Consider the following 56,311-nt stretch of genomic DNA (forward strand, 5'->3'; position numbering starts at 1 on the left):
GCCGGCCCATGTGGCCGTCGTGGCCGTCCTCGCCGCGACGGGGCTCGCTGTCACCGCGTGGTGGGTGGCGCGGGACCGTCCTGAACCGGTCGCGCCGGTGTCCGCGCAGCCGGCCGCGCCGCTGGTCGGAGGAGAGACGCTGGCGCCGGTGTCGCCCTCGTCCTCGGCGTCCCGCGGCTCGGTCACCGTCGACGTGGCAGGCGAGGTGCGCCGGCCCGGGATCGTCGTGCTCGACCACGGAGCGCGGGTCACGGACGCGTTGAAGGCGGCGGGCGGAGCGCGGCGCGGCGTGGACCTGACCTCGCTCAACCTGGCGAGGGTGCTCGTCGACGGAGAGCAGATCCTGGTCGGTGGTCCCCGCGGTGGTTCCCCGGCCGCGGGCGTGACGGCGGGCGCACCGGGCAGGTCCGGAGCCCTGGTCAACCTCAACACCGCCGGCCAGGCCGAGCTGGAGACGCTGCCCGGAGTCGGGCCCGTCACGGCGCAGGCGATCATCGCCTGGCGAGAGACGACCGGTGGGTTCACCAGCATCGACGAGCTGCTCGAGGTCGACGGGATCGGTGAGAAGACGCTGGCGTCGCTGACCCCGCACGTGACGGTGTGAGCCGGTGCGGCGTCGCGACCTGGGCATGGCACCGTGCACGGCCGGGCCGGCGAGGGCCGGGGAGTCACACGACCTCCGGATGCCGGCGCTCGCGCTGGCTGCCTGGGCGGGCGGGATCGCCGCCTACCTCGTGGGACCGCCGGGCGGCTGGTGCCTGGTCGTCCTGGCCGCAGCCGGTCTGCTGCTCGGTGGGGCCGGACGTGGCCGGCCGCCGTCCGCACGCCGACGGCTGGCGGTCGGCGGACTTCTCCTGGCCGCAGCGATCTTCACCAGCACGCTCCTGCGCCACCACGCGGTGAGCTCGGGGCCGCTGCACGCGCTGGCGGCCGAGCGTGCCACCGCGGACCTGGTGGCAACGGTGGTCTCCGACCCGCGCGCGGTGCAGGGTCCATGGGGCGCACTGGTCGTCGTACGAGTGCGGGTGGAGACGGTGACGGCACGAGGTGCGACCCACCGGCTGGGTGGGACGGTCGCGGTGCTGGGTGACCCCGCCTGGACAGAGGTGTCGCTGGGCGAGCGGGTGGTCGCGGAGGGGCGTCTCGCGCCGGCGGACAACCCGGACGAGGCCGCGCTCCTCACCGGTGCCCGGCCACCGGTCCGGATCCGCGGCCCGGACCCCTGGTGGCGGGTGACCGGGGCGGTGCGGAGCTCCATCCGCCGGGCGGTCGCCCATCGCCCGCCGGCACAGGCCGGCCTCGTTCCGGCGCTCGTCGTCGGCGATGACGCCGAGCTGTCGTCCGAGGTCGAGCAGGACTTCCGCACGACCGGCCTCACCCATCTCACCGCGGTCTCGGGCACCAACCTGACTCTCGTCGTCGGTGCGGTGCTCCTGCTGGCCCGTCGGCTGGGGGTGCGCGGTCGTTGGCTCACCGTCGTCGGCATCCTCGGGATCGTCGGCTTCGTGCTCCTCGCGCGCACCGAGCCGAGCGTGCTGCGGGCTGCGGCGATGGGGACCGTCGGGCTGTTCGCGTTCGGTCCGGACGGGCGTCGGCGCGGCCTGCGCGCCCTGGCCGTCGCCGTGGTCGGTCTGCTGCTCCTGACCCCGGCGCTCGCGGTCACGGCCGGGTTCGCGCTCTCGGTGCTCGCGACGGGCGGGATCGTGCTGCTGGGACCGCCGATCGCCGGCGCGCTGGGCCGGTGGCTCCCGCCCGGTGTCGGGGAGGCGATCGCGGTCCCGACGTCCGCCCAGCTCGCCTGCACTCCGGTGATCGCCGCCCTGTCCGGCGAGGTGAGCCTGGTCGCCGTCCTCGCCAACCTCCTCGCCGGCCCGATGGTGGGTCCGGCGACGGTGCTCGGGCTGCTCGGAGGCCTCGTCGGCCTGGTCTCGCCGACAGCCGGTCGACTCCTGGGCACCACGGCTGCCTGGTGCGTCGCCTGGATCGTTGAGGTCGCCGAGCGTGGTGCGGCGTTGCCGGGCGCCTCGGTCGGCTGGGGCAGCGGGTTCGCCGCGTTGACGCTGCTGGTGGCGCTCTGCGTCGTCGTCGCCCTGATGCTGCCGGTGCTGCTCCGCCGGCCCGCGGTCGGTGCGGGAGTCGGCGTCCTGATGCTGGTCGTCGTGCTGGGCGTCCCAGGGCGGCTGTGGTCGTCGGCGACGTTCGGCTGGCCGCCTGACGGTTGGGTCCTGGTCGCCTGCGACGTCGGCCAGGGCGACGCCCTCGTCGTGTCCGCCGGTCCCGGGACCGCGATCGTCGTGGATGCAGGTCCCGACGGTGACACCGTCGACGGCTGCCTCGACCGACTGCGCATCGAGCGGGTGCCGCTCGTGGTGCTCACCCACTTCCACGCCGATCACGTGACCGGGCTCGAGGGGATCCTGCGCGGCCGACGTGTCGCCGCCGTCGAGACGAGCCCGGTGCTGGACCCGCCGGCCGGCGCCGGCGAGGTCCGTCGGACGACCCGACGAGCCGGCGTCCCGCTGACGACGGCGGCCTACGGCGTCACGCGGCGGTACGGCGACACGACCGTGCAGGTCGTCCACCCCGACATCGCGGGCCCCGTCGGCGGGGCCGGGGACGGCAGCTCGGCCAACGATGCGAGCGTGGTCCTGCTCGTCGAGGCGGCCGGCGTGCGGATGCTCCTGACCGGCGATCTCGAGCCGCCCGGGCAGGCCCGGCTGGCGGGGCTCCTCCGCGACCTCGACGTGGACGTGCTCAAGGTGCCGCACCACGGCAGCGCACACCAGGACGACGACTGGCTCGCCTCCCTTCGTCCTGAGCTCGCCGTGGTCTCGGTCGGGGCGGACAACGACTACGGCCACCCGGCACCGGGCCTGCTGGCCACCCTGGAGGCGGCCGGGGCTGAGGTGCTGCGCACCGACGAGAGCGGGGACATCGCGATCCTGGTCGACGAGAGGGGGAGGGCGGTTTCCCTCACCCGTGACTAGCCGACCCGACCCGCTCCGAGCGGAGCCGTCCAGGCCGTCCAGGCCCTCGCAACGCTGTCGGGAGCGTGTGGGAAGGTGGGCGCATGCGGGCGGCGGACGTGCTGGGACGAGTCATCCTGGTCACCGGCAAGGAGGAGTTCCTCGGCGCACGTACCGTCGACGAGGTCAGGGCGGCGGTCCGCGCGCACGACCCCGAGGCCGAGTTCGCCGACAGCCCCGCAGCCGACCTGACGCTCGGCACCTTGGGCGAGATGTCGGCAGCGTCGCTGTTCTCCGCGATCCGCTGCGTCGTGGTGCGGGGCCTGGAGAACCTCCCCGAGGAGTCTGTCGACGGAGTCCTCGCCTACGCCGCGGAGCCGGTGGACGACGTTGCCCTGGTCCTCGTGCACGGCGGCGGGCAGAAGGGCAGCGGTCTGCTCACCAAGCTCCGCAAGCTCGCCACGGTGACCGAGCACAAGTCCGAGGAGCTCAAGCCCTCGGACTTCCCGGGCTTCGTCGCCAACGAGGTCCGTCGCTACGGCGCGACCATCGACCGCGACGCTGCCGACGTCCTGATCGAGGCGATCGGCCGGGACCTGCGGTCGCTCGCGGCGGCCGCGCACCAGCTCACCAACGACTTCCCCGGCGAGCGGATCGGCGAGGTCCAGGTTCGCCGCTACTTCGGCGGTCGGGCGGAGGCGAAGTCCTTCGCCGTGGCCGACGCGGCCTTCGGTGGGCGCGACCGTGCGGCGCTCGAGGAGCTCCGCTGGGCACTCGACGCCGGCACGGCGCCGGTGCTGATCACCTCCGCGTTCGCCGGCAGCGCCCGCGGCCTCGCTCGGCTCGTGAGCGCCCCGCGAGGGATGCGCGACGTCGACCTGGCTCGCGAGGTCGGGGTCCCGCCGTGGAAGCTGCGCTCGCTGCGCGACCAGGCCCGCGGCTGGTCCGAGCCCGGGCTCGCCCGCGCAGTGCGGGCGGTCGCCCAGGCCGACGCCGACGTCAAGGGTGCGGCCAGCGACGCGTCGTACGCCCTGGAGCGGCTGGTCCTGACGATCACCGGCCTGCGCGCCACCCGCTGACCGGCGTATCGGAAAACCACGAAGGGAGCCCCGCCGACGCGGGACTCCCTGACGTGATGGCTCCGGACCGGAGCCAGGAAGCTTCTCAGAGAGAGGCGGCCTTCTTCGCGATCGACGACTTGCGGTTCGCGGCCTGGTTCTTGTGGATGACGCCCTTCGAGGCGGCCTTGTCGAGCTTCTTGGACGCCTCGCGTGCGTACACGACGGCGTTGTCCTTGTCGCCGGCCTCGGCGGCCTCGCGGAACTTGCGGATCACCGTCTTGAGGTTGGACTTGACGGCCTTGTTGCGCTCGTGGCGCTTCTCGTTCTGCTTGTTCCGCTTGATCTGGCTCTTGATGTTCGCCACGTTGAATGCCTCTGTGTCGTGTGGATGTCTGGTCTGGTCCGGAGCGCGTCGCCGAATCCCTGGAGGGGGCCGCCGGGCAGGCGGAACCACACGGAGACGCGACCAGCAAGGCTAACAGCGGGGCGACACGCCCGCCAAAATGGGACGTCAGCGCGCCCAGCCGCGCCGCTCGGCGAGCCAGTCGTCGATCACGTCCCGCTGCCAGGCCTGCGCCTGGCGGACGTACGGCGAGGTCGGGGGCACCGGCTGCAGCGAGGAGGTCCAGAAATAGCCGAGGATCAGCGCCAGCGCGACGTCCAGGTGCTCGTCCGGGACTCCGGAGAGCAGGGGGTGGGCCGCGATGTGGGCGGCGACGTCGATCCCGTCGCCCCGCGGCCCGATCAGCAGGAGGAGGGAGTCGAACCAGGCGGCGCCGACGACCGGCCAGTTCCAGTCGCACAGGAGAGCGGTGCCGTCGGGTCGGATCAGGATGTTGTCGTCGCGGACGTCGGTGTGCACCAGCGTGTTGCCGTCGATCACCTCCGCGAACCGGCTGGCGAGCGCCTTGAGGTCGGCCGCCCGTGGGTGCCGGGTCTGGTCCCACAGGTCCGGCCAGGCCGCGAACTCGTCCGTCGCCCGCTGCAGGTCGACGCGCGGCGCGGGGGTCAGCGCCTTCGCTGCCTCGAGGACCGTGGCGGAGGCCAGCGCGAGGTCCTCGGGCGTCCAGGGGCGCCGGGGGGCCCGCGCGTCGACGTACTCGATCCCGAGGACCACCCAGTCGTCGCGGTCCTCCACCCACAGCAGACGCGGCGCCGGCGCCGCGGACGGCAGGGCCGCCAGCTTGCGCGCCTCCTCGCGGTAGGACTCGGCGAACGTCCGCTGCGCCTTGGCGGAGGCCGCCTTCACGAAGTGCTTCGAGCCGTCCTCGCAGGTCAGCACGGACGCGAAGCCGGGGGTGAAGCCTCCGCCCTGCGACTCCGCCTCCGCGACCGGTGAGCCGAGGTGGTCCTCGACCAGCGCCCGCACCTGCGGTGGCAGGTGCACCCACGCGAGGCGGCGTGCGGTCCGGCCGTGCGGGATCCGTGTCGGGAACACGGCGCCCATCATGGCCGGACCGGCGGCTCAGCGCACCGCTGGGTCCAGGGTGCGCGTGTAGATGGCGGCACCGGCCACGTCGCGGAGGGTGACGGTGAGCTGAGCGGTCCGGCTGTCGATCTCGACCTCCCCGAAGTACTGATGACCCAGCGCCGGGGAGGTGTTGGCCACTGGAGGCGCCGCCACGAAGTCCGCCACCGCCCCGAAGGTGCCGTCCAGCCGGTTGGGTCCGAAGGCACCTGCGTTGAGCGGCCCGGAGACGAACTCCCAGAACGGGTCGAACTCCTGGTACGCCGCGCGATCGGGGGAGTAGTGGTGCGCCGCCGTGTGGTGGACGTCCGCGGTGAGCCAGACGTGGTTGCGGATCCCCATCCGGGACAGCCCGGTCAGCACCCGGGCGATGTCCGCCTCGCGGCCGAGCGGCGCCCCGCCGTCGCCCTGAGCGATGCCCTCCTGCGCCGCGGCCCCGTCGGGGACGATCAGGCCGATCGGCAGGTCCGCCGCGATCACCTTCCACGTCGCCCTCGACCGGTCGAGCTCGCGCAGCAGCCACTCGGTCTGCCGGTCGCCGAGCACGCCGCCGTCGCGTGCGGCGGCACCGGACTCGTTGTTGGCCGTGTTCGGGTCCTTGTGGGTGCGCATGTCGAGCACGAAGAGGTCGAGGTGCGGGCCGTAGCGGAGCACCCGGTAGACGCGGCCCTCCGGGTCCGGCGAGATCGGCGCCACCGGGACGTACTCGTGATAGGCCTGCCGGGCCCGCGCGGCGAGCACGTCGACCCGCTTCTCGCTGTAGCGCGCGTCGGCGAGGATCTCGCCGGGATACCAGTTATTGGTGACCTCGTGGTCGTCCCACTGGCCGACCTGGGAGGTCTCCGCCAGGAAGGCGCGCCAGTTGTCGGCCATCAGGTTGTAGCGGTACTGCCCGCGGAACTCGTCGAGGGTCTCGGCGACCTTCGTCTTCTCCGGAATCACCAGGTTGCGCCACGTCGACCCGTCGGGGAGCGCCACCGTCTCCTGGACCGGCCCGTCGGCGTACACGGTGTCGCCGCTGCAGAGGAAGAAGTCGGCGTTGCGGGCCCGCATGGCGTCGGCGATCCGGAAGCCGCCGTACTCCGGGTTGACGCCCCAGCCCTGGCCGGCGATGTCGCCGGACCAGAGGAAGCGGATGTCGTCGCGGCCGGTGGGCGCGGTGCGCAACCGACCGACGACGGCCTCGCTCGTCGCCTTGTGGTCGTGGAGGTCGACCACCCGGATCCGGTAGTGGAGGTCGGTGCCCGCGGGCAGGTCGTGCAGCTGGATGGTCCCGGTCAGGTCACTGGCCGGCGTCACCACCGGGCCTCGCACCCTGCGGACCTTCCGGAAGGACGGGTCGCGGCTGATCTCGGCGACCAGCCGCGACGGGCGGTCCGCCTTGGCCCACAGCACGGCCGAACCGGCGCGGACGTCGCCGGACTGCACGCCCAGGGGGAGCGCAGGGCGGTCCCGGCGGACGAGGAGGGGCGAGGCGGCGCTGCGCGCCGGGACGGAGAGGCCCGCCGTGCCGGCGACGACGGCGCTTCCGGCGAGTCCGAGGAGGACGCCGCGACGGTCGAGGTGAGGGGTGGGGGAGGTGTCCGGGTGCATGCCCGCAGGCTGTCGTCGTACGACGAACGCAGGACCGTCGGGAAGGGGAGCCGGGGGTAAACCGGTGGCGAACGGTTGACCTCGACCGGTCCGGTGCGAGGGCCGCTGCCCGAGGTGTAGCCGTCCACGTCCTGGGTAGCCTCGCGTCCGTGAACGACCAGCAGTCAACGCGACAGTCGCCCGCTCCACCCGTCGTCTACCTTCCCGTGCAGACCGACGCCGACGGGCAGGTCACGGACGTCAAGATGCTCAAGCTCGGCGACGGCCGGGTCGCCCTGCTGGCCTACACCGCCCTCGACCGCCTCATCGACGCGTGGGGCGACCACCAGTCGTGGCTGCTCTTCGAGACGCGCAAGGTGGACGACATCAGGCAGGTCAAGCACTTCGACGTCAAGCTGCTCGACGTCGACGTGCCCGCGGAGCTCCGCCCCGGTCCGCCGCAGGACGTCAAGGCATGACCCTGCGACTCGACGCCGGCGCCGCAGAGATCATCGCCGGCGGTCACGACGACGCTGCCGCGAAGATCGACGAGGCGGCACCCAGCGCGCCCAAGAAGGTGGACGCCGGCTACGGCGGGGTCCACGTCGCCGAGATCCTGGCCGCGGTGAGCGAGACCGCGGGCGAGATCGCCGCCATCAACACCGGCATCGCGCTGCTCGTCCGCGACTGTGCCGACGACTACGGCCGCACCGAACAGGCGATCGCCGCGGAGTTCGACCGGATGGGCCGGCTCGGATGAGCCTGGACACCAAGGTCGAGGGCTCGCCGGCGGAGGTCACGGCCGCCGCCACCTGGCTGCGGGGCACCCTCGCGGACCGGGTGGGGAAAGCCGGCGACGAGCAGCAGGACGCCCGCAACTACGCCCAGGGCACCTGGGAAGGCGAGACCTACTCGTCCTACCGGAACGTCTCCGGCGACATCATGCGCGCCAACGACAAGCACGAGGAGCGGGTCAAGCGGGCCGCGACGGCGCTCGACGACTACGCGGCCAAGCTCAAGCGCCTCGAAGACGACATGAGGTCGATCCGGACCCGGGCGTCCGAGGGTGGGCTGACCGTCACCGTCACCGGCACCGTGATCTCGGAGCCACCGGCCGCGCCGGCGACGCCCTTCGAGGCCGGATCGCCGGAGGAGACCGAGTACAACAAGGCGGTCGACCGGATCGAGCTGTGGAACAGCCTCGTCAAGAACGCTGCCGCGGACTACCAGACGTTCGTGGACTGGGTCGACTCGACCATGCCGGCCGACGTCGCCGACGCCCGCAAGAAGGACGCCTCCGACACCGTGTTCGAGGCGATCTCGGCACTGTTCCCGAACTTCGCCAGCGGAGCGGGAGCGGGCCTCGCCGGGTGGGGGCTGCTCAACAAGTCCAAGGACTACAGGGCAGACGCGGCGGAGTACCGCCGCAAGACCCGTGTCTCGGGCAACCCGGCCGTCCGGAACCGCCTCAACACGCCGCAGGGCCAGTCCCAGCTCGACGATCTGCTCAAGAAGGCGGATCTCTTCGGGAAGGGCGCGAGGGTCCTCGGTGGCCCGGCCGGCATCCTGATCGACCTCGGTTTCGGCGTCTACGAGGGCACGCAGACGGGCGACTGGGAACGGGTCGCGGTGACCACCGGCACCAGCATCGCCGTCGGGGTCGGGGTCGGCCTGCTGGTGACAGCGGGCGTCGTCACGGCCCCGGCGTGGGCGGTCGTCCTGGCAGGCGGCGCCCTGGCGGCCGGCGGATCCTGGTTGGCGGGCACGATCTATGACAACTGGGACGACATCACCGACTGGACCTCCGACACGTGGGACGACGCGACGGACGCCATCGGCGACGCGTGGGACTCGGTGACCCCGTGGTGAGCCGGCGGCGCCTGATCCCCCTATGGTGGACCGCGACGGTGCTCACACTCCTTGTCCTCGGGACGCTCGTCGGCCTGGTGATGGCCCTCGTCGCCGACGGTGCCTTGGCGTGGTCCGGTGCGGCCGTGCTCGTCGCGTTCGCCTCCTTGCTGGTCGCGGCGATCCCCGCGCTCGTTCGACCGCGACGACGACGGGAGCCGGAGGTGGCCGCCGACGGCACCCGGGTCTTCCGTGCCCCGGTGCCCGTCGTGGCGGGACTGCTCGTCGCCTGGTCGATGCTCTTGGGCGTGGCGGCGCTGTGGGCCTACCTCGCGGTGACGGACTTCGACGCCCTCGAGTCGCCGGGCTTCGCCCTCGTGACGATCGTCGGCGCACTCGCCTCGCTGCCCGACCTGGTCCGCCTGGTCACCGGCCGGCTGCACCGATGGACCCTCGAGCTGGGCCCGTCCTCGGTGTCCTACCGCGGCTACCGGACCGACGTCACGGTGCCCTGCCGCGACCTGCGCGGCGCCGCCATCCAGCGACGCAACCCCGCCGGGGTGAGGATCGACCTGCGCGCGGCGGCCGAGGACATCGTCGTGCCGATCACCGCCTTCGACGTCCCGGCCGAGCAGCTGGTCGAGGAGGTCCATCGCGCGCGCAAGGCGGCCTCGGGCCGCTGACCCGAGGCCGGTTCGAGCGCCCCCGGTCAGCAGGATTCACGTGAGGCGTCCCGCCTTTGGAAGAATGGCCGGACCATGCCCGCCACCCCTGCCCCGCAGCCCGGTCGTACCGACCCCGCGATCATCCGCAACTTCTGCATCATCGCGCACATCGACCACGGCAAGTCCACGCTCGCCGACCGGATGCTGCAGCTCACGGGCGTCGTCGGAGAGCGTGAGGCCAAGGCGCAGTACCTCGACCGGATGGACATCGAGCGAGAGCGCGGCATCACGATCAAGTCGCAGGCCGTTCGGATGCCGTGGACGGTCACTCCCGAGAACGCGGCGGGCGCCGAGCCGGGCACCTACATCCTCAACATGATCGACACCCCTGGCCACGTCGACTTCACCTACGAGGTGTCCCGGTCGCTGGAGGCCTGCGAGGCGGCGATCCTGCTGGTGGACGCGGCCCAGGGCATCGAGGCGCAGACGCTCGCCAACCTCTACCTGGCGATGGGTGCCGACCTGCACATCATCCCGGTGCTCAACAAGATCGACCTGCCGTCGGCCAACATCGAGAAGTACGCCGCCGAGCTGGCCAACCTTGTCGGCTGCGAGCCCGAGGAGGTGCTCCTCACCTCCGCCAAGACCGGAGTGGGCGTCGAGGCGCTGCTCAACGAGATCGTGAAGCAGGTCCCGGCTCCGGTTGGTGACGCCGACGCGCCGGCGCGCGCTCTGATCTTCGACTCGGTCTACGACACCTACCGCGGAGTGGTCACCTACGTCCGGGTGGTCGACGGCTCGCTGAAGCACCGCGACCGGATCAAGATGATGTCGACCGGCGCCGTGCACGAGATGCTCGAGGTCGGTGTGATCAGCCCGGAGCCGATGAAGGCGCTCGAGCTCGGGGTCGGCGAGACCGGGTACCTCATCACCGGCGTGAAGGACGTCCGCCAGTCCCGGGTCGGTGACACGGTCACCAGCCAGCACCACGGCGCGACCGAGCCGCTCGGCGGGTACGCCCATCCCAACCCGATGGTGTACGCCGGGCTCTACCCGATCGACGGCGACCAGTACCCCGAGCTCCGCGACGCGCTGGAGAAGCTCCAGCTCAACGACGCCTCGCTGACCTACGAGCCCGAGACGTCCGGTGCGCTCGGGTTCGGCTTCCGCTGCGGCTTCCTCGGCCTCCTGCACATGGAGATCACGCGTGAGCGGCTCGAGCGCGAGTTCAACCTCGACCTGATCTCCACCGCCCCCAACGTGGTCTACGAGGTGATCATGGAGGACGGCTCGGAGCTCACGGTGACCAACCCGAGTGAGTACCCCGACGGTAAGATCCGCGAGGTCCGCGAGCCGATCGTGTCCGCGACGATCCTCGCGCCCTCCGACTACATCGGCACGATCATGGAGCTGTGCCAGCAGAAACGAGGGACGCTGCTCGGCATGGACTACCTGTCCGAGGACCGCGTGGAGATGCGCTACACACTCCCGATGGGCGAGATCGCCTTCGACTTCTTCGACCAGCTGAAGTCGAAGACCAAGGGCTACGCCTCGCTCAACTACGAGCGGTCCGGCGAGCAGGCCGGCGACCTGGTCAAGGTCGACATCCTGCTCCAGGGCGAGCCGGTGGACGCGTTCTCCGCGATCGTCCATCGTGAGGCCGCCTACTCGTACGGCGTGATGATGGCCTCGAAGCTCAAGGAGCTGATCCCGCGCCAGCAGTTCGAGGTGCCGATCCAGGCCGCCATCGGCGCCCGCGTGATCGCCCGCGAGAACATCCGTGCCATCCGCAAGGACGTGCTTGCCAAGTGCTACGGCGGTGACATCACCCGCAAGCGGAAGCTGCTCGAGAAGCAGAAGGAAGGCAAGAAGCGGATGAAGATGGTGGGCCGGGTCGAGGTGCCGCAGGAGGCCTTCGTCGCCGCGCTCTCCAGCACCGGCCCGCCGGGCGACAAGCCGAAGAAGTAGCACCGTTCGCGTCCCGGCCGAGCTCGACCGTCAGCGCCACCTCGGCCCGGAGTGGGCCCGGTGGCTCGATCGGCTCCCGGCGATCCTCGACGAGCTGCTCGAGGCCTGGGAGCTCACGGTCGAGGACGAGGCTTGGCACGGCTTCTGCTCGCTCGTCCTGCCCGTCGTCACTGCGCGCGAGGACCGGGCGGTGCTGAAGATCGGGCTCCCGGACGACGAGTCCGAGCACGAGCACCTCGTCCTGCAGCGCTGGCGCGGCAGGGGAGCGGTGCGGCTGCTGCGCAGCGACCCGTCCCGGCGTGCCGTGCTGCTCGAGCGGCTCGACCGTCACGACCTCTCCGATCACTGGGACGTCGAGGCCTGTGAGATCGTGGCCGGCCTCTACCGCATCCTGCACGTGCCGGTGATGCCGCAGCTCCGCACGCAGGCGTCGTACGTCGCCCGGTGGGCCGCCGCGCTGGCCGCGGACGCGAAGACCGTGCCGGTGCCACGTCGGATGGTCGACCAGGCGCTCGCGCTGGCGCGCGACCTGTGCGCCGAGCCGGCCACGGCGGTGATCCACGGTGACCTCCACTACGGCAACGTCCTCCTGGGGGAGCGCGGCGGGGAGGAGCGGTGGCTGGCCATCGACCCCAAGCCGACGAACGGCGACCCGCACTACGAGCTCCTGCCGATGCTCGGCAACCGGTTCGAGGACTACACCGGGCCGGGCACGACCGGGTCGGCGCGCGACGGGATCCGTCGGCGGTTCCACACCCTCCTCGATGCCGCGGACCTCGACGAGGGACGAGCGCGGGGCTGGGTGATCGTGCGCAGCATCCTCCGCGCTCACTGGGTGCACGGGGCCGCGGTCGGCGCGGGGCGCGAGCCGACCGCCCGGGAGCAGGACCACATCACCCGGTGCATCATGATCGCCAAGGCGGTCCAGGACTGAACTGCGACGCTCCTCCGAAGGTCGCTCATGTCAGGGGTCCTGCTACCGCGCACCCCTGAAGTGATCTAGGTTACTGCTCAGTCAGTAGTCGGTCTCGGGACGAGCATGCAGGAGCGTCATGCCCATCAATCACGACACGAGTTTCCTCGACCACATGCCGCAGAACTGCGCTGTGCAGTTCCTCGACAGGGTCGAGTCCAGTCCGGACCGTGAGGCCTTCCGGTTCCCCCGGGGGGAGGCCTGGGAGTCGGTCACCTGGCGACAGGCCGGAGACCGGGTGCGGCGTCTGGCAGCGGGCCTGATGGCCCTCGGTCTCGAGTCCGAGCAGCGGGTCGGCATCGCCGCGTCCACGCGCTACGAGTGGATCCTCGCCGATCTCGCGATCATGTGCGCAGGTGGCGCGACCACGACCGTCTACCCGACCACCGGGGGCGACGACACCGCGTACATCCTGGGCGACTCCGAGAGCCGCTTCGTCTTCGCCGAGGACGAGTCCCAGCTCGCCAAGCTGCGCGACCACCGCGAGGAGCTCCACGGGATCGCCAAGGTGATCACGTTCGACGACACGCTGGCGGACGGGGAGTGGGTGATCTCCCTCGAGCAGCTGGCCGAGCTGGGCGACGGCTACCTCACCGAGCACCCGGACGCCATCGAGCAGGTCACCAAGGACATCCAGCCCGACCAGCTCGCGACACTGATCTACACCTCCGGGACCACCGGCAAGCCGAAGGGCGTGCGCCTGCTCCACCGCGCCTGGGTGTTCGAGGGCGAGGCGATCAAGGCGCAGGACATCCTCCACGAGGACGATCTCCAGTTCCTCTGGCTGCCGATGGCCCACTCGTTCGGCAAGGTGCTGCTCTCCACCCAGCTCGCCTGCGGCTTCGCGACCGCCATCGACGGACGCGTCGACAAGATCGTCGAGAACCTCGGCATCGTGAAGCCCACGTTCATGGGCGCCGCGCCGCGCATCTTCGAGAAGGCGCACGCCCGGATCGTCACCATGCAGGCCTCGGAGGGTGGCGCGAAGGAGAAGATCTTCAAGAAGGCGTTCGAGGTCGGCGTCAAGGTCGACCGGCTGCAGCGTGAGGGCAGGTCGGTTCCGCTGCTGCTCAAGCTCCAGCACGGCCTCTTCGACAAGCTGGTCTTCAGCAAGGTGCGGGAGCGCTTCGGTGGCCGGGTGAAGTTCTTCATCTCGGGGTCGGCCGCGCTGAACGCCGAGATCGCGGAGTGGTTCCACGCCGCCGGCATCCTCATCCTGGAGGGCTACGGCATGACCGAGAACGCCGCCGGCGCCACGGTCGGGCACCCGCAGGACTACAAGATCGGCACCGTCGGCCACGCGTTCCCAGGCACCGAGGTGCGGATCGGCGAGAACGACGAGGTCCAGCTCAAGGGCCCGCATGTCATGGCGGGCTACCACAACCTTCCCGACGCGACCGCCGAGGCGTTCACCGAGGACGGCTGGCTGCGGACCGGTGACAAGGGTGCGATCGACGAGGACGGCTTCCTCCACATCACCGGTCGCATCAAGGAGCTCTTCAAGACCTCGGGCGGCAAGTACATCGCCCCGCCCGCCGTCGAGGCGAAGTTCAAGGCGATCTGCCCCTACGTCAGCCAGTTCATGGTCTTCGGCGCCGAGCGCAACTTCGTCTCCGCACTGATCACCCTCGATCCCGACGCTCTCGCCGCCTGGGCGGCGGAGAACGGGATGGAGGGGGCGTCGTACACCGAGCTGGTCCGTTCGGAGAAGGTCAAGGCGATGGTCGGCGAGTACGTCGACGAGCTCAACCAGCAGCTCAACCGCTGGGAGACCGTGAAGAAGTGGGAGCTGCTCGACCACGACCTCACCATCGAGTCCGGCGAGCTCACGCCGTCGCTGAAGGTGAAGCGCAACGTCGTGGAGGCCAACAACAAGGACCTGATCGACGGCTTCTACTCCTAGGGAGCCTGGCCGAGTCTTGGGCAGTCACAGGACGCTCACAGGGGACGCACAGATCGCCCGGGTTGGCTGGCGACATGAGCGAAACTGAAGAGCACGACCTCGGCCTCTCCCACGACCTGCCGCGCTTGATGGCACGGCGCGGGCTGCTCGGACTCGGTGTCGGCCTGGGCGTCGCGGCCGTCGCCGGCTGCAGCGCCCAGGACGCTGCGACGACAGACAGCTCCAGCGCCACGTCGACCCAGCCCGCGGGCGCACCCCCGTCCGACGGAGGGATGGGCGCACCCCCGCCTGACGGCGGGATGGGCGGCGAGTCCGGCGTCGAGGTCGCCGACGGGGAGATCCCCGAGGAGACCGCCGGTCCCTATCCGGGCGACGGCAGCAACGGGCCGAACGTGCTGTCGGAGTCGGGGGTGGTCCGCAGCGACATCACCACGAGCTTCGGCTCGGCGTCCGGAGTCGCCGAGGGCGTGCCCCTGACCGTGACGCTGACGGTGCTCGACCTCAACGGTGAGAACGTGCAGCCGATGGCAGGCGCCGCGGTGTACCTCTGGCACTGCGACCGGGAGGGCCGCTACTCGCTCTACGACGACGGCGTGACCGAGGAGAACTACCTGCGCGGTGTCCAGGAGACCGACGCCGACGGGCGGCTGACCTTCACCACGATCTTCCCGGGCTGCTACACCGGCCGCTGGCCGCACATGCACTTCGAGGTCTACGAGACCCTGGCCAAGGCGACCAGCGCCGAGAACAAGCTGCGGACCTCGCAGCTGGCACTGCCTCAGGACGTCTGTGACGAGGTCTACGGCAGCGCCGAGGGCTACGACGCCAGTGTCGGGAACCTGTCGCAGCTGTCGATCGACAGCGACAACGTCTTCAGCGACGGCTATTCGCTGCAGATGGCGAAGGTGACCGGATCGGTCGAGGACGGGTTCACCGCGACGCTCAACGTGCCGATCTGAGCAGGGCTCTGAGAGACTGGGCGGGTGCCGTCCGCGCTGCCCGAGGGCGATCCCGTCCCCACCGACGGCTCCTTGCCGGAGTCGGCGCTTGCGCAGCTCGGACGTCGCCGCCTGGGCTTCTACGTGCACGTGCCGTTCTGCCGGGTGCGCTGTGGCTACTGCGACTTCAACACCTACACCGCCGAGGAGCTGGGACCCGGAGTCTCACGGTCGTCCTACGCCGACCAGGTCGTCGCCGAGGTACGACGCTCGCGGCTCGTGCTGGGCACCGCGGACCTCCCGGTGGCGACGGTCTTCCTCGGCGGCGGGACGCCGACCCTGCTCGACCCGGCCGACCTCGGCCGGATGGTCACCGCGATCGACCAGGAGTTCGGGCTGGCCCCGGACGTCGAGGTGACGACGGAGGCCAACCCCGACTCGGTGGACCGCGACCGGCTCGAGCGGCTGAGGGAGGCGGGCTTCAACCGGATCTCCTTCGGCATGCAGTCGGCCGTGCCGCACGTGTTGGCCGTGCTCGACCGCACGCATGACCCGGAGCGTGTCCCCACGGTGGTGGAGGCCGCGCGACAGGCCGGCTTCGACCAGGTCAGCCTCGACCTGATCTACGGCACGCCGGGGGAGAGCGGCGAGGACTGGGCGGCGACCCTGGACGCCGCGCTCGCCTGCGAGCCCGACCACGTCTCGGCCTACTCCCTGATCGTGGAGGAGGGGACGGCGCTCGCCCGGCGGGTGCGCCGAGGTGAGCTGCCGATGCCGGACGACGATGACCTGGCCGACAAGTACGTCCAGGCCGACGAGCAGCTCAGCGCGGTCGGCCTGGACTGGTACGAGGTGTCGAACTGGGCGCGCGACGACGCGGCTCGCTGCCGCCACAACCTGGGCTACTGGACCGGGGCGGACTGGTGGGGCGTCGGGCCCGGTGCCCACTCCCACGTCGGGGGAGTGCGCTGGTGGAACGTCAAGCACCCCGTCGCCTACGCGGCACGCCTCGCCGAGAACCTCAGCCCCGCCCAGGCGCGGGAGGTGCTCGACGACGAGACCCGGCGGCTCGAGCGGGTGCTGCTCGAGGTCCGGCTCCGTGACGGGCTCGATGTCGACGTACTCCCGGTGCCGGAGGTGCTCCCCTCCCTTGCCGCCGCCGGCCTGGTCGAGGACCGGGCCGACCGGGTCGTGCTGACCCGTCGTGGCCGGCTGCTCGCCGACGGCGTGGTGCGATCCCTGCTCGGGTGACGGCGACGTGCCCTACGCTCGCCGGCATGGGTGAGACGTACCCGCCGCCGCAGGAGCCGGACCCGGCGACGCCGTACCAGCCGTACCAGCCGCCGCAGCGCGTGCCGCAGACGGAGGACCGCCTGCCCGGTTGGTCCGGGGCCTACGCGGTGCCGGGTCCGTACCCGATCGGCTACGGCACCGACCCGGTGACCGGTCGGCCGCTCTCGGACAAGACCAAGGTCGCCGCGGGCCTGCTGAACCTGCTCCTGCCGTTCGTCGGCATCTGTGGTGTCGGGCGTCTCTACCAGGGACGGGTCGCGATCGGGCTGACCCAGCTGCTCGGTGCCGTGGTGAGCGCGCTGCTCGTGTGCGTGCTGATCGGGTTCTTCACCTACCCGATCTTCTGGGTCTGGTCGGTGCTGGACGGGATCGTGATCCTCGCCGGTCGCCCCACCGACGCGCAGGGCCGCCTGCTGCGCTGACGGTCGTCGGTGCTCGACCGGGACGGTCAGGCGGTCACGAAGTCGATCAGCTCCTCGACCCGGCCGAGGAGGTCGGGCTCGAGGTCGGCGTACGAGCCGACCTTCGACAGGATGTGCTTCCAGGCGCGGGCGATGTCGGCCTGGTCGCGGTGCGGCCAGCCGAGCTGCTGGCAGATGCCCTTCTTCCACTCGACGTTGCGCGGGACGGAGGGCCAGGCGCGCAGCCCGAGCCGCTCGGGCTTCACGGCCTGCCAGACGTCCACGAACGGGTGACCGACGATCCGGACGTGCGGGCCGTTGGGGCCGCGGGCGATGGCATCGGCGATCCGGGACTCCTTGGAGCCCCGGACGAGATGGTCGACGAGCACGCCGACCCTTCGCTCGGGTCCGGGCCGGAAGGAGACCAGGTGGTCGGCGAGGTCGTCGACACCACCGAGGTACTCCACGACCACGCCCTCGATCCGCAGGTCGTCGCCCCAGACCTTCTCGACGAGCTCGGCGTCATGTCGTCCCTCCACGAAGATGCGGCTCGCCCGGGCCACCCGCGCCTTCGCGTCGTGGACGGCGATCGAGCCGCTCGCGGTGCGTGTCGGCGCCGCGGGACCGGCCTTGCGGACCGGCGCGGTCAGGATGACCGGCCTGCCCTCGAGCAGGAAGCCCGGACCCAGGGGGAAGGTACGACGCCTGCCGCGCCGGTCCTCGAGGGTCAGGGTGTGCAGGTCCCGGTCGACGGCGACGATCTCCCCGCACCAGTCCGCGGTCACCTCCTCGACGACCTGGCCGATGTCCGCGGGCGCCTCCACGGCGCGTCCACGCTTCGGCACGTTCCAGTCACCGGCCAGCACGTCGGTCCCGTAGCGATCCACGACGGACAACCGTAGGTCGTCGCCAGGGCTCGGCCACGGTGCCGCGCCGGGACCTCCAGGGTCAGCTCTTCTGCGCCCCGGGGGACTCCTCGGGCGGCGGCGGGTCGGCGGTCTCGCCGTCGGTCCCGACCCCTTCCGCCGGAGCGTAGGCCGTCTCGTCCTCGGGCTTGCCCTCCTCCTCGAGGAGCCCCTCGGCCGTCTCGCCCGGGGGCAGGCCCTCGGCGAGCGGGTTGTCCTCGCTCGGGACCAGGTCCTCGGGCAGTGCCTCGTCCGGGACTCCGACCTGTCCGGCCTGCTTGCTCTCGTCGTTGTGGCTCATGGGGAGGCGGTACCCGCCTCAGACCAGCGGCAGTCGCCTCGCGCCGCGGGGCAGCTGCGCGTAACCGATGCGGACGGCGTCCTCGAGCGACTCGGTCGGATAGGGCCACTCCGCGCTGGCGAGCGCCTCGGCCAGCGGCACGCCGCGCGAGGCGAGGTCGCGGATCGTCTCGCCGACGGCCCGGATCCCGTCGCACTGTTCCTCCACGAACCCCCGGTCCACGACGGCGCCGTGACCCGGCACGACCACCGAGGCGGGGGTCAGCAGGCCCAGCACGAGGTCGAGGGTCTGCGCCCACTCCAGCGGAAAGCTGTCGGCGCCGAACGCCGGGGGAGCCGACTCCTCGACCAGGTCGCCGGCGAGCAGCACGTCGGCATCGGGCACCCGAACCACCAGGTCGCCGGCAGTGTGCCCGCGGCCCGGGTGCACCAGCTCGACCTGGCGGTCGCCGATGTCGATCACCGCGGCGCTGGAGAACGTCCGGTTCGCGGGCAGGATCGCCGTCGCGAGCACCTCGGCCGCGCGAGGGTCCGTTGAGGCTCGATACTGCTCCATGATCCGCTCGCCCGCGGTGACCGTGCGTGCGGCGGCCTCGTCGGTGGCGTGGATCGGCAGGTCGTCGTACTCCTCGGCGAAGGTGGCGTTGCCGAAGGTGTGGTCGAAGTGCTCGTGGGTGTTGACGACCGCGACGACCTCGCCGGCGCCGAGCGCGCGGACGTCTGCGACGACCTCCCGGGCGGCCGCGGCCGAGGCGTGGGTGTCCACGACGACCAGGCCCCGCTGGCCGCCGACGACGGTCACGTTGACGTCGAACCAGGGGTAGCGGGAGACCCAGACCCGGTCGGCGACCTCGGTGAACGGCACCTGCTCAGGCTAGGGGCTCGGCCCAGCGAGTCCAACCGGCCCCGGCTGGACCCGGCTGGACCCGGCTAGCCCAGAACTAGCCCCGAACTAGCCCCGAACTAGCACAGACCGGCATGCAGCTCGGTGCGCAGCAGCTCCCCGAGCTCCTCGGCGCTCCGCGCGGAGCGGGCGAACGTCAGCTCCGAGCGGTGCCCACCGGAGGCGTCCACCCACTGCAGCTCGACGCCGTCGGCGCGGAGGTCGGCAAGGTGCACTCCGGCGATCTCGGCCACGCGGGTACCGGTCGTCGTGGAGACCGCGCGACGCAGCTCGTCCTGGTGGCAGCTGTTGGCGTGCTCGGCCGAGCGCTGCAGGAAGCCGCGGTTGAGGTCGTGCTCGCGGGAGACGAAGTCGGCGAGCGGGACCCGGAAGCTGGCGCCATCCGGGGCGCTGGCCCGCGACAGCAGGACGTAGCCCAGGTGGAGCGAGACCCGCATCCGGACCTCGCCGCAGCACGGGCAGTCCTCGAGACCGGTCGCCTCGAGCCGGCCGTACAGGGTGAGTGATGCCTCCCGGTCGGGGGAGCCGGCGCTGCCGAGCCCGCTGCCGACGGTGAGTACGGCGCCGCGGCGGTCGGTGGCGGCCTGGCCCAGGGCCGAGCCGGCGGGACAGGAGAAGACCGGACGGCCACTGTGGTCCTGCAGGTCGAGGTCGGGCTCGTCGAGACCGGCGACCACGTCGTCGACCCCGTCGACGACCAGCTGCACCTCCTGGGGACAGGCGAGGATGCTCCGCGCCGCAGCCGCGAGGCGGCTCACGTCGACTCGTCCGGTGTCGATGCCGGGACCGGGGGTCACGTCCGACTCCTTCCGCCGTGGTGCTTGATAAGGTGAGCCTAACCTACACCGTAGGCGTCGGGGATGGCTCGCCGGCTGGATCGGCGATCGCCGGTCACCGCTTTGGTGCCGCCGAGCGCTACGATTGGCACTCGTCGAAGTGGAGTGCCAAGCAAGGGGGTGGGCATGCAGGAGGACCGCAGGCTCGCTGTCCTGCGAGCGATCGTCGAGGACTACGTCGCCACCGAGGAGCCCGTCGGCTCCAAGGCGCTCGTTGAGCGGCACCACCTCAACGTCTCGCCGGCAACGATCCGCAACGACATGGCCGCGCTGGAGGACGAGGGCTACCTCGCCCAGCCCCACACCAGTGCCGGACGGGTGCCGACCGACAAGGGCTACCGGCTGTTCGTCGACCGCCTCTCCACCGTGAAGCCCATGACGGCCGCCGAGCGTCGGGCGATCGCGAGCTTCCTCGACGGCGCGGTCGACCTCGACGACGTCGTGCACCGGTCGGTCCGGTTGCTCGCACAGCTGACGCGCCAGGTCGCGGTCGTGCAGTACCCCACGCTCTCGCGCTCCACCGTGCGCCACATCGAGGTCGTGGCGCTCACGCCGACTCGCCTGCTGCTCGTGCTGATCCTCAGCAGCGGTCGCGTGGAGCAACGCCTGGTGGATCTCGAGGCGGGGCTCGGCGAGGACGAGCTGGCCGCCTTGCGCACCCGGCTCAACCTCGCAGCCACCGGTGAGGTGATCGCCGAGGCGACCGCCGCGCTCGACGCCCTGGCCCGGCACACGCCCGGCAGCCCGGAGCCCACGAGGTCGACGGTCGCCGTGGTGGAGGCGCTCATCGAGGCGATGAGCGACCACCGCTCCGACGAGCGGATCGCGGTCGGGGGCACCGCGAACCTCGCCCGGTTCGGCGACAGCTTCGACACCTCGGTGAAGCCGCTGCTCGAGGCGCTGGAGGAGCAGGTCGTGCTGCTCAAGCTGCTCGGCGAGGCCACCGGCGGGGGCACAGTGACGGTGCGGATCGGCGCCGAGGGTCCCTACGAGCAGCTGGCGTCGACCAGTGTCGTCGCGACGGGCTACGGCCCCGACGACGCGCTTGCCTCGCTCGGCATCGTGGGCCCGACCCGGATGGACTACCCCGGAACGATGGCGGCGGTGCGCGCGGTGGCACGCTACGTGTCGCGCATCCTCGACGAGAGCTGAAAGCGAATAGCCACGTGAGCCAGGACCTCTACGAGCTGCTGGGTGTCGACCGCAATGCGGACGCGGACACCATCAAGAAGGCCTACCGCCGCCTCGCCCGGCAGCTCCATCCCGACGTCAACCCCGACGCCGAGAGCCAGGAGAAGTTCAAGCAGGTGTCGGCCGCCTACGAGGTGCTGTCCGACCCGCAGAAGCGTTCAGCCTACGATCGCGGCGCCGACCCGTTCGGCGGCGGCTTCGGCGGCCAGGGCGCCGGCTTCTCGTTCACCGACATCATGGACGCCTTCTTCGGCGGCACTCCCGGCGCCGCCGGCGGGCGTGGACCGCGCCCCCGGGTGCGGCGGGGCCAAGACGCCCTGATTCGGCTGGAGGTCGACCTGGCCGAGGCCGCCTTCGGCGTCTCTCGCGAGCTCAAGGTGGACACCGCGGTCCGATGCTCGACCTGTGGCGGCGACGGCGCTGCGCCCGGCAGCCACCCGGTGCCCTGCGAGACCTGCCGGGGCGCGGGCGAGGTCGCCCACGTCCAACGCTCCTTCCTCGGCGAGATCCGCACCCTGCGCCCGTGCGCCGCCTGTCGCGGGTACGGCTCGATCATCCCCGACCCCTGCCGCGAGTGCGCGGGCGACGGCCGGGTCCGCTCGCGTCGCAGCCTGACCGTGAAGATCCCTGCCGGCGTCGACACCGGCACCCGGGTCCAGCTCGCCGAACAGGGCGAGGTCGGTCCCGGCGGCGGCCCGGCCGGCGACCTCTACGTCGAGATCCACGTCGCGCCGCACCCGGTCTTCATCCGCAACGGCAACGACCTGCATTGCACGGTCTCGGTGCCGATGACCGCCGCGGCGCTCGGCACCACGATCACGATGCCCACCCTCGAGGCCGACCTCGAGCAGGGCGCGGGCTCCGGGGTGGAGACGGACTTCGAGCTCCCCATCCCGCCCGGCACGCAGTCCGGCCACGAGATCACGCTGCGCGGTCGAGGCGTTCCAGGCCTGCGCGGCGGCCGCGGTGACCTGATCGTCACGGTCGCGGTGGAGACCCCCGCCCGTCTCGACGCCCGCCAGGAGCAGCTGCTCCGTGAGCTCGCGCAGATCCGTGGCGAGGAGCAGCCCGCCGGGGCGATGCGGCCCGCGCACAAGTCGGTCTTCGGTCGGCTCCGCGACGCGTTCACCGCGCACTGACCCGCGGGCCCAGGCCGAGCCGGTGACCCTGCCCCAGCACCTCGTCCCGTCCCTGGACGGCGTCGCCCCCGGCGATGCCGTGACCGTCGAGGGGGACGAGGCGCACCACGCCGTCGTCGTACGACGCCTGCGGCTGGGCGAGGCCGTGCAGCTCGCCGACGGCGCGGGCCGCGTGGTGACCGGCGCGGTGAGCGCGACCGGGAAGCGGGCGTTCACGGTGGTCGCCGCCGAGGTCGTCGACCATCCCGAGCCGCAGCCCCGGCTCGTCGTCGTGCAGGCACTGCCCAAGGGCGACCGCGGCGAGCTGGCCGTCGAGGTGCTCACCGAGATCGGTGTCGCCCGAATCGTCCCGTGGGCGGCGGCGCGCAGCGTCGCCGTGTGGAAGGGAGAGCGCGCCGCGAAGTCGCATGCGAAGTGGCAGGCCACGGCTCGCGAAGCCGCGAAGCAGTCACGCCGGGCGTGGCACCCCGAGGTCACTCCGCTGGCGTCGACCGCCGACCTGGCCGCCCTGGTCGCCGGCGTCGACCTCGCCGTCGTACTCCACGAGGACGCCACCGAGCCCCTGCCGGCGATCGCGGTGCCGCAGGACGGCGAGATCCTGGTCGTGGTCGGCCCGGAGGGCGGGCTCACCGACGAGGAGGTGGCGCACCTGGTCACCGCCGGCGCCGTCGCGGTACGGCTCGGCGCGGAGGTGCTCCGCACCTCGACGGCCGGCCTGGCCGCAGTCTCCGCGCTGTTGGCGCGGACGCCGCGGTGGGGCTGAGCGGGCTGCCGGTTTCCCAAGGTATGCAGGCGAACCTGCACATCCCTCGCCGTACAGCGCTAGGGAAGTGCAGGTTCGCCTGCATACCTTGAGAAACCGACCACGAACCGACCACGAACCGACCACTCACCGACCACGAGCCGACCCACCTACCGGGCCAGCAGGACCTCCACCCGCGCGACCTCCTCGTCGAGCTCAGCCCGCTCGCGCCTCGTCAGCGGTCGCAGCAGCTCGGCCACGACGACCCGGCCGTCCTCGACGCGCCAGAGCCCCTCGAGCCAGCCGTCGACGAAGAGCGTCATCAGCTGCGCGCCGTTGACGCCCATCCAGGCGACGCGCTTCTCGGGCTCTGTCACCCGGTTGCGGGCGGCGTGGGAGAGCCACACGTTGTCGTAGTTGCCCAGCAGTCGCACCGGCGCTGGTGCGTCCTCCTCGGCGGTCGGAGCATCCGCCACGTCGTAGAGGACCTTGCCGTCCTCGTCCTCGTGCACCTCCAGGTCGTCCATCGCCTTGAGCACCGGTCCGAGCCTGGTGATCGCTGTCCATGCCGTCACGTCGGCAGCGCTGGCCGGCCCGAACGCCCGCAGGTAGCGCCGCACGATCGCCGGCACGTCGGGGTCGCGCAGTGGCCCGCCGACCCAGCGGTCGACGAAGTCGTAGGTCACCGCGGTCGACCCGGTCGGCTTCCAGCAGCCGCGGGGCGGCAGCTGGGCGAGCACCTCGGTCACCCGCGCCAGCTGGCCGAGCTGCGCGGGTGAGTGCTCGGGGAAACGCTCGGCCAGGGCGGCGCCGAGCGCGCGCTGGGGGAGCGGGCCGTCGGCCAGCACCTCCCGCACCGCCGCCCGGAACGCCTCCCGGTCGACCGAGCGCGCGTCGCCGATCGCCTGGCTCTGCTTGATCTCGCGTTCGCGCACCGGGGCCGCCCACACCGGCAGGGTCAGCGCGTCCTCGGGCACATGCAGGTGGACCGTGTCGCGCAGGCTCAAGACCCGCACCAGCGAGCCGTCCTCGATCTGCTTGCTCACCATCCAGGGGTCGACGCTCTCGAGCCGCGCGGCAAGGGAGAGGTACGGCGGCAGCGACTCTTGTGCCTGCAGGCCCACCAGGTGCTGCACCATCGCCGTCGGCTCGGTCGCCTCCCGCTGGAGCAGGTGCTGGCGCAGCAGCAGCGTGCGGTTGAGGCGGCGACGAGTGAACCTCATGACGGCACGCTAGGGACCGGCACCGACATCGACCCCGCGTCAGCCGGTCACTGGACGGTGATCCGCTTGGTGTCCACGGTCGGTCCAGGGCCTTCGCCGTCGGACGGGTCGTCGGTCCGCGCGACGAACGTGTAGTCGCCCGGCGGCAGGCTGCTCGCGTCGACCTCGGTCCGCCACGGGTAGAGCTTGTCCATGTATCCCTCGGCCTGGGCGAAGCCCTCGAGCACGACCGTGCCGGCGGAGTCCTGCATCTCCCAGATCACGGTCGCCTCGAACGAGCTGGCCCTGCCCTCGGCGACGAAGCGGTCGGAGACGCCCGTGCCCTCCGCAGGCTCGGTGATGTTGACGAACGCAAGCACCTCGAGCTCGGGCGTGGCCTTCAGGCCGGCCCCGACCGTCACCCCGAGGAGCGTGGAGGCCGGCCTGCCGTCGTACTGCACCCGGACCGGGAGGCGCTTCCCGACGACGCCCTGAAGCGTGTAGACGAGCTGCTGCACGGCCAGCTTCGCCTGTGCGCGGTCGAGGCGGCCCTGCTCCAGCCAGGACTCCTCGGGGACCTCGACGACGATCGCGTCGGCCTCCAGGGTGACGGCGGTGAAGCGGCCGCCGGGCCACAGCGTGCGGTAGTCGGGGTCGACCGGGTCGCCCTGGGTGACCGCGGCCGCGGCCCCTACGAGTCGCTCGACGCCAGTGACGCGGGTGAACTCGCGGTACAGCCGGTCGCCACCGGGGGTGTCCCCGACGTAGTACACGGGGACCGCGGCCCCTTCGCCCATGCCGTCATCGGTCGGCCCGCTGGTGGGCTCGGTGGTCGCATCGGTGGTGGTGTCGGCGGCGCTCGGGGTGCTGGCGGGCGTGCTCGGCCGGTCGCCGGCGTCCCGGCTCTCGTCACCGCAGCCGGCCAGCAGGCCGAGTGCGAGAACCGCCCCGGTCAGGACGGACACGGTGCGTCTGGGGGTGTGCTGCATGGGCTCGATCCTCCCGCGATCGTTGGCTGGATGTCAGCGGACGGTGATCGTCCGCGTGTCGGCGGCGACCAGGTCGTCGGTGTCGGAGGTGACCTGGGCGGAGAGCACGTAACGGCCTGGCGCCAGATCGGAGAGGTCGATCGCACCGGTGTCCCAGCTGCGCTCGTCGACGGGGGCGGTGCCGGAGGCCACGACGGCGCCGTCCGACCCACGCAGCTCCCAGGAGACCTCACCCGGCGTCCGGTCCGCGACGGGCCCGACGGTGCCGCGGGCCACCAGGGCGTCGTCGGCCACGAGGCCCTCGGTGGGATCGCTGATGCTGACGGGTGCGCGGAGGCCGGGCATCCGCGGGACCAGCTGCTCTACCTCGACGCCGAGGATCGTGCGGACGGGCGCGTCCTCGTGCTCGAACGCGATGGGCAGGCTGCTCCCGGCGGCGGCCTCGGCGGTGTACACGGCCTGCTGCACCCCGAGTACGGCGTCCGCCCGGCCGGAGTCCGCTGCCGGCTCCAGCGCGGCGGCGGACACCTCGACGCTGATCCAGTCGTCGCCGACGGTGACGTCGGTGAACGCGCCGTCCGGCCACAGGGTCCGGTAGTCGGGATCGTCTGGCCCGGCGTCCGCCTCGAGCCGCTGCAGCGCGTCGAGCGCGAGAGCCGAGTCGTCGGCTGCGATCGGCACGCCCTGGAACTCCCGGAACAGGCGCGCCCCTGCAGGAGTGGCGCCGACGAAGTAGAGGGCGGCGGCCTGCGTGTCCGAGGGCGCCGGGGAGGCCGCAGGCGTGCGGTCGGCGCGATCGCCCTCGGTCAGGCCGACCCGCCCGGCCAGGACTCCGGTGGCCACGACCGCGGCGGTCGCCGTACCGGCCCCGAGGACCACCAGGACCCAGGGACGGTGCGGGCGGGAGGCGTGGGAGGTTCGCCGCCGGATCTCGCCGAGCCGGTCCTGCGGGGTCACGTCAGCGACCGCGTCGGAGAGGATCTCCCGCAACCGCGCCTCGTCGGGCCCGTGGCTCATCGCTCGCCTCCTCCCGGGTCGCGCTCGTCCAGCAGCGTTCGCAGGGCAGCTGCGCCACGGGAGGCATGGCTCTTCACGGCTCCCTTGCTGACACCGAGCGTCTGTGCGATCTCCGCCTCGGACATGTCGAGGAAGTAGCGCAGTGCCAGCACCTCGCGCTGGCGGCCGGGGAGCTGCTGCAGGGCGTCGAGGACCCACCGTCGGCGAGTCTCGGCGAGCACGGACTCGTCGGCGCCGGGCGCGGTCTCCTCGCCGTGCTGGCGGGCGAGGTGTCGGCGGACGACCCTCCGGTGCCGCAACGCCGATCGCGACCGGTTGACGACCGTCTGGCGGAGGTAGGGAAGAGCTCGGTCGGGGTCCTCGAGCCGGGACCAGCGACGGTGCAGCTCCACGAACGAGTCCTGCACGATCTCCTCGGCCTGACCTTGGTCGCGCACCAGCAGCACGGACAGACGCACCAGCTGGTCCCAGTGGTCGAGGTACAACCGCTCGACCGCCTCGTCGGCGTTCACGGCGGCGCTCACCAGCGCGCCGTGGTCGACACCTCGGTGGGCGCCCACGGCACTGCCCGCGAGGGTGCCGCCGCCGAGCACTGCATGGATCGTCACGCTAGTTCCACGCGCGAGCCCCGGAGGAGGTTGACGTCGGCGCGGCGCGATCTGCCAAAGTGGATACGTGAGCGCCGCCGACTGCCTGTTCTGCAAGATCGTCGCCGGGGACGTCCCGGGCGACGTCGTCCACACCAGTGACCGCACCGTCGCGTTCCGCGACGTCAACCCGCAGGCGCCACTGCACGTACTGGTCGTGCCGCGCGAGCACACCGCCAACGCCGCGGAGACGGCCGCCGAGGACCCCGAGGCCTTCGCCGAGCTGTTCGCGACGGCGCGCGCGGTCGCCGAGAGCGAGGGCCTCGACGGCTACCGCCTTCTCTTCAACACCGGTGCCTCCGCGGGGCAGGTCGTGTTCCACACCCACCTGCACGTGCTGGGTGGACGCCCCTTCGGCTGGCCGCCCGGCTGACCGCTCTAGACGCCAGGCATGGTCGCGGCAAGCACCGCGTCCCACCGGGCCCGGACCGGCTCTCCGCCTGCGCCCGCGGCGATCTTGGCCAGCGCCTGTCGGGTTGCCGCGCCGACCTGGTCGGCGTCGATCCGGTCCAGCACGATGAGCACGCGTGGCCGGCTCAGCCCGCCCAGCAGCTCGCGGACCGAGTCCTGCATCTCGTGCAGGGTGGCGGCGTCGTCGGGGGCACCGTCACGCAGCACGATGGCGGCACCGACCGACCTGCCGAACCCGGCGTCGATGTTCTCGAACGCCTCAGCGGCAGCCACGAAAGGGTGGTCGAGCAGCGCCTGCTGCACCTCGGTCAGCGAGACCAGCTGGCCGGAGATCGAGATGACCTCGTCGTACCTCCCGAGGAACTCGATCGAACCGTCGGGACGGCGCCGGGCCTTGTCCCCGGTCGCGTAGCGCCCCGGATAGCGGGTCCAGTGGTAGGCCGTCGGGTCCTCGCCCGACTCCACCGCGCGCATGGTGCCGGCCCACGGGTGCAGCACGACCCACTCGCCGGCCTCGCCATCGGCCACCGGTCGCCCGTCCTGGTCGAGCAGGGCGAAGCCGGGCCGGGGCAGCCCGGAGGGCGGCTCCTCCAGGTCGTAGGTGACGATTCCGCCCAGCTCCAACTGGCCCCAGCCATCGGCCAGCACGACCTTCTCACCGAGGATCTCCCGCAGCCACTCACGCAGCGCGGGGTCGAGCCGCTCCCCGATCGTGACCACGCGACGCAGCGTCGCGATGTCGTGGCCGGCCTCCAAGGACCACCCGCGGAGCGCGGCGACCACCGACGGTGAGGTGGCGATCGCAGTGACGCCGTACCTCTCGACGATCTGCCAGGCACGCGCCGGGTTGGGGACGTCGAGCGTTCCCTCGTACATCACGGCAGGGGAACCGTTGAGCAGGGGCCCAAGGATGCCGTGGAGCTGTCCGCCCATCCAAGACACCTCGGCCGCGCACCAGAAGACGTCGTCCTCGTAGGGCGCCATCACCTCGCGGAGGTTGGCAACCGAGACCACGGCGATGTTGGCCGACCCGAGACGGATCGCCACGGGCTCCCCACCGCGGTTGGCGAGATAGACGGAGTACGCCGGGTGGTCGGCCGGGAGCGGGACGGCAGGCACGTCGGGCACCTCCCCGTCGGTCAGCACGTCGTCGTACCACCGGTCGCCTTCGAACCACTCGACGTGGACGCCGGTCCGGCGGATCACGATCGTGTGCTCGATGCCGTGGGTGGCCTCGATCGCGGCGTCGGCGCGGGCCTTCAGGGGAAGGATCGCGCCGCGTCGCCAGCCGCCGTCCTGGGTGACGAGGATCCGGGGACCGAAGTCGGCGAGCCTTGCGGACAGGGTCTCGACCGGCAGCGCCACCGGGATCACGGTGACGACGGCGCCGAGCCGGAAGGCCGCGAGCAGCGTCACCACGGTCTCGGGCAACCAGCCCAGGTGGAGGGCGATCCGGTCGCCCTTCGCCATGCCGAGCCGGCGCAGGCCCGCGGCCATGCGGAGGACCTGCTCGTGGAGCTCGCCGTAGGTGAGCTGCCTGCGGTCTCCGGGCTCGCCCTCCCAGAGGACAGCGGTGCGGTCGGCGCGGTCGGCCAGGTGTCGGTCGGTCGCGTTGGCCGCGAGGTTGAGCTCGCCGCCGACGAACCAGTGGTGGTAGGGCGGCGCCTCGGCGAAGAGGGTGCGGTACGGCGTGATCCAGGTGAGCTCGTCGGCGGGAGTGCGCCACGCCTCGATCGCCTGCTCGCGCGTGGGCTGCTCAGCCATGTCCCAGCGTCCTTCCCGCCGCGCCCGCCGCCCGCTGCAGGTGCTGGACGACCTCCCCGCTGCGGTCGGGATCGGCAGCTGGGAGTGTGGCGGACAAGGCCGCCAGCGCGCCACCGCGCGAGTCGACCACGACGACGGCGGCCTCGAGAGCGACGCCGGTGAGGCCGTCGGGGGCGACCAGCCACTCCGTCTCCAGCAGTTCGGCACGCAGTTCGTCGGCGTCCTTCGGCAGCCGGCCGTTGTGGGCCGCGACGCAGCGTCGCCAGCTCTCGTCGCCGGCGCGGGCGACCAGCAGGCGGCCGGCGGGCGTCTCGAGGGCGCTCGCCACGCGGTGGCTCTCGCGGTAGGGCCCTCCCTCGCGGGCGTCCACCCGGTCGACGTACACCACCGAGTCCCGCGCGAGGAGTGCGACGTGGATGGACGAGTCGAGGATGTCGCGCAGGCCCACGAGGTAGGGGGAGAGCGCGGCGAGGACGGGCAACCGCGCCAGGTAGCGCTGAGCCAGGCGCACCACCTCGGGGCCGAGGCTGTAGCGCGACGTCCTCGCGTCCTGCTGCACGATCTCGGCCAGCACCAGTGACCGGAGCAGCCGGTGGGCCGTGGGCACCGACAACCCCGAGCGCTCGGCGAGCTCGGTGAGCTGCTGGTAGGCGGGGCCGTCGCTCAGCAGGTCCAGGAGGAGCACTGCGTTGCGGACGGTGCCCAGTGTTCCGCGAGCGGCGTTGGACCCGCCGTCAACGCCATCTGCCGGCTCGATCACGGGGCTCTCCTGAAGGGACTTGCGGATATCTGCAGCGACAACCTATCAGTGAAGTCGCCTCGCGCTTCTGCGGATATTGATTCCATTGAAGGTATTGCACTTTCCACATAGTGGAAAGTAGTGTCCGTCACATCCGAGCTCTCTTCGGGTGCCGAGAAGGAGGCGCTGGTGCGGACCAGGGCGTATCGATTCGAACTGAACTCCAGCCGGGTCGCGGTCGGTGCACCGCTGCTCGAGGTGGCCGACGTGTCCCTGCGTTTCGGCGGGATCCGGGCGCTGAGCGAGGTGTCGTTCACCGTCCGGCAGGGGGACATCCACGCCGTCATCGGGCCCAACGGCGCGGGCAAGTCGAGCATGCTCAACTGCGTGAGCGGCCTCTACCGGCCGCAGCGCGGCACCATCGCGCTGCACTCCGTCACGGAGGCCGACGAGGAGCGCACCCACGATCTGGTCGCGCGCAAGCCGCACCAGATCGCCCGGCTGGGTGTCGCCCGCTCCTTCCAGAACATCGAGCTCTTCGGGCACCTGACGCTCCTCGAGAACCTCATGCTCGGCCGCCACAGCCACATGCGTCAGAGCGTCCTGGCCGGCATGGCCTGGTTCGGTCCGGCCCGGCGCCAGGAGATCGAGCACCGCGAGTTCGTCGAGGAGGTCATCGACCTCCTCCAGCTCCAGGCGTTCCGTCACGCCCATGTCGGCTCGCTGGCGTATGGCGTGCAAAAGCGGGTCGAGCTCGGCCGTGCCCTCTGCATCGAGCCGGCGCTGCTGCTCCTCGACGAGCCGATGGCCGGCATGAACGCCGAGGAGAAGGAGGACATGGCGCGTTTCATCCTCGACGTCAGTGAGCTCCGCGGCGTCACCACGATGCTCATCGAGCACGACATGGGCGTGGTCATGGACCTGTCCGACCGGATCACGGTCCTCGACTTCGGCAAGGTGATCGGCGACGGCAGGCCCGACGAGATCTCCGCCAACGAGGACGTCGTCAAGGCCTACCTCGGGGAGGAGCTGTGACCGAAGTGTCGACCTTCCCGCGGCTGCTGGCCGACCAGGCGCGGACCAACCCGAACGCGGTCGCCCTCCAGGAGAAGCTCTACGGCATCTGGCAGCCGCTCACCTGGCGCGAGTACGCCGAGCGTGTCCGCGACGCCGCCCACGGGCTGGCCTCGCTCGGGGTCGGCCGCGGCGACATCGTCGCGGTGCTCGGCGACAACCGCCCCGAGTGGCTGATCACCGAGCTCGCCGCCCAGTCCATCGGTGCGGCAGTGGTCGGCATCTACCCGACGAGCCTGGACGACGAGATCCGCCACATCCTCGGACTCAGCCAGGCGCAGGTCGTGGTGGCGGAGGACCAGGAGCAGGTGGACAAGCTGATCCGGGTCCGTCCCCAGACGCAGACCGTCTCCACCGTGGTGTTCTACGACCCGCACGGGCTGGAGGACTACGACCACGAGTGGCTGATGGCCTTCGAGGACCTCGAGGACCGGGGTCGCGCATGGGGGGTCGATCGTGCCGGCTGGCTAGAGGCCCAGGTCGAGGCGGGCTCCCCGGACGACGTCGCCGTGGTCTGCACGACCTCCGGGACCACCTCGCTGCCGAAGCTCGGTCAGCTCACCCACCGCAACCTCCTCACCATGGCCGGCCACCTCAACGAGGTCGATCCGCTGGGTCCGAAGGACCGGTTCGTCTCCTTTCTTCCGCTGGCCTGGATCGGCGAGCAGATGGTCGCCGTCGCGTGCGGCCTGTCCCGCGGATTCGCGCTCTCCTTTCCCGAGGACGCGTCCACCCAGCGGCACGACATGCGCGAGATCGGCCCGAGCGTCATGTTCAGCCCGCCCCGGATCTGGGAGTCGATGCTGTCCGACGTCCAGGTCCGCGTCGACGAGGCAGGTTGGCTCAAGCGCAAGGTCTTCGGCCTCGGCTACGCGGTCGGAGACCGCGTCGCCGGGCGTCGGGTGCAGGGCAAGGGGCCGGGCGCGCTGTGGCCGCTGCTGTTCCTCGCCAACCTGGTCGCGCTCGGACCGGTCCGCAACCAGCTCGGACTCAGCCGGATCCGCTACTGCTACACGGGCGGTGCACCGCTAGGACCCGATGTCTTCCGGTTCTTCCAGGCCATCGGGGTCAACCTCAAGCAGATCTACGGGCAGACCGAGATCTGCGGCATCGCGGTCCTCCACAAGAACGGCGACATCCGCTTCCACACCGTGGGCGTGCCACTGCCGGGTACCGAGATCAAGATCGCCGACAACGGCGAGATCCTGCTGCGGTCCTCCGCGGTCTTCGCCGGGTACATCGGCAACCCGAAGGCGACGGAAGAGGCCGTCGACGCAGTGGGCTGGCTGCACACCGGTGACGCGGGCTACCTCGACGACGGCCATCTCGTCGTGATCGACCGCGCCAAGGAGGTGCAGACCGCGCCGGACGGCACGCCGTTCTCGAGCGCCTTCATCGAGAACAAGGTGAAGTTCTCGCCCTACGTCGAGGAGACGGTGGTCTTCGGTGATGAGGTGATCACCGCGATGGTGATCATCGACCCGTCCACGACGGGGGCGTGGGCCGAGCACCAGCGCATCGGCTACACGACCTACACCGACCTCGCTGCGAACCCGCAGGTCGGGGAGCTCATCCGCGAGGAGGTCTACCGAGCCAACGTCGACCTGCCGGAGGCGATCCGGATCCGGAGGTTCGTGCTGCTGTTCAAGCAGCTCGACCCGGACGACGACGAGATCACCCGCACCCGCAAGGTGAAGCGCTCGGTCATCGAGGAGCGGTACGCCGAGCTGATCGAGGGCCTGGCCCGCGGTGAGGACAAGGTCTCCGTCACCAACACGGTGACCTACCAGGACGGCACCGTGATCAAGCGCGAGGTGTCGATGAACGTCTACTCGATGGACGGGTACGAGCCACCTGCCGACGCGAAGTCCCGACCGGTCTGGAGCAGCCGCCGATGAGCACCTTCCTCAACCTCACCGTCTACGGCCTGTCCGACGGCGCGATCCTCGCCCTCGCTGCGCTGGGCTTCGTGCTCATCTACAAGGCCACCGGGGTGATCAACTTCGCCCAGGGCGAGCTGCTGCTGATCGGCGGCTACACGCTCTACCTGACGTTCGTCGTCTTCAAACTGCCGCTCGTCCTCGCCGTGGTGGTAGGAGCTGCGATCGCCATCGCGCTCGGCGTGGTGATCGAGCGCCTGGTGCTGCGGCCGCTGATCGGCGAGAACCCGATCAGCGTGATCATGGTGACCATCGGACTCGCCGCGCTGCTCAACGCCCTGGTGCAGATCGGCTTCGGCACACAGCCCGTCCACCGGCCACGGATCCTGCCGGACGACCCCGTGAGGTTCGCTGGCGCCCAGCTACCGCTCGACCGCCTCCTGGTCATCGTGATCGCGGCGGTGGTGCTGGGCGTCTTCACCATGTTCTTCCGCTACAGCCGCCACGGCATCGCGCTCCGGGCGGTCGCGGACGACCAGCAGGCTGCGCTCACGGTCGGGATCTCGGTGCGGCGGGCGTTCGCCCTCGCCTGGGCACTCGCGGCGCTCAGTGCGTTGATCGGTGGTGTGCTCCTCGGCGACATCACCGAGACCAGCCCACGGCTCGCGGCGTTCGGCCTGCTCGTCTTCCCGGTCGTGATCCTCGGAGGTCTCGACTCGGTGCCCGGAACCATCGTCGGCGGTCTCACGATCGGCCTGACGGCCAACTACATCAGCGGCTACTGGGACGCGGGGTTCGCCCAGATCGGCCCCTACGTGCTGCTCATCCTCATCCTGCTGGTCCGTCCGTACGGCTTGTTCGGCGAGACCAGGATCGAAAGGGTCTGACATGTCGGCACTCTCCACCGGCACCTACTTCACGAGCTATCGCCGTGAATGGGCGCTGCGTCGCACCCGTGCGGAGTACCTCCGCCTCGGGCTGATCGTCGTCGGCCTCGCCGTCCTGCCGTACTCGATCGACTTCTACTGGCTCTCGATCGTCAACATGATCCTGATCGCGGTGATCGGCGCCGTGGGCCTCAACATCCTGATCGGCTACACCGGCCAGATCTCGCTCGGCCAGGGCGGCTTTCTGGCGGTGGGTGCCTTCTCCTCCGCGCTGCTCTACCAGCGGGCCGAACTGCCCGCGCCGATCAGCATCGCCTGCGCGGTGGTGATCACAGCCGCTGTCGGCGCCTTCTTCGGGCTGCCCGCGCTGCGGCTGAAGGGGCTCTACTTGGCGATCGCGACCCTGGCGAGCCAGGAGATCATCGTGTTCGTCGCCCGCCGGTGGGAGTTCCTCCGCGACGGTTCGGCGCCGCTCACCGTGGACCGACTCCACATCGGGGGGTTCGAGATCACCCGCGAGCTGTTCGAGTGGCAGTGGTACTGGATCCTGCTCGGCTGCGCGGCGCTCTCCGTGCTGGCGGCCCGCAACCTGCTCCGCAGCCCGGTCGGCCGGTCGTTCATGGCCGTGCGTGACCAAGACATCGCGGCCTCGGCGATCGGGGTCAACGTGACCCGCGCGAAGGTGACCGCGTTCGCGGTCTCCTCCGGCTTCGTCGGCTTCGCCGGCGCCCTGCTGGCCCACTACACCGAGACGGTCACCTGGGAGTCGTTCACGCTCCAGGTCTCCATCGTCTACGTCGCGATGGTCATCGTGGGGGGCCTCGGCAGCGTGGCCGGAGCGGTCTACGGCGCCATCTTCATGAGCCTCGTACCGGTGCTTCTCACCGAGTTCCTGGTCCCGGTCGCCGGTGCCGTGGACTGGGTGAGCGAGAGCCTGCCCGCGATCGAGAACGCCGTGTTCGGCCTGGTGATCATCGGCTTCCTGCTCTTCGAGCCACGTGGTCTCGACCGCCTCTGGCAACGGTCCAAGGACTACTTCAGGTTCTGGCCGTTCCGCTACTGACCCCACCGGGGACTGCCCAGGTCCCGCCACCGATGTCCGAGAGACAAGGGAGAACACTGATGAAGAGGTTCCGAACCGCCGTAGCGGCGGGTCTGTTGACCGCGACTGCCCTGACGGCCTGCGCGCCCGGCGGCGACAGTGCGGACGAGGAGGGCCCGATCAAGGTCGGGATGATTGCCGACCTGAGCGGCCCCACCTCGGACGTCGGCAGCCGCTACCACAAGGGCATGCTCGGCTACGTCAAGTGGCTCAACGGGGAGGGCGGCGTCGACGGCCGCGAGATCGAGGCGCTCGCCGAGGACTACGCGTACGACGTGCCGACGGCCGAGCGTCTCTACAAGAAGTTCGTCAACGAAGGCGCGGTGGCGATCCAGGGCTGGGGCACCGGCGACACCGAGGCGCTGAGCTCCAAGATCACCGCCGACCACCTCCCGTTCATGTCGGCGTCCTACGCCGAGGAGCTCACCGACCCCGGTAAGACGCCGTACAACTTCGTCGTCGCGCCGACCTACTCCGACCAGATGCGGGTCGCCCTGAACTGGATCGCGGAGGACGGCGGAGGCAAGGCCGACGTGGCGTTCTTCCACAACGACTCACCGTTCGGCCTCGCGCCGCTCGACGACGCGAGGACCTGGATCGACGAGAAGGGACTCGAGGTGGACCTGGAGGCCTACCCGATGCCTGCCGGTGCGGCCAACTACGTCGGCCTGCTGTCGCAGGCGAAGTCCCAGGGCGCGAAGTACATCGTCATCCAGAACGTCTCGAGCCCGGCGGCCCAGGTCGCCAAGGACATCGCGGCGCAGAACCTCGACATGAAGATCGTGTGCCTGAACTGGTGCGCGGACGAGCTCTTCATCGAGACGGCCGGCAAGGCCGCTGAGGGCCACGTGCTCGTCCAACCGTGGGCGCCCGCCAACTCAGGCGTCGAGGGCCACGCGGTGATCGACGAGTTCCTGAAGGGCGAGGGCTCCTCGCTCGCCGAGGAGGGCCTGCACTACGCCCAGGGCTGGTACACGATGCACGCGATGGTCGAGGGCGTCCGGGGCGCCATCGAGGAGGAGGATCTCAGCGGCGAGGCGATCAAGGACGCACTCGAGAACGCCGGGTCGATCGACACCGGTGGAGCGATCGGCGACGGTGCCATCGAGTTCACCGCCGACTCCCACCGCGGCTCCTCCGCGACCGGCATCTACGAGGTCAAGAAGGGCGAGATGACAGCCCTCGAGACCGGTGTGGCGCCGGAATGACGGACGTCTCCCTGCACCCGGCTGAAGCGCCCAGGCAGGGCTCTCCCGCCCTGCTGGATATCCGCGGCATCGAGGTCATCTACGACGAGGTGATCCTCGTGCTGCGGGGCCTCTCGCTGGCGGTGCCGGAGGGGAAGGTAGTCGCCCTGCTCGGCTCCAACGGTGCCGGCAAGTCGACGACGCTCAAGGCGGTCTCCGGGCTGCTCTCCACCGAGCGGGGGGAGGTGAGTGACGGCTCCATCGTCTTCGACGGGAAGAACATCACCCACTTCGACCCCGCCCGGCGGGTGCGGGCCGGCCTCTCCCTCTGCATGGAGGGCCGGCACGTCTTCGAGCACCTCACCGTGCACGAGAACCTGGTCGCAGGGGCCTACGGCCGCCGAGGCGGGAATGCCGAGGACTTCGACCTGGTCTACAGCTTCTTCCCGAAGCTTGCCGACCTGCGGACCCGGGTGGCGGGCTACCTGTCCGGTGGTGAGCAGCAGATGCTCGCGATCGGCAGGGCGCTGATGGCGCGACCCCGACTGCTGATGCTCGACGAGCCGAGCCTCGGCCTGGCGCCGCTGCTCGTCCAGGAGATCTTCGGCTACATCCGCAACCTCAACCAGGAGACGGGCCTGACCGTGCTGGTCATCGAGCAGAACGCACGCCGGGCGCTCGAGATCGCTGACCACGGCTACATCCTCGAGCAGGGCCGGATCGTGATCGACGGCACCGCAGCGGAGCTCTCGGAGAACCCCGACGTCAAGGAGTTCTACCTCGGCATGGGTGACGCAGGTCGGAAGAACTACCGCGACGTCAAGCACTACCGCCGCCGCAAGCGGTGGCTGTGAGAGCCCGGAGGTGGACATGAGCTCGGGCGTGGATCTGGGGAGCCGGCTGGCGGCCTACCGCGAGAGCTTCACTGCGCAGCTGCTCGCGGTCGCCGCCCCTGGCAGGGCGCCGGCGCTGGACTCCCGGCTGCGCGCGGCCGGCCTCGGCGGGCCGCCGGGGACGGTCGAGGAGTTCGAGTCCATCCCGGTGCTGCGCAAGGACGACCTGCCGGCGCTGCAGGAAGGGCGCGGCTACGCCGACCTGGTGGGACGCGACGCGCAGGTGACGCGGGTCTTCGCGTCGCCGGGGCCGATCTACGAGCCGCAACTGGCCGGATCGGATCCCTGGCGCTTCGCCGCAGCGCTCGAAGCGTGCGGCATCGGGTCCGACGACCTGGTGATCAACTGCTTCAACTACCACCTGTCGCCGGCCGGCACGATGTTCGACGAGGCGGCGCGGGCCCTCGGGGCGCGGGTCCTTCCGGGCGGCGTCGGCATGACCGAGGTCCAGGCACGTGCGATCGCCGACCTCGGCGTGACCGCGTTCATCGGCCTGCCGTCGTACCTCGCCGCACTGGTGAAGGCCTACGACGCCGCCCACGACCCAAGCCGCTGGCAGGTCACGAAGGCGCTGGTGACCGCCGAGCCGCTGCCGCCTCCGCTGCGTGCCTCCTTGCGGGAGCGGGTGAGCCACGTGCTGATGGCCTACGGCACGGCCGAGGTCGGGCTGATCGGCTACGAGACGGCTCCGGACGAGGGTCTCCGGCTCGAAGGGACTGCCTATGTCGAGCTGTGCGAGCCCGGCAGTGACCGGCCCGTCGCGCCCGGGGACTCCGGTGAGGTCGTGGTGACCCTCCTGCGCGACGAGACGTACCCGCTCGTCAGGTTCGGCACCGGTGACGTGTCGCGCTTTGTCGCGCACGGCGACGGGGGGCTCCGCCTGGCCGGCGTGCTGGGCCGGGTCGGTGCAGCGGTGAAGGTGCGCGGCATGTTCGTGCATCCCCATCAGGCCGCGTCGGTGCGCGACGCGCTCCGGGCCGAGGGGGTGGCGGGCGCGCGGTTCGTCGTCCAGTCCGACGGCACGACGGACAGCCTGGTGCTCGAGGTCGCCCTGGAGACGCAGGCCGACGACGCGACGGTCGCCGAGGTGGCAGCCGTCGCCGAGCGCCGGGCGCAGGGCGAGCTACGGCTCCGGCCGACGGTCCAGGTGGTCGATCGGGTCGAGGACGGCCCGGTGCTGGTGGACCTGCGGCACGCCTGACCAGGCGCCTGACCAGCGGAGAGCCGGGGCCGTCGCTATCGGGCGGCGGCGGGCCCGGCCCTCGGCGTACGATGGGGCTGACCCCTTCGCCGTACACGAAAGGCAGCCCGTCCGGGCATCGATGACTGAGAGCAACCAACCGGCCACATCTGTGCCTCCCGCCCGACACACCGTCGTCGTGCCCAACAGCATCGACATGGTCACCCTTCTCGGCCCGGGTGACGAGCACCTCGGGCTGATCGAGAAGCGCTTCGGCTGCGAGGTCCACGTCCGCGGCAACCGGATCACCATCAGCGGAGATCCGCGCGAGGTCGCCCTCGCGGAGCGCCTGATGGACGAGCTGGTGGCGATCCTCCGCACCGGCCAGGGCATCACGCCCGAGGTCGTCGAGCGGGTCGAGGCCATGCTCCGTGCCGAGACCGCGACCTCGGAGCGGCCGGCCGACGTGCTGTCGCTGAACATCCTGAGCAACCGCGGTCGATCCATCCGGCCCAAGACGCTGAACCAGAAGCGCTACGTCGAGACCATCGACCAGCACACGATCACCTTCGGCATCGGTCCCGCCGGCACCGGCAAGACCTACCTCGCGATGGCCAAGGCGGTCCAGGCGCTGCAGGCCAAGCAGGTCAACCGGATCATCCTGACCCGCCCTGCGGTCGAGGCGGGGGAGCGGCTCGGCTACCTGCCGGGCACTCTCAGCGAGAAGATCGACCCCTACCTGCGGCCGCTCTACGACGCGCTGCACGACATGCTCGACCCGGAGTCGATCCCGAAGCTGCTCGCGGCCGGGACGATCGAGGTCGCGCCGCTGGCCTACATGCGCGGCCGGTCCCTCAACGACTCCTTCATCATCCTCGACGAGGCGCAGAACACCACGCCCGAGCAGATGAAGATGTTCCTGACCCGGCTCGGCTTCGGCTCGAAGATCGTGGTCACCGGTGACGTCACGCAGGTCGACCTGCCGTCCGGCACGAGTTCCGGCCTGCGGATCGTCGAGGGCATCCTCGACGGCGTGGAGGACCTCGCCTTCGTCCGACTGACGAGCCACGACGTGGTCCGGCACAAGCTGGTCGCTCGGATCGTCGCCGCGTACGACGAGTTCGACGCCCGCATCATCCAGCGGAAGGGAACGGCGGCAGGGTCGAGGTTCGAGCAGTGAGCGTCGAGATCCTCGACGAGTCCGGCTCCGGTCTCGACGTCAAGCACCTCTCGAGCCTCTCGCGGTTCGTGATGGACCGGATGCGCGTCCATCCCCTCGCCGAGCTCTGCATCAAGGCCGTCGACGAGGCGACCATCGCCGAGCTCAACGAGAAGTGGATGGAGAAGGAGGGGCCGACCGACGTGCTCGCCTTCCCGATGGACGAGCTGCGGCCAGGCCTGGTCAACGAGGAGCCCGAGGAGGGTGTGCTCGGTGACCTGGTGCTGTGCCCCGCGGTGGCCGAGCGGCAGGGCGAGGCCGCAGGCCACGGCACCCTCGCCGAGCTCGAGCTGCTCACCGTGCACGGGATCCTCCACCTGCTCGGCTACGACCACGCGGAGCCCGAGGAGCACAAGGTGATGTTCGGCCTCCAGGACCAGCTCCTGTCCCAGTGGCGAGCCGAGTCAAACACCGCGTGACGAGATGATCACCGGAGACTTCTGGCAGCTCGCTGCGGCCGCGCTGCTGGTGGTGCTCGCCGGCATCTTCACCGCGGCCGACGCAGCGGTCGCGGCGTTCTCGCGCGCCCGCGCGCAGGAGCTCGTGGGCGAGGGCCGCGCTGGAGCGCGGCGCCTGGTCGCCGTACTCGAGGACGCGCCGCGGCACCTCAACACGGCGCTCCTCCTCCAGCTGCTGTGCGAGGTCGCCGCGATCGTCCTGGTCACCCTCTACATCGACATCCGCGTCGACGGCTCCCGGTGGATGACCGCCGCCATCGCCGTCGGCTCGATGCTGATCGTGTCGTTCGTCGTGATCGGCGTCGCCCCTCGCACGCTCGGGCGGCAGCACGCGGAGTCCGTCGCCCTGTGGTCCGCCGGTCCGCTGTCGGCGCTCGCCACCGTGCTCGGCCCGATCCCGAAGCTGCTGATCGTGGTGGGCAACGCGATCACGCCGGGCCGCGGGTTCCGCGAGGGACCGTTCTCCACTGAGACCGAGCTCCGCGAGCTGGTCGACATCGCCGAGGCGTCCGAGGTGATCGAGGCCGGGGAGCGGCGGATGATCCACTCGGTCTTCGAGTTCGGCGACACCACGGTGCGCGAGGTGATGGTGCCGCGCGGCGACGTCGTCTACATCGAGTCCTACAAGAACCTGCGCCAGACGCTCTCGTTGTTCCTGCGGTCCGGCTTCTCCCGCATTCCGGTGATCGGCGAGAACCTCGACGACGTCCGCGGCTTCGCCTATCTCAAGGACGTCGTCCGCCGGGACTTCGAGGACCCTGAGGTCGAGCTGACCGAGCGGGTCGAGGAGGTGATGCGACCGGTGCACTGGGTGCCCGAGTCGAAGCCGATCGACGACCTGCTGCGCGAGATGCAGTCGATGCGCCAGCACATCGCCGTCGTCGTCGACGAGTACGGCGGCACCGCCGGGCTCATCACCATCGAGGACCTCCTGGAGGAGATCGTCGGCGAGATCACCGACGAGTACGACGCCGCCGAGGTCGTTGTCGAGGAGGTCGGGCACGAGCAGATGCGCGTGTCCTCGCGGTATCCCGTGGACGACCTCGACGAGCTCTTCGGGTTCGACATCGAGGAGGAGGACGTCGACTCGGTCGGCGGGCTGATGGCCAAGCATCTCGGCCGGGTGCCGATCCCGGGCTCGGTCGTCGAGGCATGGGGCCTGCGCTTCGAGGCCGAGCAGGCTGCCGGTCGGCGCAACAAGATCGGCACGGTGCTGATCTCGCGGGTCGAGGACGACGCCGCGGTGGGCGGCTGAGCCGCAGCGGGGCGACTGCCCACGAGCTCTCGCTCGCCCTGCGCGACAATGACGCCATGCCAGACCTCTCCGCCGAGGACAGGAAGCTCGTCACCCTCGCCCGGGCCACCCGCGCACGCATCCAGGCCGCCGAGGGCGCAGCGGTCCGCGACACCGACGGCCGCACGTACGCGGCTGCCACGGTCGACCTTCCGTCGCTCCAGCTCACCGCCGTCCAGGCCGTCGTCGCCATGGCGGTGGCGTCCGGCTCGGCCGGCGTGGATGCGTGCGTCGTGCTGGGGGAGTCGCCCGAGCTCGCCGAGCGCGATGCTGCCGCCCTCGGCGACTTCGCCGGGACCGCCGGTGTCACCGTCCACCTGGGCGACCCGCGCGGCACGATCGTGGAGACCCGCGCGATCTGACGTCCGTGGGGGCGTGAAGTCGGACGTGCTGTCGCGCGAACTCTTCCTCCGGAGGAAACCCAAACGTCGTGCCACAGCGCTAGGTTGTCTGTATGCCTGACCGTGCCTGGGCGGAGCACGAGCGCGCCGTTCAACGGCTCGCCGACTCCTACGCTGCGATTCCCCAGGGGGAGCGCGTGCGTCTTGCGAAGCGCACGACCAACCTGTTCCGCGCGCGAGCTGCGAGCTCGGCACCCGGTCTCGACGTCGACGGCCTCGACGGCGTGATCGAGGTCGTCCCGGACGGACCGGACGGCCCGGTCGCCGAGGTCCAGGGCATGTGCACCTACGAGACGCTGGTGGACGCGACGCTCCCTCACGGCCTGGTCCCCTACGTCGTGCCGCAGCTCCGCACGATCACCCTCGGCGGCGCGGTGACCGGCCTCGGGATCGAGTCCACCAGCTTCCGGCTGGGCCTGCCGCACGAGTCCGTGCTCGACATGGATGTGTTCACCGGGGGTGGCACGGTCGTCACCACGCGGCCGGGGGACGACCTCTTCGACGCGTTCCCCAACTCCTACGGCTCCCTGGGCTATGCCACCCGGCTCCGGATCAAGCTCGCCCCGGTCCCGCCGTACGTCTCCTTGCGCCACGTGCGGATCGACGACGCCGACCTCCTCGCCAAGACGATCAGCGAGATCGCCGCGACGCAGGAGTACGACGGCGTGCCGGTCCACGGCCTCGACGGGGTCGCCTTCGGGCCGGGGAAGTACGTCCTCACGCTCGCGCAGTGGACGGGCGAGGGCGGGGCCACGTCCGACTACGCAGGGCAGAAGGTCTTCTACAAGTCGCTCCAGACCTGCGACCGCGACCGGCTCACGACCTACGACTACCTGTGGCGCTGGGACACCGACTGGTTCTGGTGCTCCGGAGCGTTCGGCGCGCAGCACCCCGTCCTGCGCCGGCTCTGGCCGCGCAGCAAACGCCGCTCGGACGTCTACATGAGGCTCCTCCAGCTCGACCGCAGGTACGCCATCGCGGACCGGCTCGACCGCCGGGCCGGACGACCCCTGCGGGAGCGCGTCGTCCAGGACGTCGAGGTCCCGGTCGAGCGGCTGCCCGAGTTCCTCGACTGGTTCGACGCCGAAGTCGGGATGCGGCCGGTGTGGCTGTGTCCGCTGGTCGCACAGCGCCCGTGGCCGGTCTATCCCCTCGAGCCCGGCCGGCTCTACGTCAACGTCGGGTTCTGGGGCACCGTCCACGTCGGCCCCGAGGCCGTGCATGCCCCGCGCAACCGTGCGATCGAGGCCAAGGTGCACGAGCTCGGCGGGCACAAGTCGCTCTACTCCGAGGCGTTCTACGACCGCGCGGCCTTCGACGCCCTCTACAACACCTCTCACCTCGCCGCGGTGAAGCACCGCTACGACCCCGACGACCGACTGACCCCCCTCTATGACAAGGCAGTGAGGAGCCGATGAGCACCACGACGACGACCAAGCTCAGCATCGCCGAGGCGTTCGGCCTGCTGATCAAGGGCGACCTCCCGATGCGCTTCACCGCATACGACGGCAGCAGCATCGGACCGGCGGCGTCCCCGATCGGCTTCCACCTCGCGAACGAGCGGGGACTCTCCTACCTGATGAGCAGCCCCGACCCCGACCTCGCGCTCGGGCGCGCCTACGTCGCCGGGGACCTCCGGGTCAGCGGCGTCCACCCGGGCGACCCGTATGACGCCGTCGCGATGCTGAAGTCGATCGAGTTCCGGCGGCCCCGGCCGTCGGAGCTCGTCACGATCCTCCGCTCGCTCGGCCTCGCGAACCTCCGGAGTCCCGCGCCACCGCCGCAGGAGGCGCCATCCCGACGACGTCGGGTGATGGACGGATTCCGTCACACCCTGGTGCGCGACGCGACCGCGATCCACCACCACTACGACGTGTCCAACCGCTTCTACGAGATGGTCCTCGGCCCCTCGATGACCTACACCTGCGCCCTGTTCCCGCATGACGGCGCGACGCTGGAGGAGGCGCAGGCGGCGAAGTACGACCTGATCGCGCGCAAGCTGGACCTCCAGCCCGGGCAGCGGCTGCTCGACCTGGGCTGCGGCTGGGGCGGCATGGTCCGCCACGCGGCCCGGGAGTACGGCGTCCGCGTGATCGGCGTGACGCTCTCCCGCCAGCAGGCGGAGTGGGGCCAGGCCGAGATCAAGCGCCAGGGGCTCGACGACCTTGCCGAGGTGCGCCACCTCGACTACCGGCTCGTCGCGGAGACCGGGTTCGACGCCATCAGCTCGATCGGGCTCACCGAGCACATCGGCGTGCGCAACTACGCGTCGTACTTCGGGTTCATCCGCGACAAGCTCAAGCCGCACGGCCGCGTGCTCAACCACTGCATCACGCGGGCCGACAACCACGCGCCGGCGAGGGCGGGGGAGTTCATCGACCGCTACGTGTTCCCCGACGGCGAGCTCGCTGGTCCCGGGCGGATCGTGAGCGCGGTGCACGACGTCGGGCTCGAGGTGCAGCACACCGAGAACCTCCGCATGCACTACGCCCGCACCCTCGCCGGCTGGTGCCGCAACCTCGTGGACAACTGGGACGAGTGCGTGGCCGAGGTGGGCGAGAACACCGCGCGGGTATGGGGTCTCTACATGGCAGGCTCGCGGGTCGGGTTCGAGCGCAACGAGATCCAGCTGCATCACGTGCTGGCGACGAAGCTCGACGAGCATGGCGGCAGCGGCTACCCGCTGCGCCACACCTTCTGAGTCTGGGGCGCGAGCACGTCCTTGGTGGAGGGGCGGGCAGCACGCTGCCCGGAGCAGGAGCGATAGCCTTGACGGATGAGCACCCGCGCCCAGCAGTACGTCGCCGACGTGCTGTCGCGCGAGCACGTCACCCCGCACCTGCTGCGGTTGACGCTCGGCGGTGCGGGCCTCGCGGAGTTCTCCTCCACGGGTGTCCCGGACGAGTGGGTGGGACTCGTCGTGCCTGGGCAGTTCCAGAGCAGGTACTACACGGTGCGGTCGTGGACGGGCTCGGAGCTGGTGGTCGACGTCGTCGTCCACCAGGTCGGCCTGGTGACCGAGTGGGCGACCGGCAAGGCCGGTGACCCCGTCGGACAGCAGGTCACGATCACCGAGCCCAAGGGCTCCTTCGAGCAGCCAGCCGACGCCCGGTGGCTGCTGCTCGTCGGCGACCTGACCGCGATGCCCGCGATGGCGCGGATCGCCGAGACCCACGCCGCGTCGATCCCGACCACGATCCACGCCGAGGTGCCCGACGACCCGGCCACCCTCACCACCTACCTCCCAGAGAGCGCCGATGTGACCTGGATGGACCAGCCTGCCGACGGCCGGAGCCGGCTCGCCGACGTCGTCGAGTCGCTGACGTGGCCCGAGGGCCCCGGCTACTTCTGGATGGCGGGGGAGTCCGCGCAGATGAGGGCGATCCGCAAGCACGTGATGCGCGACCGGAAGCTTCCCAGCACGCACTACGACGTGATGGGCTACTGGCGCGCGTTGGCCGAGCGGCAGCCGCGGGCGGTCGACCCCGGGCCGATCTGGCGCGCCGGCAAGGCCGCCGGCAAGTCCGACGAGCAGATCTGGGCCGAGTACGACGAGGCGCGGGCATGACCGGCCGCGACGCCGAGGATCAGTGGGACGACGAGCTCGACGTGGACGTGGACGACGACGAGGTCGACGAGGACTTCGGCGCGCTCCCGCCGCCGGCTCCCGCTCCGGCGGCGGTCTTCGGCAGCAGCGAGGTCCCGGAGGGCTACCGCAGCGGCTTCGCCTGCTTCGTCGGCCGCCCCAACGTCGGCAAGTCCACGCTGACCAACGCTCTCGTCGGCCAGAAAATCGTGATCACCTCCGACAAGCCGCAGACCACCCGCACCGTCGTGCGAGGGATCGTGCACCGGTCCGACGGCCAGCTCGTCCTGGTCGACACCCCGGGCCTGCACCGGCCTCGCACCCTGCTGGGGGAGCGGCTGAACGACCTGGTGAAGACCACGTGGGCCGAGGTCGACGTGGTCGCGGTCTGCTTCCCGGCTGACGAGAAGATCGGTCCAGGAGACACGTTCCTCGTCAACGAGCTGGCCAAGGTTCGTCGTACCACCCGGATCGCAGTGGTCACGAAGACCGACCTCGCCACGCCAGAGCGGATCGCCGAGCACCTGGTGGACATCGCCGAGCTCGGCCGCGCCACCGGGACCGAGTGGGCCGAGATCGTCCCGGTGTCGTCGGTCCACGGCGACCAGATCGAGCTGCTCGCCGAGCTGCTCGTCGGCTTGTTGCCCGAGGGGCCGCCGCTCTACCCCGACGGGGACCTCACCGACGCGCCCGAGGAGGTGCTGGTCGCGGAGCTGATCCGCGAGGCTGCCCTGGACGGAGTGCGCGACGAGCTCCCGCACTCGATCGCCGTGCTGGTCGAGGAGATGGGCTTGCGTGAGGGGCGGCCCGAGGACAAGCCGCTGCTCGACATCCACGCCAACCTGTACGTCGAGCGTGACTCGCAGAAGGGCATCGTGATCGGCAAGAAGGGTGCCCGCCTGCGCGAGGTCGGGACAGCCGCCCGCAAGCAGATCGAGGCGCTGCTCGGCACGCCGGTCTACCTCGACCTGCACGTGAAGATCGCCAAGGACTGGCAGCGCGATCCGCGGCAGCTGAGGAAGCTCGGGTTCTAGGGTCCGGCCTCGTGACGGTCGGTGGGGGCGCTGCGCGACCTCCTCGACGTGCGGTGGGGGCGGCTCGTGTCCGTCCAGCTCAGTCCGGAGCCCAGCAGCGGCCGAAGGTCTGGCCCATCTGCCACTGCTCCTGCGTGGGCCACTCGTAGCCCCACCGGAAGTCGAGCGGGTCCTCCGCGACCTCCGCGCCGGCGTCCTCGCACTGGGTCCCGCCGGCCCTGCGAACGGTCCGCTCGCCGGGATACTTCCCGGGCTTGAAGGCGACCACGTCGATCGCCCGCCAGCTGTGCCTGGCCGAGCAGGGAACCCGCTCGAAGTTCTTCGCGTCCGGCGCCGCGGTGCCGCACATCGCGTGCGCCTCGCGCGGAGCCGGCCGATCGAGGGCGTCCTTCAGGCTGCCCCGGACCTCGGCGAGCTCCTCGGCGCCTGCGAGCAGCACGGCGTCGCACCGGAACCAGTCGGCGCCCTCGTCGGACTCCTCGACGGTCGGTGTGAACCAGACCGGCCGGATCATGCTCAACCGCAGGTTCTTCGGTGTCCCGCCCACGAACCGGCTCAGCAGTCGCGGGCAGTCCGCCGCGACCTGCGCCTGCACGTGCGCGGAGTCGATGGCCAGGAGGTGGCCGTCAACCACGGCGTCAACGGTGCCGACCGCGACGGTCTCGCTCGTGTGCGGCTGCCCGCAGTCGACCGGCTCCGCGTCTGCCGTCGGTGCGACTGCGGCCTCGAACTCGAGTCGGTAGCAAGCGCCCGTCGTCGGCTCGGGCGGCGGTTCCGGCGCCGCGGAAGGAGTGCTCGTGGCCGGAGCGGCGCTCTCGCTTCTGTCGGCGTTGCCGCCCTCGTCGGCACCGCTGCACGCGGTCAGCGGCACGAGGAGCACCAGGAAGGCCGCGGCCGCCAGGTGGCGCCGACCGCGCGCGGCGCGGGCCCGGTCACTCACTGGTCTTGGCCCAACAGACCGACCGGCGGATGCCGGCCCTCCACTCCGCCTCGTGGAAGAAGGTGAAGCCGTACTCGAACTCGGTCGGGTAGTTCAGCCAGGCCTTGACCGAGGTGGCGCAGAAGGCGCGGGTCCGGCTCTCCATCACCCGGTCGCTCGGGTAGACGTCCTCGGGCTCTCCGATCTTCACCGTCGTGACCGCCCGCCAGTCGTGCTTCTGCGAGCACGGCACCTTCTCACCCGCGGCGACCGACGTGCCCCGCGCGCAGCTGAGCCACTTGTCGTTCGGCCTGCCGGCGAGCAGTCCCTTGGCAGTCTCGGGCAGCGGCAGGTAGCTGGTGCTGGTGGCGCTGCCGCCGATCACATCGCAGCGATACCAGCGCGCGCCCTTCTCCCAGGCCTTCTCGGAGGGTCGGAACCAGGCCCAGCTGAGGGTGGTCCGCAGCACCAGGCTCTCGTCGGCGCCGACGAACCTCGCGAACTCCGTCGAGCAGATCTGGTAGGCGTATCGGCCGAGATCCGCGTCGTCATACTCGGCGTCTTCGTACTCCGCGGGAAGCTCGCCGGCGGCGAAGGTCTCGGCGGTGTGCTTCTGCTTGCAGTCGACGGCTTCGGTGGCGTTGGCCGGCATCGCGACGTCCTCGGGCGCGAGCACCCGGCACAGCCCGTTCTGGGGCATCGCCACGGCGTCGACCAGGTCGGGATCGGTGTTGCTGCCCTGGTCCGTGCCGCCGCAGGCGGTCACCAGGAGGAGGCTGAGGAGCAGCACGGCAAGGGCGCGCGCGTGCGTCATCGCGAGGCCCCCTCTCGTGCCCTGTCCCGGTGCCGACTCAGACCGTCAGCAGTGCCGCGATGGTAGCGCCCAGCTCGTAGGCGGACCCGAGCGCGGCGTCGTCCACGTCGCCGACCACCCCGAGCACGTCGTACGCCTGTCGCCAGCCGAGGGCGCCGACGATGGACTGGACGGACCGCTCCGCCCCGGTCAGGTCGTAGCGGCCGTGCATCCAGAGGCCGTACGGGCGCCCGGCGGTCTTGTCGCCGCCGGCGGGATCGGCCGCCCCACTCGGGTCGAGGGAGCCGCCGACAGCGAGGAACGTCGAGTCGAAGAAGTGCTTGAGGGCACCGCTCATGTAGCCGAAGTTGGCCGTGGTGCCGATCACGTAACCGTCGGCCCCCAGCACGTCCTCGGCGGTGGCCTCCAGAGCAGGTCGTACGACGACCTCGACCCCCTCGATCACGTCGTCGTTCGCGCCGGCCACCACCTGCTCGAGGAGCGCCTGCATCGACCGGGACGGCGAATGGTGCACCACGAGGAGACGGGCCATGGAGCCAGCCTAGGGACCGGCAGGCCGTGACGCGGGCCACCCTGGCTCGTTGCGACCGTGCCGGTCGGGCGGCCAATCGGGGCCGCCCCACGCTCTCGGAAGGCCCTTCATGCGCTCTCGCACCATCGCCACTCTTGCCACCGCCGCCTGCCTCGCTGCTGCCGGGCTCTCGGCCGCCGGTCCCGCGGAGGCCATCGTCGGCGGCTACCAGGTCACCGACGACCGCTTCGCGTTCATGGCCTCCATCCAGGACGCAGGAGCGAACGGGACCGACGGGCACTTCTGCGGAGGATCGGTCATCTCCCAGCGTTGGGTGCTCACGGCGGCGCACTGCATCGACCTCACCGGGGTGCAGGCGAAGGACATCCAGGTCGCGGTCGGCCGCGACAACCTGGACCAGGACCTGGCCGAGGGACAGACCCTGCTTGTCGACCGGATCGAGGTGCACCCGGACTACGACGGCGGCCCCTTCGATGCGGCCCTGGTCCACGTGACCGAGGACATCACCAGCGCTCCCGCGATCCCGCTGGTCGCACGGGGCGAGGACACCCTCGAGCAGGACGGCGCCCGGCTCACGGTCGCCGGCTGGGGCACCGAGTTCTTCGGGTCCCCGGCCGCGGCGGCCCAGCTGAAGGCGGTCGACGTCCGCGCCGTGGCGGACAGCAGCTGCACGACCAACCAGGCGATGGGCTTCGAGCCCGACCTCGAGATCTGCGCCTCGGAGCTGCTCGGCGACTCGTGCCAGGGTGATTCCGGGGGTCCGCTCTTCGGCACCCTGCCCGACGGACGCCGGGTCCAGGTCGGGATCGTCAGCTACGGGCTCGGCTGCGCGACGCCCGGCTTCCCGGGCGTGTACGCGGAGGTCAACAACGCATCGATCCACCAGTTCATCACGGGGACCGCTGGTCTCACGGGCACGACCGCAACGCGCAGCAAGAAGGAGCGCTGACCGGCCCTCACAGGCCCTGACCGACGCTGGACCGGGGCGGTCCGCACGTCGCCCCACGCGGGCGGCGTGCGGCCGTTCCCGGTCCGGGCGCAGACCTGCGGTATGGTGTGGTCGTCATGATGCGCGCACTGCTTCTTAGCGGCCGCAGCGAGGTCTGATCACGCCGGACCCCTCGCTGCGGAGTGAGTTGCGCGCCCGGCGCCGATCGATCACCCAGCCGAGGAACTCATGACCAGCTTCAGCGACAACCCCGTCACCATCCCCAGCCAGCAGCCGAGCGGCATGCCGTACCACCGGTACACCGCCTTCGAGCCGGTGACCGTGCCGGACCGCACCTGGCCGGACCGGAAGATCACTGCCGCGCCCCGGTGGCTCTCCACCGACCTCCGCGACGGCAACCAGGCGCTCATCGACCCGATGACGCCCTCCCGCAAGATGAAGATGTTCGAGCTCCTCGTGAAGATGGGCTACAAGGAGATCGAGATCGGGTTCCCGGCGGCGAGCCAGACCGACTTCGACTTCGTGCGCCAGCTCGTCGAGGGCGACAAGATTCCCGATGACGTGCGGGTGTCCGTGCTGACCCAGGCCCGCGAGGACCTGATCGAGCGCACGGTCTCCTCCCTGGTCGGTGCGGACAAGGCGACCGTCCACCTCTACAACGCGACGGCGCCGCTGTTCCAGCGCGTCGTCTTCGGCGTGACCGAGGCGGAGTGCATCGCGATCGCGACCCGTGGCACCGAGTGGGTCATGAAGTACGCCGAGCAGCTGCTGGCCGGGACCGACTTCGGCTACCAGTACAGCCCGGAGATCTTCACCCAGACGCCGACGGACTTCGCGCTCGAGGTCTGCGAGCGGGTCTCCGACGTGTGGCAGCCGGAGGAGGGTCGCGAGATCATCCTGAACCTGCCGGCCACCGTCGAGATGTCGACCCCCAACACCTACGCCGACCAGATCGAGTACTTCGCCCGCGGCCTGACCCGGCGCCAGCACAGCGCGATCAGCCTGCACCCCCACAACGACCGCGGCACGGCCGTCGCGGCGACGGAGCTGGCGCTGATGGCCGGCGCCGACCGGGTCGAGGGCTGCCTGTTCGGTCACGGCGAGCGCACCGGCAATGTCGACCTGGTGACGCTGGCGATGAACCTCTTCAGCCAGGGCATCGACCCGCAGGTCGACCTGTCCGATATCGACGAGATCCGGCGCACGGTCGAGTACTGCACGCAGCTGCCCGTCCACCCGCGGCACCCGTACGCCGGCGATCTCGTCTACACCGCGTTCTCCGGGTCGCACCAGGACGCGATCAAGAAGGGCCTCGAGGACCTGGAGCGGGTCGCCGCAGAGCAGGGCAAGCCGGTCAGCGAGGTCCCGTGGGAGGCGCCGTACCTTCCGATCGACCCGAAGGACGTCGGCCGCACGTACGAGGCGGTCATCCGGGTCAACAGCCAGTCCGGCAAGGGCGGCGTCGCGTACGTGATGAAGGCCGAGCACAGCCTCGACCTGCCCCGGCGTGCCCAGATCGAGTTCAGCCGGGTGATCCAGCAGCACACGGACACCCAGGGCGGCGAGGTCACGCCCGAGGAGATCTGGTCGATCTTCCAGCGCGAGTACCTCGACCGCGAGGCGCCGTACTCCCTGGTGAGCTTCACCTCCTCGACCGACGAGGAGGGCGACGACCAGCAGCGGGTTCGGATGGCCGTGCGCGGCGAGGAGCGGACGTTCACCGGCATGGGCAACGGCCCGGTGGCGGCGTTCGTCGACGGGATGCGGCAGGCCGGGGCCGACATCCGGGTCCTCGACTACGCCGAGCACGCCCTCTCCTCCGGCGGTGACGCGCTCGCGGCGGCGTACGTCGAGTGTGAGATCGCCGGCGAGATCGTCTGGGGCATCGGGATCCACCACAACATCGTCACCGCCTCGCTCCGGGCGGTGGTCTGCGCCGCCAACCGGGCGCAGGCGACCACCATCCCGCACGGCTGAGCTGCGCCCTGTCAGACTGGGCGCGTGAGCGAGCGCGTCCTGGTGTCCGAGAAGGTCGGGCAGTTCTTCGTCGAGTCCGACCGCGGTCGGGACCGGCTGGAGTACACCGAGTACGGCGCCGGCGAGGCGTGGGTGGTGCTGCTGCCCGGGCTGCTGATCCCGCGCCGCATGCACGACGGCCTCGCCCGCACACTCGCCTCGTCGGGCGCCCACGTGGTGACCCTCGACCTGCTCGGGCACGGGCGCTCCGACAAGCCCGACGACCCGCTGGTCTACTCGGTCACCTCGTTCGCCGAGCAGGTGGTCGCGCTGCTGGACCATCTCGGCGCGACGCAGGCGGTCGTCGGGGGCACCTCCCTGGGCGGCAACGTCGCGCTCGAGGTGGCCGCGATCGCGCCCAGCCGGGTGCGTGGCCTGATCGTGGAGATGCCGGTCCTGGACAACGCCCTCGAGGCCGCGATCGTCGCGTTCGCCCCGCTGCTGCTGACCGCGCGGTTCCTGCCGTTCGCCGTCTCGGGCGTCCGGCTCGCGAGTCGACGGATCCCGCGTCGCGTGGTGGCCGCCTGGATCGGCGTCGCCCTGGACAGCCTCGACCAGCAGCCGCGACCGATGGCGGCCTACGTGCACGGGGTGTTCTTCGGGCGCGCGGCTCCGCCCGTGAAGGAACGACTGCGGATGAAGGCGCCGGCGCTGGTCGTCGGCCACCCGCGCGACCCGATCCACCCCGCCGCCGATGCGGAGCTGCTGGCCGAGCAGCTGCCCAACGCGCGGTTCGTCAGGGCTCGGGGGATCCTCGAGTGGCGCACCCGACCCGAGCGCCTGGACCTCGAGGCGACCCGGTTCGTGCTCGAGTGCTGGCGGCCGGCGCGCCCCGCGCGCCGGGTGCGCCGTACCGGCGCCTGAGCCCCTCGCCGCGGTCAGGCGCTGGCGCGCTGCACCAGGGTGACCGCGTCGCGGACGACTGAATCCAGCGCGAGGTCGGTGTCGACCATGCCGCCGATCTCGTCGTCCTCGAGCGGCTCGAGGGTGCGGAGCTGGGAGTCGAGCAGCGTGGGGGGCATGAAGTGCGACCGGTCGGCCATCCGCCCCGCCAGGACCTCGGTGCTGCCGGCGAGGTGCACGAAGATCGTCGGCTCCGGAACCGCGGCGCGCAGCACGTCGCGGTAACGGCGGCGCAGCGCGGAGCAGGTCAGCACCGTCGGCTCGTCGGCCGCGTGCCGCTCCTCGGTCCACCGGGCGAGGGCGGCCAGCCAGCGTGCCCGATCGGCGTCGTCCAGCGGCGTGCCGGACGCCATCTTGGCGATGTTCGCCACCGGGTGGTGGTCGTCGCCGTCGGTCATGACCAGATCGAGCTCGGTGCTCAGGGCCCGGGCGACGGTCGACTTGCCGGTCCCGGAGACGCCCATCACGACGACGTGGAGGTGTGACGGGGTGGCGGCGGGTTCTGTCACTCCCATGGGCGCACAATAGGTGGGTGCCCCTTTACCGTGACGAGGCGATCGTCCTGCGCACCCACAAGCTGGGTGAGGCGGACCGCATCATCACACTGCTGACGCGGGGCAACGGCCGGATCCGTGCGGTGGCCAAGGGCGTGCGTCGTACGACGTCCCGGTGGGGCTCGCGGCTCGAGCCGTTCACGCACGTGGACCTCCAGCTCGCCGAGGGCCGCAGCCTCGACGTGATCACCCAGGCGGAGACCCAGGGGGCCTACGCGGCGGCGATCGGCTTCGACTACGACCGCTACACCGCCGGCACCGTCATGCTCGAGACCGCCGAGCGGCTGGTCGTCGAGGAGCGCGAGCCGGCGCGGCAGCAGTTCTCGTTGCTGCTCGGTGCGCTGAAGGCGATGGCGGCGGGGGAGCGGCAGCCCGGCCACGTGCTCGACTCCTACCTGCTGCGCGCGCTCGCCGTCGCCGGGTACGCGCCGACCTTCGTCGACTGCGCGCACTGCGGTCGCCCCCCGGTCCTGGCGACCGGCGAGCTCGGCACCCACCGCTGGTTCAACCCGGCGATGGGTGGCGTGCTCTGCTCGACCTGCCGGATCCCCGGATCGGCGACCCCGGCACCCGAGACGCTCACCCTGCTCGGCGCGCTGCTCGCCGGCGACTGGCCACTGGTCGAGGCCGGCGAGCCGCGCCACGTCCGCGAGGCCAGCGGCCTGATCGCCGCCTTCGTGCAGTGGCAGCTCGAGCGAGGGCTGCGGTCGCTGGTGTACGTCGAGCGCTGAGGTTGGTCTGCGGAGGTGCAGGTTTCCCAAGGTATGCAGCCGAACCTGCACTTCCCACGGCGTACAGAGGCTGGGAAGCGTCGGTTGGGCTGCATACCTTGATGAACCTGCAGCTCGGCTCGACGCCCCCGCCCTGACAGACTGCACTCCGTGACCCGCGCCTCCCGACGCACCCGCGCCGCCGCAGCCTCGGCCGTCCGGTCAGAGCCCCGCCCACCCACCCCGCATCCCTCCGGCGCCCGGCCTCCGGCCATCCAGCCGGAGCTGGTGCCCCACCACGTGGCGATCGTGATGGACGGCAACGGGCGGTGGGCCCAGGAGCGCGGGCTGCCTCGGACGAAGGGCCACGAGCAAGGTGAGTCGTCGCTGTTCGACGTCGTCGAGGGTGCGATCGAGATCGGCGTGAAGGCGATCTCCGCCTACGCGTTCTCGACCGAGAACTGGTCGCGCAGCGCCGACGAGGTCAAGTTCCTCATGGGCTTCAACCGCGACGTGATCCGCCGCCGCCGGGACGAGATGCACGAGCTCGGCGTCCGCGTCCGCTGGGCCGGCCGCGCGCCTCGCCTGTGGAGGTCGGTCATCACCGAGCTACGGGTGGCCGAGGAGATGACGAAGCACAACGACGTCCTCACGCTCACGATGTGTGTCAACTACGGCGGCCGCGCCGAGCTGGGGGACGCCGCCCGGGCGCTGGCGCAGGACGTCGCTGCGGGCAGGGTCAACGCGGACCGGGTCGACGACCGCACCCTCGCGCGCTACCTGTACGTCCCCGAGCTGCCGGACGCCGACCTGATCTGGCGTACGTCCGGCGAGCAACGGCTCTCCAACTTCATGCTGTACCAGGCGGCGTACTCGGAGTTCGTCTTCTCCGACGTCCTGTGGCCCGACGTGGACCGGCGCCATCTGTGGGAGGCGATCGACACCTACGCCCGGCGCGACCGGCGGTACGGCGGAGCTGAGCCCACCCCCTCCGGGTGACCGTCGTACGGGCCACTCTCCATCCACAGCACCCCGGCGACACCGGGCCGTCCACAGGACCGGGCGGGGCAGGGTGCCCGCGCTCGTCGTGATGGCGAGGCTCGTCGCATGGACCCACTCAGATGCCTCACCGCCGAATCCGGCTTCTTCACCCGGCAGGAGGCACTCAACGCCGGTTGCTCCGAACGTCAGATCGCACGGGCGCGGGCCTCTGGGGTTTGGGTCCGGTTCCGGCGCGGGTGCTACGCGTTCGCTGACGAATGGGCGCAGCTCGACGAGGTCGCGCGACATCGCGTGCGCTGCAACGCCGTGCTCAGGTCGCTGGGCGACGCCGTGGTCCTCAGCCACGTGTCCGGGGTGATCCGCCACGACATCGACGTCTGGGGACTGAGGCTGGATCGCGTGCATGTGACGCGAGTCGACGGCGGGCCCGGTCGTGTCGAGGGTGATGTCGTGCACCACGAAGGTCTCGTCACCGACCAGGACGTGGTCGACGTGGAGGGCCAGCGCGTCCTGCGCGCCGAGCGCTGCGTACTGGAGGCCGGATCCCGTGCGTCGAACGAGAAGGCGCTGTGCCTCATGGAGTCCGGCCTGCGCCAGGCCAAGTTCGATCGGGACGCACTCGAGTCACAGTTCGCCCTGATGGCTCACTGGCCGTTCGCCCAGCACCTCCACATCCCGGTGCGGTTGGCGGACCCGCGCTCGGAGTCGGTCGGTGAGTCGCGAGGGAACTGGTGGTTCTGGGCGCTCGGGATCCCCGCGCCGGAGCTCCAGTTCGAGATCCGCGACCACAGTGGTCGAGTGCTCGGGATCGCCGACTGGTGGTGGGAGAAGTACGGCCTGCTCGGTGAGTTCGACGGCCGGGTCAAGTACGGCCGCCTGCTCAAACCGGGTCAGGAACCGGGCGACGTGGTCTTCGAGGAGAAGGTTCGCGAGGACCTGCTCCGGGAGACGACCGGCGCCAAGATGCTTCGGCTCACCTGGAACGACTACCGCGAGCCGCGCCGGATCCTCGCGCGGTTCAACCGGCTGGCCGGACGGGCTGGCTGACTGCTGGCCAGGCCGGCTGGCGGCCGTCCGCGGGCCGGTCGTACCGCTGGTGCGTGCAGGTTTCCCAAGGGATGCAGGCGAACCGACACTTCCCAGCCTCCGTACGGCCGGGGAAGCGCAGGTTCGGCTGCATCCCTTGGGAAACCTGCAGCCGCAGCAAGCCGCACCCCAACCAGCGCGCGGCCCGCAACCGGCTCAGTGCTCGTCGTAGTGAGTGTCGTGGGGGGCGTGGCGGTGCCCGTCGTGGACGTAGTCCAGGTGGTCGTCGTGCGGTACGGCGAGGTGCCCGCAGCCGGGGCCGTGCTCGTGCGGGTGCTCGCCGGTCGGCTCGTGCCCGACCGCGGCGCCGGCCGCGAACGGCTCCTGCAGACGTGCTCGGTGGCGCGCCCACACGCCGATCGGCCAGGCCACGACGAAGCCGCCGAGCGCCACAAGCACGATGGTCGCGCCGGGGGCGAGCGTGGTGCCTGCCGGCGCGAACGTCGCCAACAGCAGCCCGCCGAGGGAGGCGAGGCAGCCGAGGGCCATGGCAGCCGCGATGGTGGCCCGGAACGACCGGGTGAGCTGCTGGGCGGTCGCCACCGGCACGACGAGCAGCGCCGAGACCAGGAGCAGGCCGACGGTCCGCATCGCGACCGCGACGCTGACGGCCGCCAGAACCGCGATCATCACGTTGTAGAAGCGGACCCGCAGTCCCGCGACCCGCGCGAACTCGGCGTCCTGGGCCACCGCGAAGAGCTGGGGTGACAGTCCGACGCACAGGACGATCACGATGGCCGCGAGCACGAGGGTGACGATCACGTCTCCTTCGGAGATGCTCGTGATCGA

56 protein-coding genes (1 of these 56 cut by a window edge) are annotated in these 56,311 nt (G+C 71.1%); 38 read left to right on the forward strand and 18 right to left on the reverse strand.

Translation table 11 applies throughout. The annotated features are described in order from the left end of the window. From E7Z54_RS08170 to holA, 3 genes are all read left to right on the forward strand, one after another. Positions 1-604, forward strand: a 604-nt coding sequence (locus tag E7Z54_RS08170; RefSeq protein ID WP_206056075.1) for a helix-hairpin-helix domain-containing protein, incomplete at its 5' end; no start/stop codon positions are given. Between the two features lie 4 nt (positions 605-608). Continuing rightward, positions 609-2,987, forward strand: coding sequence for a ComEC/Rec2 family competence protein (locus E7Z54_RS08175; RefSeq protein ID WP_240769583.1), 2,379 nt, complete (start codon positions 609-611; stop codon positions 2,985-2,987). Positions 2,988-3,070: 83 nt separating this feature from the next. Next, entirely contained in the window at positions 3,071-4,045 is a 975-nt protein-coding gene (gene holA / locus E7Z54_RS08180) for a DNA polymerase III subunit delta (protein WP_136432694.1), read from the forward strand. Positions 4,046-4,130: 85 nt separating this feature from the next. Here the strand turns inward: holA and rpsT are convergent, their stop codons facing one another. The 3 genes from rpsT to E7Z54_RS08195 form a co-directional block, all read right to left on the reverse strand. Further along, on the reverse strand, positions 4,131-4,391 hold the full coding sequence (gene rpsT, locus E7Z54_RS08185) for a 30S ribosomal protein S20 (RefSeq protein ID WP_136432695.1): 261 nt from the start codon (positions 4,389-4,391) through the stop codon (positions 4,131-4,133). Positions 4,392-4,538: 147 nt separating this feature from the next. After that, positions 4,539-5,474, reverse strand: a complete 936-nt coding sequence (locus E7Z54_RS08190) for a phosphotransferase (protein WP_136432810.1) — start codon at positions 5,472-5,474, stop codon at positions 4,539-4,541. Positions 5,475-5,492: 18 nt separating this feature from the next. Further along, positions 5,493-7,088, reverse strand: a complete 1,596-nt coding sequence (locus E7Z54_RS08195; RefSeq protein WP_136432697.1) for an alkaline phosphatase D family protein — start codon at positions 7,086-7,088, stop codon at positions 5,493-5,495. Positions 7,089-7,237: 149 nt separating this feature from the next. Here E7Z54_RS08195 and E7Z54_RS08200 point away from each other — a divergent pair, with 149 nt between their 5' ends. The 10 genes from E7Z54_RS08200 (at position 7,238) to E7Z54_RS08245 (ending at position 17,077) form a co-directional block, all read left to right on the forward strand. Next, on the forward strand, positions 7,238-7,546 hold the full coding sequence (locus tag E7Z54_RS08200) for an SAV_915 family protein (protein ID WP_136432699.1): 309 nt from the start codon (positions 7,238-7,240) through the stop codon (positions 7,544-7,546). After that, complete coding sequence (locus tag E7Z54_RS08205) at positions 7,543-7,827, forward strand: hypothetical protein (RefSeq protein WP_136432701.1); 285 nt, start codon at positions 7,543-7,545, stop codon at positions 7,825-7,827. Before E7Z54_RS08200 ends, E7Z54_RS08205 begins: the two co-directional genes overlap by 4 nt. Beyond that, complete coding sequence (locus tag E7Z54_RS08210; RefSeq protein ID WP_136432703.1) at positions 7,824-8,936, forward strand: hypothetical protein; 1,113 nt, start codon at positions 7,824-7,826, stop codon at positions 8,934-8,936. The genes E7Z54_RS08205 and E7Z54_RS08210 overlap by 4 nt, the downstream gene beginning before the upstream one ends. A 38-nt stretch (positions 8,937-8,974) precedes the next feature. Continuing rightward, positions 8,975-9,598: a hypothetical protein gene (locus E7Z54_RS08215; protein WP_136432705.1), complete on the forward strand. Its 624-nt coding sequence runs from the start codon at positions 8,975-8,977 to the stop codon at positions 9,596-9,598. 75 nt (positions 9,599-9,673) lie between these two features. Next, positions 9,674-11,548, forward strand: coding sequence for a translation elongation factor 4 (gene lepA / locus E7Z54_RS08220; protein ID WP_136432707.1), 1,875 nt, complete (start codon positions 9,674-9,676; stop codon positions 11,546-11,548). Between the two features lie 94 nt (positions 11,549-11,642). After that, on the forward strand, positions 11,643-12,482 hold the full coding sequence (locus tag E7Z54_RS08225) for an aminoglycoside phosphotransferase family protein (RefSeq protein WP_276606211.1): 840 nt from the start codon (positions 11,643-11,645) through the stop codon (positions 12,480-12,482). Between the two features lie 118 nt (positions 12,483-12,600). Continuing rightward, positions 12,601-14,424 (forward strand): AMP-dependent synthetase/ligase, encoded by a 1,824-nt coding sequence (locus tag E7Z54_RS08230; protein ID WP_206056076.1) that lies wholly within the window; start codon positions 12,601-12,603, stop codon positions 14,422-14,424. A gap of 74 nt (positions 14,425-14,498) precedes the next feature. Next, entirely contained in the window at positions 14,499-15,383 is an 885-nt protein-coding gene (locus E7Z54_RS08235) for an intradiol ring-cleavage dioxygenase (protein WP_136432711.1), read from the forward strand. Between the two features lie 24 nt (positions 15,384-15,407). After that, positions 15,408-16,613, forward strand: a complete 1,206-nt coding sequence (gene hemW / locus E7Z54_RS08240; RefSeq protein WP_136432713.1) for a radical SAM family heme chaperone HemW — start codon at positions 15,408-15,410, stop codon at positions 16,611-16,613. A gap of 26 nt (positions 16,614-16,639) precedes the next feature. Further along, on the forward strand, positions 16,640-17,077 hold the full coding sequence (locus E7Z54_RS08245; RefSeq protein WP_136432715.1) for a TM2 domain-containing protein: 438 nt from the start codon (positions 16,640-16,642) through the stop codon (positions 17,075-17,077). A gap of 26 nt (positions 17,078-17,103) precedes the next feature. Here E7Z54_RS08245 and E7Z54_RS08250 read toward each other — a convergent pair whose 3' ends face one another. The 4 genes from E7Z54_RS08250 to E7Z54_RS08265 form a co-directional block, all read right to left on the reverse strand. Then, positions 17,104-17,943, reverse strand: a complete 840-nt coding sequence (locus tag E7Z54_RS08250; protein ID WP_378527545.1) for a DUF3097 domain-containing protein — start codon at positions 17,941-17,943, stop codon at positions 17,104-17,106. 61 nt (positions 17,944-18,004) lie between these two features. Beyond that, positions 18,005-18,262, reverse strand: a complete 258-nt coding sequence (locus E7Z54_RS08255) for a hypothetical protein (protein ID WP_136432719.1) — start codon at positions 18,260-18,262, stop codon at positions 18,005-18,007. Between the two features lie 18 nt (positions 18,263-18,280). Next, positions 18,281-19,126, reverse strand: a complete 846-nt coding sequence (locus E7Z54_RS08260) for an MBL fold metallo-hydrolase (RefSeq protein WP_136432721.1) — start codon at positions 19,124-19,126, stop codon at positions 18,281-18,283. Between the two features lie 98 nt (positions 19,127-19,224). Next, on the reverse strand, positions 19,225-19,962 hold the full coding sequence (locus E7Z54_RS08265) for a hypothetical protein (RefSeq protein ID WP_136432723.1): 738 nt from the start codon (positions 19,960-19,962) through the stop codon (positions 19,225-19,227). 165 nt (positions 19,963-20,127) lie between these two features. On the opposite strand from E7Z54_RS08265, the gene hrcA reads away from it, so the two are divergent. From hrcA to E7Z54_RS08280, 3 genes are read left to right on the forward strand one after another with little or no spacing between them, the layout of a single operon-like run. Next, a complete protein-coding gene (gene hrcA, locus E7Z54_RS08270; protein WP_136432725.1) occupies positions 20,128-21,153 on the forward strand; it encodes a heat-inducible transcriptional repressor HrcA in 1,026 nt (341 codons plus the stop codon). Positions 21,154-21,167: 14 nt separating this feature from the next. Further along, positions 21,168-22,331 carry a molecular chaperone DnaJ gene (gene dnaJ, locus E7Z54_RS08275; RefSeq protein ID WP_136432727.1) on the forward strand — a complete coding sequence of 388 codons (1,164 nt, stop codon included), beginning with the start codon at positions 21,168-21,170 and terminating at the stop codon, positions 22,329-22,331. A gap of 22 nt (positions 22,332-22,353) precedes the next feature. Continuing rightward, positions 22,354-23,094, forward strand: coding sequence for a 16S rRNA (uracil(1498)-N(3))-methyltransferase (locus tag E7Z54_RS08280; protein ID WP_136432729.1), 741 nt, complete (start codon positions 22,354-22,356; stop codon positions 23,092-23,094). Positions 23,095-23,243: 149 nt separating this feature from the next. Here E7Z54_RS08280 and E7Z54_RS08285 read toward each other — a convergent pair whose 3' ends face one another. The 4 genes from E7Z54_RS08285 to E7Z54_RS08300 are packed head-to-tail and all read right to left on the reverse strand — an operon-like array spanning position 23,244 to position 26,889. Further along, complete coding sequence (locus E7Z54_RS08285) at positions 23,244-24,296, reverse strand: winged helix DNA-binding domain-containing protein (protein WP_136432731.1); 1,053 nt, start codon at positions 24,294-24,296, stop codon at positions 23,244-23,246. A 47-nt stretch (positions 24,297-24,343) separates the two neighbouring features. Next, the gene (locus tag E7Z54_RS08290) at positions 24,344-25,264 is read right to left on the reverse strand and encodes a Gmad2 immunoglobulin-like domain-containing protein (protein ID WP_136432733.1); all 921 of its coding nucleotides are present in this window, start codon (positions 25,262-25,264) and stop codon (positions 24,344-24,346) included. A gap of 33 nt (positions 25,265-25,297) precedes the next feature. Next, a complete protein-coding gene (locus E7Z54_RS08295; protein ID WP_136432735.1) occupies positions 25,298-26,281 on the reverse strand; it encodes a hypothetical protein in 984 nt (327 codons plus the stop codon). Beyond that, on the reverse strand, positions 26,278-26,889 hold the full coding sequence (locus E7Z54_RS08300; RefSeq protein WP_240769584.1) for an RNA polymerase sigma factor: 612 nt from the start codon (positions 26,887-26,889) through the stop codon (positions 26,278-26,280). Before E7Z54_RS08300 ends, E7Z54_RS08295 begins: the two co-directional genes overlap by 4 nt. A 67-nt stretch (positions 26,890-26,956) precedes the next feature. On the opposite strand from E7Z54_RS08300, the gene E7Z54_RS08305 reads away from it, so the two are divergent. Next, positions 26,957-27,301 (forward strand): histidine triad nucleotide-binding protein, encoded by a 345-nt coding sequence (locus E7Z54_RS08305; RefSeq protein WP_136432736.1) that lies wholly within the window; start codon positions 26,957-26,959, stop codon positions 27,299-27,301. A 5-nt stretch (positions 27,302-27,306) separates the two neighbouring features. Here the strand turns inward: E7Z54_RS08305 and E7Z54_RS08310 are convergent, their stop codons facing one another. Both E7Z54_RS08310 and E7Z54_RS08315 read right to left on the reverse strand, forming a co-directional pair. Further along, the gene (locus tag E7Z54_RS08310; RefSeq protein ID WP_136432738.1) at positions 27,307-29,103 is read right to left on the reverse strand and encodes an AMP-binding protein; all 1,797 of its coding nucleotides are present in this window, start codon (positions 29,101-29,103) and stop codon (positions 27,307-27,309) included. Then, a complete protein-coding gene (locus E7Z54_RS08315) occupies positions 29,096-29,863 on the reverse strand; it encodes an IclR family transcriptional regulator (RefSeq protein ID WP_168798228.1) in 768 nt (255 codons plus the stop codon). The genes E7Z54_RS08310 and E7Z54_RS08315 overlap by 8 nt, the downstream gene beginning before the upstream one ends. 120 nt (positions 29,864-29,983) lie before the next feature. On the opposite strand from E7Z54_RS08315, the gene E7Z54_RS08320 reads away from it, so the two are divergent. From E7Z54_RS08320 to era, 15 genes are all read left to right on the forward strand, one after another. Then, complete coding sequence (locus E7Z54_RS08320) at positions 29,984-30,877, forward strand: ABC transporter ATP-binding protein (protein ID WP_240769585.1); 894 nt, start codon at positions 29,984-29,986, stop codon at positions 30,875-30,877. Further along, positions 30,874-32,814 (forward strand): AMP-binding protein, encoded by a 1,941-nt coding sequence (locus E7Z54_RS08325; protein ID WP_136432742.1) that lies wholly within the window; start codon positions 30,874-30,876, stop codon positions 32,812-32,814. Before E7Z54_RS08320 ends, E7Z54_RS08325 begins: the two co-directional genes overlap by 4 nt. Next, on the forward strand, positions 32,811-33,683 hold the full coding sequence (locus E7Z54_RS08330) for a branched-chain amino acid ABC transporter permease (protein WP_136432744.1): 873 nt from the start codon (positions 32,811-32,813) through the stop codon (positions 33,681-33,683). Before E7Z54_RS08325 ends, E7Z54_RS08330 begins: the two co-directional genes overlap by 4 nt. Before the next feature lies 1 nt (position 33,684). Continuing rightward, positions 33,685-34,746, forward strand: coding sequence for a branched-chain amino acid ABC transporter permease (locus E7Z54_RS08335; RefSeq protein WP_136432745.1), 1,062 nt, complete (start codon positions 33,685-33,687; stop codon positions 34,744-34,746). Positions 34,747-34,805: 59 nt separating this feature from the next. Beyond that, positions 34,806-35,993, forward strand: a complete 1,188-nt coding sequence (locus tag E7Z54_RS08340) for an ABC transporter substrate-binding protein (RefSeq protein ID WP_136432747.1) — start codon at positions 34,806-34,808, stop codon at positions 35,991-35,993. Further along, on the forward strand, positions 35,990-36,826 hold the full coding sequence (locus E7Z54_RS08345) for an ABC transporter ATP-binding protein (protein ID WP_136432749.1): 837 nt from the start codon (positions 35,990-35,992) through the stop codon (positions 36,824-36,826). Before E7Z54_RS08340 ends, E7Z54_RS08345 begins: the two co-directional genes overlap by 4 nt. A 16-nt stretch (positions 36,827-36,842) precedes the next feature. Then, positions 36,843-38,066, forward strand: a complete 1,224-nt coding sequence (locus E7Z54_RS08350; protein ID WP_136432751.1) for a phenylacetate--CoA ligase family protein — start codon at positions 36,843-36,845, stop codon at positions 38,064-38,066. A 121-nt stretch (positions 38,067-38,187) separates the two neighbouring features. Then, positions 38,188-39,225, forward strand: a complete 1,038-nt coding sequence (locus E7Z54_RS08355; RefSeq protein ID WP_136432753.1) for a PhoH family protein — start codon at positions 38,188-38,190, stop codon at positions 39,223-39,225. Then, positions 39,222-39,683 carry an rRNA maturation RNase YbeY gene (gene ybeY, locus E7Z54_RS08360; RefSeq protein WP_136432755.1) on the forward strand — a complete coding sequence of 154 codons (462 nt, stop codon included), beginning with the start codon at positions 39,222-39,224 and terminating at the stop codon, positions 39,681-39,683. The genes E7Z54_RS08355 and ybeY overlap by 4 nt, the downstream gene beginning before the upstream one ends. A 4-nt stretch (positions 39,684-39,687) precedes the next feature. Further along, a complete protein-coding gene (locus tag E7Z54_RS08365; protein WP_136432757.1) occupies positions 39,688-40,977 on the forward strand; it encodes a hemolysin family protein in 1,290 nt (429 codons plus the stop codon). 56 nt (positions 40,978-41,033) lie between these two features. Continuing rightward, positions 41,034-41,378, forward strand: coding sequence for a cytidine deaminase (locus E7Z54_RS08370; RefSeq protein ID WP_136432759.1), 345 nt, complete (start codon positions 41,034-41,036; stop codon positions 41,376-41,378). Positions 41,379-41,470: 92 nt separating this feature from the next. After that, positions 41,471-42,835, forward strand: a complete 1,365-nt coding sequence (locus E7Z54_RS08375) for an FAD-binding oxidoreductase (RefSeq protein ID WP_136432761.1) — start codon at positions 41,471-41,473, stop codon at positions 42,833-42,835. Then, entirely contained in the window at positions 42,832-44,118 is a 1,287-nt protein-coding gene (locus E7Z54_RS08380; RefSeq protein WP_136432763.1) for an SAM-dependent methyltransferase, read from the forward strand. Before E7Z54_RS08375 ends, E7Z54_RS08380 begins: the two co-directional genes overlap by 4 nt. Before the next feature lie 75 nt (positions 44,119-44,193). Further along, positions 44,194-44,985 carry a siderophore-interacting protein gene (locus E7Z54_RS08385; RefSeq protein WP_136432765.1) on the forward strand — a complete coding sequence of 264 codons (792 nt, stop codon included), beginning with the start codon at positions 44,194-44,196 and terminating at the stop codon, positions 44,983-44,985. Continuing rightward, a complete protein-coding gene (era, locus tag E7Z54_RS08390) occupies positions 44,982-46,037 on the forward strand; it encodes a GTPase Era (protein WP_136432767.1) in 1,056 nt (351 codons plus the stop codon). The genes E7Z54_RS08385 and era overlap by 4 nt, the downstream gene beginning before the upstream one ends. 79 nt (positions 46,038-46,116) lie before the next feature. On the opposite strand, the gene E7Z54_RS08395 is transcribed toward era, so the two are convergent. Genes E7Z54_RS08395 through E7Z54_RS08405 form a run of 3 tightly spaced genes read right to left on the reverse strand, consistent with a single transcriptional unit; the run spans position 46,117 to position 48,302 of the window. Continuing rightward, complete coding sequence (locus E7Z54_RS08395) at positions 46,117-46,977, reverse strand: septum formation family protein (RefSeq protein ID WP_136432769.1); 861 nt, start codon at positions 46,975-46,977, stop codon at positions 46,117-46,119. Further along, a complete protein-coding gene (locus E7Z54_RS08400; RefSeq protein WP_136432771.1) occupies positions 46,970-47,770 on the reverse strand; it encodes a septum formation family protein in 801 nt (266 codons plus the stop codon). Before E7Z54_RS08400 ends, E7Z54_RS08395 begins: the two co-directional genes overlap by 8 nt. 37 nt (positions 47,771-47,807) lie before the next feature. Further along, positions 47,808-48,302: a flavodoxin family protein gene (locus tag E7Z54_RS08405; protein WP_136432773.1), complete on the reverse strand. Its 495-nt coding sequence runs from the start codon at positions 48,300-48,302 to the stop codon at positions 47,808-47,810. A 109-nt stretch (positions 48,303-48,411) separates the two neighbouring features. On the opposite strand from E7Z54_RS08405, the gene E7Z54_RS08410 reads away from it, so the two are divergent. The 3 genes from E7Z54_RS08410 (at position 48,412) to E7Z54_RS08420 (ending at position 52,131) form a co-directional block, all read left to right on the forward strand. After that, positions 48,412-49,251, forward strand: coding sequence for a S1 family peptidase (locus E7Z54_RS08410; protein WP_136432775.1), 840 nt, complete (start codon positions 48,412-48,414; stop codon positions 49,249-49,251). Between the two features lie 228 nt (positions 49,252-49,479). Then, the gene (leuA, locus tag E7Z54_RS08415; protein WP_136432777.1) at positions 49,480-51,228 is read left to right on the forward strand and encodes a 2-isopropylmalate synthase; all 1,749 of its coding nucleotides are present in this window, start codon (positions 49,480-49,482) and stop codon (positions 51,226-51,228) included. A 24-nt stretch (positions 51,229-51,252) separates the two neighbouring features. Then, positions 51,253-52,131: an alpha/beta fold hydrolase gene (locus tag E7Z54_RS08420; RefSeq protein ID WP_240769586.1), complete on the forward strand. Its 879-nt coding sequence runs from the start codon at positions 51,253-51,255 to the stop codon at positions 52,129-52,131. A 14-nt stretch (positions 52,132-52,145) separates the two neighbouring features. On the opposite strand, the gene E7Z54_RS08425 is transcribed toward E7Z54_RS08420, so the two are convergent. After that, positions 52,146-52,685, reverse strand: coding sequence for a gluconokinase (locus E7Z54_RS08425; protein ID WP_136432779.1), 540 nt, complete (start codon positions 52,683-52,685; stop codon positions 52,146-52,148). 17 nt (positions 52,686-52,702) lie between these two features. Here E7Z54_RS08425 and recO point away from each other — a divergent pair, with 17 nt between their 5' ends. The 3 genes from recO (at position 52,703) to E7Z54_RS08440 (ending at position 55,483) form a co-directional block, all read left to right on the forward strand. Further along, positions 52,703-53,455: a DNA repair protein RecO gene (recO, locus tag E7Z54_RS08430; protein WP_136432780.1), complete on the forward strand. Its 753-nt coding sequence runs from the start codon at positions 52,703-52,705 to the stop codon at positions 53,453-53,455. A gap of 150 nt (positions 53,456-53,605) precedes the next feature. Beyond that, positions 53,606-54,433, forward strand: coding sequence for an isoprenyl transferase (locus E7Z54_RS08435; protein WP_136432782.1), 828 nt, complete (start codon positions 53,606-53,608; stop codon positions 54,431-54,433). A gap of 108 nt (positions 54,434-54,541) precedes the next feature. Further along, a complete protein-coding gene (locus tag E7Z54_RS08440) occupies positions 54,542-55,483 on the forward strand; it encodes a type IV toxin-antitoxin system AbiEi family antitoxin domain-containing protein (protein WP_136432784.1) in 942 nt (313 codons plus the stop codon). 195 nt (positions 55,484-55,678) lie between these two features. Here the strand turns inward: E7Z54_RS08440 and E7Z54_RS08445 are convergent, their stop codons facing one another. Beyond that, positions 55,679-56,311, reverse strand: the 3' portion of a protein-coding gene (locus E7Z54_RS08445) for a metal ABC transporter permease (protein ID WP_346763536.1). Its footprint extends 384 nt past the window's final position; only the last 633 of its 1,017 coding nucleotides appear in the window; the start codon falls outside the window, past its right edge; it ends in the stop codon at positions 55,679-55,681.

The sequence above is a fragment of the Nocardioides sp. genome, from assembly GCF_004803405.1.
In the GTDB taxonomy this organism is placed as follows: domain Bacteria; phylum Actinomycetota; class Actinomycetes; order Propionibacteriales; family Nocardioidaceae; genus Nocardioides; species Nocardioides vastitatis.

What these genes read in the sequence shown, in the direction of transcription:
- E7Z54_RS08340 (WP_136432747.1), top strand. Translation starts at nt 34,806, where the DNA reads ATGAAGAGGTTCCGAACCGCCGTAGCGGCGGGTCTGTTGACCGCGACT.
- E7Z54_RS08285 (WP_136432731.1), bottom strand. Translation starts at nt 24,296, where the DNA reads ATGAGGTTCACTCGTCGCCGCCTCAACCGCACGCTGCTGCTGCGCCAG.
- E7Z54_RS08335 (WP_136432745.1), top strand. Translation starts at nt 33,685, where the DNA reads ATGTCGGCACTCTCCACCGGCACCTACTTCACGAGCTATCGCCGTGAA.
- E7Z54_RS08405 (WP_136432773.1), bottom strand. Translation starts at nt 48,302, where the DNA reads ATGGCCCGTCTCCTCGTGGTGCACCATTCGCCGTCCCGGTCGATGCAG.
- E7Z54_RS08290 (WP_136432733.1), bottom strand. Translation starts at nt 25,264, where the DNA reads ATGCAGCACACCCCCAGACGCACCGTGTCCGTCCTGACCGGGGCGGTT.
- E7Z54_RS08385 (WP_136432765.1), top strand. Translation starts at nt 44,194, where the DNA reads ATGAGCACCCGCGCCCAGCAGTACGTCGCCGACGTGCTGTCGCGCGAG.
- E7Z54_RS08295 (WP_136432735.1), bottom strand. Translation starts at nt 26,281, where the DNA reads ATGAGCCACGGGCCCGACGAGGCGCGGTTGCGGGAGATCCTCTCCGAC.
- E7Z54_RS08380 (WP_136432763.1), top strand. Translation starts at nt 42,832, where the DNA reads ATGAGCACCACGACGACGACCAAGCTCAGCATCGCCGAGGCGTTCGGC.
- E7Z54_RS08235 (WP_136432711.1), top strand. Translation starts at nt 14,499, where the DNA reads ATGAGCGAAACTGAAGAGCACGACCTCGGCCTCTCCCACGACCTGCCG.
- E7Z54_RS08425 (WP_136432779.1), bottom strand. Translation starts at nt 52,685, where the DNA reads ATGGGAGTGACAGAACCCGCCGCCACCCCGTCACACCTCCACGTCGTC.
- E7Z54_RS08355 (WP_136432753.1), top strand. Translation starts at nt 38,188, where the DNA reads ATGACTGAGAGCAACCAACCGGCCACATCTGTGCCTCCCGCCCGACAC.
- E7Z54_RS08350 (WP_136432751.1), top strand. Translation starts at nt 36,843, where the DNA reads ATGAGCTCGGGCGTGGATCTGGGGAGCCGGCTGGCGGCCTACCGCGAG.
- E7Z54_RS08375 (WP_136432761.1), top strand. Translation starts at nt 41,471, where the DNA reads ATGCCTGACCGTGCCTGGGCGGAGCACGAGCGCGCCGTTCAACGGCTC.
- E7Z54_RS08330 (WP_136432744.1), top strand. Translation starts at nt 32,811, where the DNA reads ATGAGCACCTTCCTCAACCTCACCGTCTACGGCCTGTCCGACGGCGCG.
- E7Z54_RS08190 (WP_136432810.1), bottom strand. Translation starts at nt 5,474, where the DNA reads ATGGGCGCCGTGTTCCCGACACGGATCCCGCACGGCCGGACCGCACGC.
- E7Z54_RS08245 (WP_136432715.1), top strand. Translation starts at nt 16,640, where the DNA reads ATGGGTGAGACGTACCCGCCGCCGCAGGAGCCGGACCCGGCGACGCCG.
- leuA (WP_136432777.1), top strand. Translation starts at nt 49,480, where the DNA reads ATGACCAGCTTCAGCGACAACCCCGTCACCATCCCCAGCCAGCAGCCG.
- E7Z54_RS08310 (WP_136432738.1), bottom strand. Translation starts at nt 29,103, where the DNA reads ATGGCTGAGCAGCCCACGCGCGAGCAGGCGATCGAGGCGTGGCGCACT.
- E7Z54_RS08365 (WP_136432757.1), top strand. Translation starts at nt 39,688, where the DNA reads ATGATCACCGGAGACTTCTGGCAGCTCGCTGCGGCCGCGCTGCTGGTG.
- E7Z54_RS08195 (WP_136432697.1), bottom strand. Translation starts at nt 7,088, where the DNA reads ATGCACCCGGACACCTCCCCCACCCCTCACCTCGACCGTCGCGGCGTC.
- lepA (WP_136432707.1), top strand. Translation starts at nt 9,674, where the DNA reads ATGCCCGCCACCCCTGCCCCGCAGCCCGGTCGTACCGACCCCGCGATC.
- E7Z54_RS08255 (WP_136432719.1), bottom strand. Translation starts at nt 18,262, where the DNA reads ATGAGCCACAACGACGAGAGCAAGCAGGCCGGACAGGTCGGAGTCCCG.
- holA (WP_136432694.1), top strand. Translation starts at nt 3,071, where the DNA reads ATGCGGGCGGCGGACGTGCTGGGACGAGTCATCCTGGTCACCGGCAAG.
- E7Z54_RS08440 (WP_136432784.1), top strand. Translation starts at nt 54,542, where the DNA reads ATGGACCCACTCAGATGCCTCACCGCCGAATCCGGCTTCTTCACCCGG.
- hrcA (WP_136432725.1), top strand. Translation starts at nt 20,128, where the DNA reads ATGCAGGAGGACCGCAGGCTCGCTGTCCTGCGAGCGATCGTCGAGGAC.
- E7Z54_RS08230 (WP_206056076.1), top strand. Translation starts at nt 12,601, where the DNA reads ATGCCCATCAATCACGACACGAGTTTCCTCGACCACATGCCGCAGAAC.
- E7Z54_RS08205 (WP_136432701.1), top strand. Translation starts at nt 7,543, where the DNA reads ATGACCCTGCGACTCGACGCCGGCGCCGCAGAGATCATCGCCGGCGGT.
- E7Z54_RS08345 (WP_136432749.1), top strand. Translation starts at nt 35,990, where the DNA reads ATGACGGACGTCTCCCTGCACCCGGCTGAAGCGCCCAGGCAGGGCTCT.
- E7Z54_RS08210 (WP_136432703.1), top strand. Translation starts at nt 7,824, where the DNA reads ATGAGCCTGGACACCAAGGTCGAGGGCTCGCCGGCGGAGGTCACGGCC.
- E7Z54_RS08370 (WP_136432759.1), top strand. Translation starts at nt 41,034, where the DNA reads ATGCCAGACCTCTCCGCCGAGGACAGGAAGCTCGTCACCCTCGCCCGG.
- E7Z54_RS08400 (WP_136432771.1), bottom strand. Translation starts at nt 47,770, where the DNA reads ATGACGCACGCGCGCGCCCTTGCCGTGCTGCTCCTCAGCCTCCTCCTG.
- era (WP_136432767.1), top strand. Translation starts at nt 44,982, where the DNA reads ATGACCGGCCGCGACGCCGAGGATCAGTGGGACGACGAGCTCGACGTG.
- E7Z54_RS08410 (WP_136432775.1), top strand. Translation starts at nt 48,412, where the DNA reads ATGCGCTCTCGCACCATCGCCACTCTTGCCACCGCCGCCTGCCTCGCT.